Raw genomic sequence first — 57671 nt, forward strand, 5'->3', positions numbered from 1 at the left:
CTCTTGCGCTTCTTGCGTTGGTGCCTGAGGTTGCTCTCGCACTTCCATGGTAACGACCGCATCCTGGCGACCAATTCCCAAGAAGCCCCGTTTCCCGGCCGTGACCACCGTAACCGTGACCTCGTCGCGCGTACATTTCAGCTGGGCCAGCCCAACCGCAACCGCCTCATCAACCGTTTTCCCTGTAAACTCCATTTCCTCTCTCCTCCGTCTCTTGTATCCAATCACCACCATTGTAGCATAATGCACGGGTAACAAACCGGCGAAAACGGGCAATAATGAAGCAATAAGAGGTTGCTTAGGACTTTCCTAGAAGCTTCCACCCCCCTAAAAAATCGCTTTTTGCCGGCATGTGCGCTAAACTATTGGTAACTGAAGCGCTTTTATTTGGAGGCATGATTCATGACAGTAAACGAACAGTTAATTAAAGACGACTTATACATGGCCGTTAACGGCGACTGGCTTAAAACGGCCAAAATCCCCGCCGACCGGCCAACTACCGGGGGCTTTGCCACCCTGGCTGACAATATCGAACACCAGTTAATGGATGACTTTAGCGCCATGCTAGCCGGGACTACCCGGCCAACTGATAAATACCTTGGCGAATTTATCAAATACTACCGGTTAGCCGCTGATTTCGCTCATCGAAACAAAGAAGGCTTTGGCCCAGCCCTTGAACTCCTCGAACGGGTTAGCCACCTGCGGGACTTGACCGACTGGCAGCGCCAACTCCCTGCCCTCACTAAGGACGGGTTCCCGGCGCCATTCCAGTTTTTCGTGGAACCCGACATGAAGGATACCCAACACTACGTATTAAGCGTTGACGTGGGCTCCCTCATCCTACCGGATACAACGTACTATCAGGAGAACAATCCCCAAGCACCAGCCCTCCTAGAGACCTACCGAGCAATGATGCTCAAACTCTTTAAACTAGCCGGATACGACGACGACTTTGCCCAGGAAACCCTCGAACAGGCCCTCGCCTTTGATCGGTCCATGGCCCCGTACGAAAAGGACAGCACGGCCCGAGCCGACTACACTAGCCTGTACAACCCGGTTAACGCAGCAGAGTTATCCGCCTTTAGCGACCAGGTTGACCTTGTGGCGGACGCCGCCGCTCTTATCGGTAAGGCCCCGGATAAAATCATCGTAAGCGAACCGCGCTACTTCGAACACCTCGACAAAATCGTCAACCCGCAGACGTTTACGAACTTCAAGGGTTGGCTGTTTGTTAAAACCCTTCTCCGGGTCAGCCCGTACCTGACCGATGAAGCTCGCATTACCGCTACCATTTATAACCGCGCCCTCTCTGGAAGCAAGCAGGCAGCTAATCAACAAAAAAGTGCTTACCGCTTAGCAAGCAATCAATTCTCCCAGGTTGTTGGGTTGTACTACGGTCACAAGTACTTTGGTGAACAGGCCAAAGCCGACGTTGAACAGATGGTTGCCAAGATGGTCGCCGTTTACAAGCACCGGTTAGAAAATAACGATTGGCTGAGTGCCACCACGCGCGAACAAGCCATCGTTAAGCTGAATAATCTCGGTGTTCAGGTTGGCTACCCTGACAAATTGGCGCCGCTTTACAAGCGGTTTGTCGTTCACGAAGGAGAATCCCTGCTTACCAATGCTTCCCGGTTTACCCGAATTGCTATCGAAGATAACTTCAGCCGCTGGGGCAAACAAGTTGACCGGACAGAATGGGAAATGGCAGCCAGCACGGTGAACGCCTACTACAACCCCTCATTTAACATCATTGTTTTCCCGGCAGCCATCCTGCAGGCCCCGTTCTACGGCCTTAACCAATCCGTCAGCGCCAATTATGGCGGAATCGGTGCGGTCATCGCCCATGAAATTTCCCACGCCTTTGACAACAACGGCGCCAAGTTTGACGAATGGGGTAATATGAAGAACTGGTGGACGGACGCTGACAAACAGCACTTTGATACCCTGGCCCAGGACATGATCCGCGAGTTTGACGGACTGACCACCCGCGCCGGTAAGGTCAATGGTAAGTTAGTCGTTTCCGAAAATATCGCTGACGCCGGGGGATTAAGCTGTGCTCTGGAAGCCGCCAAGGAAACACCGGACGCTAACCTGCGGGAATTCTTCATTAACTGGGCACGGATCTGGTGCGTGAAGTCTTCCCTGGAGCGAGAAAAACTTCTCCTGGCAATTGACGTGCACGCTCCCCAGGAACTTCGGGCCAACATTCAGCCACGGAACCTAGCGGACTTCTACACCACCTTTAACGTGCAGCCCGGCGATGGCATGTACATGGAACCAGAAAACCGGGTTAACATCTGGTAACTAAAGCCGCTTTCAAAACAAGAACGGGAGTGGTACAGGATGGGATGCTTTATCATCTCTTCCTACTACCACCCCCGTTTTACTTGACGCCCTTCAAAAAAAACCATACAATGAGGCGCGGTTTAATGCTTTTAATGTGGTCCCGTGAGACTCAAAAGACCGGTATTTATTGTAGGGTTTTCCTGTACGCACCGCTCCTGGGTTCACGCGACCAGGAGCTTTTTTAAAGGAGTGTTTTTTATGAGTAATAAACGGCGGGACATCGTGCTCGACGTCAACGAACGCCCTGGATTCGGTCAATGGGTGGGGCTTTCCATCCAGCACATGTTCTCGATGTTCGGGTCAACCGTGCTGGTTCCTATCCTGGTGGGATTAAATCCAGGAATCGCCCTGTTTAGTTCTGGGGTTGGGACCTTAATATACATTCTGATTACTAAGGGGAAGATTCCAGCGTACATGGGCTCAAGTTTTTCGTTCATCGTGCCGATGATTGCCTTAATGAAAACGGTCGGCTACCCGGGGATTGCTCAGGGAACCATTGCCGTCGGGTGCGTTTACCTGATCGTATCACTGATTGTCAGCGTGATTGGGTCAGACTGGATTGACCGCCTCTTACCGCCGGTTATTGTCGGCCCAATTATCATGGTCATCGGACTTTCGCTTGCTGGAACGGCTGCCAAGGACGCAACGATTAACGCGACGGGACACTACGATCTCAAATTTTTTGCGGTTGCCCTGCTAACCCTGCTGGTTACGATCGCCTTTAACATGTTCATGAAGGGCTTCCTCGGTTTGATCCCGATTCTGCTGGGGATTGTAGTCGGCTACGTAATCGCCGTTCTCTTCGGCATCGTGAACTTCACCCCGGTTCTCCACGCCCACTGGCTGAGCTTGCCAGCCTTCCAAATTCCGTTTGTTAATTACAAACCAAAGCTGTACTGGGGTGCCATCCTCAGCATGGCACCAATTGCCTTCGTGACGATGACGGAGCACATGGGCCACATCATGGTACTTAACCAGCTGACGGAGCGGAACTTCTTCAAAAATCCAGGACTCAACCACACCTTGGCGGGAGACGGAACCGCTTCTATTATCGCTGGGTTTGTCGGGGGCCCACCGGTAACAAGCTACGGGGAAAATATTGGTGTGCTCGCCATCACTAAGGTCCACAGCGTCTATGTGTTGGCCGGTGCCGCTTTATTTGCCATTATCTTTGGTTTCATCGGTAAGCTAAGTGCACTAATTGAAACCATCCCCAAGCCGGTTATCGGGGGGATCTCATTCCTGCTGTTCGGAGTAATTGCCTCCAGCGGCCTGCGCGTGCTGATTGATAACCGCGTTAACTTTGATAAAAAACGAAACCTGATGATTGCCTCAGTAATCCTGGTAATCGGAATTGGGAACGCCTACCTTCAGCTAGGGCAGTACCAGTTCTCGGGCCTGGCGGTGGCTGCGGTTCTAGGAATTATTTTGAACCTGATTCTGCCAAGAGAGGCTCGGAGTGAACAGGAAGCTCGCCAGCAAGATAGCGAATCAGACTAAATTTTAGGGGGTGGGACATAAGTCTCATCCCCTTTGTTTTTCCGTATAATCTGGTGCCCCCAATAAACAAAAATTACGGTAAATGTACGCCGATTGTTGAATCCGTCCTTCATAATTCGTGCGGCTTACCGCTTCCAGCATGTTCATTTTCGGCGTTTTACGCTCTTTTCAGAATCCTTACGAAAGTACAAACGAACGTAAGGATTCATAAAAGCTCAGGGCTATTCATGGCACTTTCAGTCAAACCACGTATAATGATGATACGGGGAATTTAACCCCGGATGTCCTGATAGAAAGAGAGTGATTTCATGACAACATCAGGCAACCAATCAACAGCGGACATTGTTCCCGCCCAGGTGGTCAAGCTCGGCAAGCACGCTCTTGTCCTCAAGACCGAAACAAATGAGTTCATTACCGTTACCCGACCGCAAAGTACTGCCCATGACGGCGTCTTTCTAAAGGTGATGCGCGATATCATGCACACGGGGCTATGGATCCCCGTCGACCGAAAGCACCGCCATATTCTTCGGTACGACTGGTTTGATACCCCTATTGAAAATTATAGCTTTTAACTAATAAATTAACGACCGCTATCCCCAAGGGATAACGGTCGCTTCTATTAAGCTGGTAAAAAAACCACCTATTAAATACAAAAAAATCAATATGCACCCCCAATTTTGAACAAAATAAATTCAATATTGGGAGTATACGGTTTTCAAAACAAGGCAAGATCAACACTTACCCTCTTCAATGATGATGAGCCCACGTCCGGGCAACGTGCGCATTCCGAAAGTAGTGCATCGTCGCTAAATCATTACTCCGTAACAGCTCCTTGTGGTGGTGCCACTTCGTTACACGATAGAGGGTCCCATCCCCCTTACTCTGCGTCCACCCATACTCCCGTAACCAGCGGTGGTTGTGCACCGTTACGTTCGTCAGGAAGCACCAGTTGACCGTATCAGCCTGCATCGTTTCTGGATGATGGTTAGTGTCTGCGGCGGTATGCTGTTGGGCCGGGTGGGCCTGTAACATCGTCGCGTGCCCGTGTCCGTCGTTGGTTTGAAGTTGGTTACCGCGGATAGTCAAAGTCGCGCCGTCAGCTGTATACCAATTTCCCTGCATGGCCTGCGGGAAATTTGTTCCTGCCGGCGTGCCGGTGCTGCTAACCATTGCCGGGGTTACCCGGAAACTTGAGGACGCTTTAGGGGAAGAGTTTGCCTGAGCAGTTATCCCCCAGCCGAATAGCAGCCCACCGCTAATAACCCCAGCGACAAGGCAGTAGTGCTTTGTTATCATTCGCATCATCCTCCAAGTTCGTTATTCTTTCTTAATAAATCTGCTCCCGATTATAGCTCCTTTCGTTTATTGGCGCCAGCTCACGTTCACAAAGGATACCTTCCCCAAAAATAGGCGAAATGGAAACAATAAAAAAGGAGCCGCCTGCTGCACCTCCGCCGTTAATTTTTATTACCGTTCACTAATCCGTATTATTCTCTCACTGTCGCTTTCGGTCGGAGTAGTCAAAAAATAATCCCCAAGTTTACGAATACCATCACCAATACAGCCAAACATTTAAGGGTTCATAAATGCGTCCACCTAAAGCATATAATCCTGGATTTTGTCTTTATATTTTTCAATTAATGAACTATTATACTTCTTACTGCCCGCACTTTGTTTAACGTTACTCCATAAAATAGAAGCTACCTTCAATTTTGAACCAAATTTTTTAGAATTCTCATCATTAAAAAAGTCTTTAACAAAATGATTCCATTCGTACGTTTTTTCCTCTGGGGTTCTAATTTTACTAGAATTAAAATATGCATTAATTAAATCTTGAATGGTCGCCGCTTCATCTTGGTTTCTTTCGATTTCTCGTAATTTTATTGCCATGTTTTTCTTAAAAGAAAATTTTTCCAAGCCCAAATAATATTTAAAAAATTTTCGTGCTTCACCGTTTAAAGAAAAGCCTGAATTTAATATTTTTGTTTCTGGTGTCATTTCATCCCATAAAAGTTTTTTTGACGCCCTTTTCGGTCTCCTCAGAGGTTTGATGTCACTTAGTGGTGTACCTCCAAAATACTTCTCAATATATATTAAAAGCTCTGCCTTAGTCCCGTAAGAAGGCAACCCTTTTTCACTACAAAATCTTTGTAAATCTTTTTTATACCAATATTCTTTTTTTAGATTCTCTTTTGTGATTTTTATCATCGTTTCCCCCGGTTATTAACATACGTTTACCAAAAACACGCCCAGAAATTTCTAGGCGCGTTTTTACTAAGCTTAGTACGTTGGTTATCATATTCTTGAAATTATAAAGGCAGGCAAACACACTTTATATCAGGCTCTTCCTTAAGGGCTTTTCTGTTCATCCTTTACCTTTTTTACAGATACATTAAAACTCCAAAGCCCCTTATACCGCGCATTTAAACGCCCCTAGGTAATTGAGAATTATAAATTCTTATCCATGTTAAACGTGAACTTCGATAATTCAATGCCCTTCATGATAAGCTTGTTCATCAGCTCCTTGGTCATCTTCTTCATCCTGGCCACGCTTTCGTAGTTCTTCTGTGTTAAGAACTCCGTTAATCTCTCGCCGTGCAACTTGGCGGCCTCCTTGTCAATCTCAGCAATCATTTTGCGATTGACGCGCCGACACTCAATCAGGTAATCGATATTATCCTGGATAAACTTACTGTAGTGACTTTCCACCAGCATTGACATGTGACGATACAGCCAGTAAGCAGAATCAGCATCAACGTCCATCTCAAGCGGCGTTTCTGAGAAACTCGGATCCGTGTCATTAGCGTTCGTGTAAAACGGAATGTACGGGCTGAATTCCGGGTAACCGATGCACAGCCACATGATGGCCTGCTGCTCTTCTGGCACATCGTTCCGCAGTTGGAGAACGTGGGAATTCTGCGTCCGGTTCAAACCAATTGGCCGGTAGCGGTACTTATCGGCATCATCCCCGTGGCCCATTGGGTCGTATGGCGTCTCGTTGTAATGGGAACCGAGGTACATCTCAATATCGTCTGGAGTAAATTTATGGTTCGTCCGCATAATGAACGGTAATTCACCTGATTCTGGATCCTCCTCCAGTTCTGGGTTAAACAGATGATGCCCGTACCATACCCGTGGTGTATTGTAGTGGCGATCCTTCTCGTTAAACGTCCCGAAGATGTGGCGGAAGTTCCACCCTTCCTTGTCTGGATTAAGGTGGTGCTCCTCAACAAATTCCTGGATCCCGTCCGCCCACTGGAAGTTTTCCGTGTCGTTGAAGTCGACCTGCTGGATGGCCACCTCATTGGCTACCACGGCATAAGCATCATCCGGGATTCGCTGAGCAAGCCACAAGTGTCCCGTCACAATTTCCATGTACCATGCCTCGTTCTTATCAGCAAACAAAACGGAGTTGCCGGCCGGAGAACCATACTTGGAAATCAGTTTTCCAAGAAACTGAACGGCCTGCCGGGCAGAGTCGATGAACGGTAGCGTTACATTAACAATGCAATCCTCATCAAGTCCGTCCTTTACCAGCGGATCAAAGGCCAACGTCCGTTCATTCCCGTACGTTGACTCCGTTGCAGACATTGCAACGTTCTTTTCGTTAATCCCACTTTCTTCGTAGTAACCATTTTTCTTGTAGTCGACGTTCGGAACGGCGTTGTAGCGGTAGCCGTTTTCTGGCAGTTCCATCTCAAACCCGTTTAACCACGACCTAATCTTCTTTCCTTTCTCCCCGTGCCATGCCGGATGCATATAAAACCGTTGAGGGGTTAATGGTAAGAAGGTATCATCGTTCCGCGCGATCATCACGGAACCATCGATACTAGCATCCTTCCCCACCAGCATTGACGTGCAAGCGCGTTCAATTTCCATTAATATAACCTTCATTTCCCATTTAAAATTACCTTTATTCTAGCAGAGCGCCCCGGCAGGTTCAATTTTTCTCAGGGCAAAGGCCCGCTACAAAAAAATCACAAAAGAAATTGTACTTTTCCGCCAAAAATAGTACCCTACTAGGGTAAGAATTCTAAAGGAGTGAACACTAGTGGACAGAGTAGACGAGCAACAGCTTGCTAAGCTAAACGCTTTTGAAATTAGCAAGAAGATTAACAAGCTCGCACAGAATAACGATCACCACAACACCTCCCTGAACGCCGGGCGGGGCGATCCAAACTGGTTAAACACGAAGGCCCGGCTGGCATTTAACCGCCTCGTTGAATTTGGAATTACCGAAACTCGGCGAACGATTGATGAACACGACCTGGCCGGGTACACCGAAGCGGGAGGGATTGCCGCTCGGTTTAAGCGGTTCTTAAATCCTGAAGAACGCCCGAACGACAAGTTTTTGCAGTCGGCCGTGGACTATTGCGTAGATGAACTAGCGGCTAACCCGGACCGGCTGGTTAAGGAACTCACCGACGGGGCCCTTGGGAACAACTACCCGGCTCCTGATCGGGTTCTTCATTACACCGAGCGAATTTTAAACCGCTATGTTCAAAATGTGCTGTATGGCGGTGTCAACCTGGAGAACCACACGCAGATTTTCCCAACTGAGGGGGGAACAGCGGCAATCGTCTACCTATTTAACTCCCTAAAGGAAAATCACCTGATCCACCCCGGGGACAAAATTGCGCTGACCACGCCAATTTTTACGCCATACCTGGAGATTCCAGTACTCAACGATTATCAACTCGTTAAGATCAACCTGGTCGCGGATGAAACGACTAACTGGCAAATCCGACCGGAAGAACTGGAAAAACTAGCAGACCCTAACATCAAACTGGTGTGTGCAATTAACCCAAGTAACCCGGGCGCTAAGGCGTTTGACAAACAGGCGCTGGCGGCCATTAAGCGGGCCGTGGCCAAGAACCCGGACCTGATGATTGTGACGGATGATGTCTACGGAACGTTTGCTGAGAACTTCCAAACAATTTACAGCGTCGTCCCGTACAATACAATGCTGGTCTATTCGTTCTCCAAACTCTTTGGTGCAACTGGTTGGCGCCTCGGCCTAATTGCCATGCACGACGACAACGTCTTCGATAAGCTCGTTAGTGAGCTACCATCCGCACAACGAGCAGAGGTTAACGAACGGTACGGCAACGTAGTCTTGCACCCCGATAAAATGTCATTCATTGAACGGATGGTAGCAGACAGTCGGTCCATCGGGTTGTACCACACTGCCGGACTCTCTACGCCCCAGCAGGTTATGGAAGACCTTTTTGCCCTTACCCACCTGGTTGCCGGCAAGGATGATCAGTATATCAACGAATCACGCCGAATTGTAAGCGAACGGTACAATCGGTTATGCACCGCCCTCGGGATTAATCCGGATGAGAGTAAGGAAAATACCAAGTACTACTCCCTGCTCGATATTTATCAAATTGCCGAACATAAGTACGGTAAAGGTTTCCGAAAGTACCTCGAAGAAAACTTTGAGCAGATCGACTTCCTGGTTAACCTGGCAAAGAAAAACGGAATTACGCTGATGAACGGTCCGGGCTTCGGAACAACGCCGGGGAAGCTCCGGGTATCTGAAGCTAACCTGCCAACCCACGCCTATACGGTAATTGGGGAACAGATTCTTCAATTGTTAGCCAACTACCACGAACGGTATGAAGTAGCAAAGAAAAAGTAAAACTTATTAACTGAAACATTCAGACTGTGATGAGAATCACGGTCTTTTTATTTACGCCTAAAAAATAAGTGTGAAAAATTACTATTATTGCTAATATCGTCCTGATATTAGTCCCTGATACCGTGTATCTCACGCAAAGAAAGGGGTTTCATTTTTTAGTTGACTTTTTCACAATTAGGAATTATTATAATGTTATAATTTTTAAAAAAGGGGTCCTTAATCATGAAAATTGCAATCATCGGCGCGACTCACGCCGGCACATTTGCCGCGCAACAAATTTTAACGGACCACCCGGACTACGATGTTACGGTTTACGAAAGGAACGACAACCTCTCGTTTCTTTCGTGCGGCATCGCCCTGTGGGTGGGAAACCACGTTTCAAACCCCAAGAAGATGTTCTACTCCAGTCCGGAGAAATTGGCAGCTTTGGGAGCCCACATGCAGATGCAACATGAGGTTCTCAGCGTAGACGTGGCCGCCCAAAACCTCCGCGTCAAAGATTGCATCAACGGTGAAGAAACAACGGCTGCGTACGATAAGCTCGTGATAACGACCGGCTCACTCCCAGTAATCCCGCCGATTGACGGAATCAACAGCAAGGGCGTTTACCTGTGCAAGGATTGGCACGACGCCGAAACGCTGAAGAACCTGGCACCATCAATTAAACGGGCCGTGATCATCGGGGCCGGCTACATCGGCGCGGAACTCTCTGAGCAGTTATCACTTGCTGGCAAAGACGTCACCCTAGTAGATGCCTTCCCGCGGGTTCTGTACAAAAACTTTGATAAGGACCTCAGCGATAAAATTGAAGCGGAATACCGTAATCACGGGGTGCGTTTAGCCCTCGGCGAAAAGGTCACCAGCTTTGAACAGCAAAGTGACCAAATTACTGTTCACACCGACCAGGGAGACTATACTGCGGACATTGCCGTATGGTGTGCCGGCTTCAAGCCCAATACCGCACTGTTTAATGGTCAACTCGCCATGCTTCCCAACCACGCCATCCGAACAAACGAATACATGCAAACCAGTAACCCGAACGTTTTTGCGGCCGGTGACGCCACCAACGTCTACTACAACCCGACCGGCAAGGACGACTACATTCCGCTGGCAACCAACGCCGTGCGCCAGGGAATGCTAATTGGTCAAAACATTGATCAACCAACCGTGAAGTACATGGGAACACAGGCCACTTCAGCGGTCGAACTGTACGGCTGTTGTATGGCCGCTTCAGGGTTAACCGTTGAGGGTGCCAAGATGCGGGGGTGCAAAGCGGACGCCGTCACAATTGAAGAGCCGTACCGGCCAGAATTTATGACGTCTACCACTAACGTTACTTGCCGTCTCGTATGGGATCCGGTTACCCACCGGATTCTCGGCGGCGCCGTCTTCAGCAAACACGACGTTTCCCAGTCAGCCAACGTCCTCTCGCTGGCCATCCAAAATAAGATGACCATTGAGCAGCTAGCCATGGTTGATATGTTCTTCCAGCCCAATTTTGACCAACCACTTAACTGGTTGAACAACGTAGCCCTCGCCGCAATTAATAAGGCAAACCAAAAATAAAACATTAATAAAAAGAATACAAAACGGGGTGGTGCTTTTCCACCCCGTTTTTCTATCCTTGTTTTACTGGTTAGTATTCCTGATCTGCGCCCGTTCGGTTGTAGTAATCCACTGTCATCCCGTTATCTATCAAGGACAATCGAGTAACACTGCCATTTTTAGGATAATCCGCCAACACGTCAATGGTACTAAAACGATCCACGATGCTAGCAATCGTATTACTGTGCGTTACCACTAAGATATTTCCCCGGTGATAATCGGCCCGTAACTGGGCAAACCCGGCATCAACTCGCCGCCAATACTCCGTATGATCTTCCGCAAAACGGTACGGGTCCGCCACCTTCATTAGGTCCTTCGCTTCGTCAAACGACTTAGCTGCCACAATTTCTTTGAGGGTTGTTATTCCTAGTTGGGCGCCGACTAGCCGCCAAGCCAACTGCTTATCCATTCCCTCAAAGTAGCCATAGTTTTGCTCCCGGAACGCTGAAAGTTGAACCTGTCCGGCCGGATCAGTCGTCAGGTTTTCTTCAAGAATCAGTTGACAGGTCTTCGCTGCCCGTCCAAGATCTGAACTATATGCCCCGTCAAAGTGAACGTTACGCAGCCACTGCCCAGTTTGCTGCGCCCCAGCAATTCCTGCCTCCGTCAACGGGGTGTCTGACCACCCCTGCATCTTATTCATTAGGTTATACAGTGTCTGGCCGTGCCGGACAAGGTAAATGTGTGCCGTCATGATTAGTCCCCCGTATTCTGACTTTGACTTTGGTTGTCATCGTTTTTGCCATACTGCGATTCAGGCAGTAGTCGGTTGGCGTAATCATTGACTTCATCCTGCTTCTTCTTGGTATTGTAGTAATCGTTAATCAGCGTATCCAGCCGCACGCTAACGGTTCGCATCGGCGCGTCCGCAACACAATCAGCATTTGACACATCCACGTACTTAATCACAACGTTTTCGCCCTGTAACTGGAAGTAAAGATAGCTAGTCGGATCCCCGTTGGCCGTTACGTAGCTAAAACCGTTCAGGTCGCTTCCGGGAGCCGTGTTCGGTTGGTCACTGTAGTACATGTTGCCGTCCGCAACCCCCTGCTTAAACCAATTCGGGTATTTTAATAAGGCCACTAACGTTCCCAGCTGTTGGGTCGTCAGGTGAACGTGCTCTGGGTTCACTGCTACCGCATTACTACTGCTACTACTTTGCGTTGCCTGGCTGTTATTCAGAACAATCTGCTTGCTTTGGTTATGCTGTTCCGGCTGCGCCTGCTGGTGCGTCGGGGTGTCATGATGATGATTTTCATGGTGACTAACCTGTTGCCCACATCCCGCTAAAAGTAGGCTAACTCCAAGACCCAGGCCCAAAACAATTACGCGTTTTTTCATAATCCATCCTCCCATTCCTTTTCAACTTCCCCTATTTTATTACTAACCGAAAGGAACTGCACTAATGTTAGGCTGGTTCGTTACGCAATTCCTCAAGATAAAGAAAAACCTAACTGGTCGGCGAACCAGCTAGGTCGTAGTCACTGTGCGATTGCACATACTTTGTTTTAGTTATAAAATACCATTTTCGGTTTTACCAAAAACCACCATTCCTGGTGGCATTAGTTACTCCTTTATCCAAATAAACATAAGTAACAAAATTTTGTAGGTTTACTCGTACTCGATCGTTGCCGGCGGCTTACTCGTCACGTCGTACAGAACGCGGTTAACGTGGTCGACTTCGTTTACAATCCGGACCGAAATCTTCTGCAGAACGTCCCACGGAATCCGGGCAAAGTCAGCCGTCATTCCGTCAATGGACGTAACCGCCCGGATGGCAATGGCATAGTCGTACGTTCGACCATCGCCCATGACCCCAACGCTCCGAATTCCCGGTAGAACGGTAAAGTACTGCCAGATGTCTTCTTGTAACCCGGCGTTCTTAATCTCTTCCCGGAGGATCGCATCACTGTCCCGAACAATTGCGAGTTTCTCCGGCGTAATGGCCCCAACGACCCGAATTCCCAGACCCGGTCCCGGAAACGGCTGCCGCCATACCAAATCATGCGGTAACCCCAGCTTTTCACCCAGTTCCCGGGCTTCATCCTTAAAGAGCGTCCGCAACGGTTCAATCAGCGTAAACTGCACGTCCTTTGGTAAGCCCCCCACATTATGGTGGGACTTAATTGTCTGGGCTGTATCCGTTCCACTTTCAATGACGTCCGTGTACAACGTCCCCTGCGCAAGGAAGTCGGCATCCTTCATCTTTGCCGCCTCAGCGTTAAACACCTCAATGAACTCATTGCCGATAATCTTCCGCTTCTGTTCTGGGTCAGTGACCCCCTCAAGCTTGGATAAGAACCGGTCTGCCGCATCAACCTTGTTAATCCGCACGCCCAAGCCCTTATTGAGCGCCGCCATGACCTGGTCCGCTTCGTTTTTCCGCAGCAAGCCGTGATCCACAAAAATGCACGTCAACTGGTCGCCCACTGCCCGGTTTAACAGAGCCGCTGTCACGCTGGAATCAACCCCACCAGAAAGCCCAAGAATGACCTTTTTTTCGCCGACTTCTGCACGAATTTTTGCCACCTGCATGTCGATGAAGTCGTCCATCGTCCAGTTGGCCTGCGCGCCACACACATCAAACGCGAAGTGGCGGAGGATCTCGTTACCGTGAATTGTGTTTCGCACCTCAGCGTGGAACTGGATTCCGTACAGCTTCCGTTTTGAATCCTGCATGGCTGCAATCGGGCAATTAGCACTCGTCGCCACTGCCGTAAAGCCGGTGGGAACTTGCATTACCAGGTCACCATGACTCATCCAAACGGTCTGTTGCCGGTCCATCCCGGTAAATAACGCCGCATCATCGCACGTTACCGTAATGTCAGCCTTCCCGTATTCCTTATTATCCGCTGGTTCGACATGTCCGCCAGGAAGCATATTAGCCATTAACTGCATCCCGTAACAGATCCCCAGCACCGGAATCCCCAAGTTGAAAATTTCCGGATCCACCGTGAAGGCCCCGGGATCGTTTACGCTATCCGGTCCCCCGGAGAAAATAATCCCCTTAGGAGCTAGCCGCTTAATCTCCGCCGCCGTCGTCTTGTGTGACATCAACTCGGAGTAAATGCCAAACTCGCGGATCCGCCGGGTAATTAGCTGATTATACTGACTCCCAAAATCCAGCACGAGGATCTTATCGAATGATTGCATATCATGCGCCACGCTCTTCACCTCATTTTAAAATACTTGCTCTCATTGTACATACAAAAAAAAGCCCGGTCAACGGTAATCCCGCCAAAACCCGGACATTAATCAGTATTAATTATGCTTTTCGGATTAATAGTTCGGTTACACGGTGCTGGCCGTCCTTTGACAGGATAAGGTCCGCCCGGTTTCTTGTCGGCAAGATATATTCGTGCAGGTTTTTCAAGTTAACGTCCCGCCACACCCGTTTTGCCATCGCAAAGGCATTCTCCCGTGGTTCCTGCGTATACTGGTAGTAATAGTTATGCGGGTCCTTGGCTGCCATTTCCAACAACATTCCAAACCGTTCGAGATACCAGCGCTCAATATCATCCTCTGCCGCATCCACGTATAACGAAAAATCGAAGTAATCGCTTACGTAAACCCGCTCACTTGGTGGCAACTGAAGAACGTTAATTCCCTCTACAATCAAAATGTCAGGGTGATCAACCACATCGAACTTCCCCGGCACCACGTCACTGAGTTCGTGCGAATATACCGGTGCTTGGACCCGAACCCCGTTTTTAATATCATTCAGGAAGGTAATCAGCTTGGGCATATCATAACTTTCCGGAAATCCCTTACGGTCAAACAGCCCCCGCCGGTTTAACTCGGCGTTCGGATAAATGAACCCGTCGGTGGTAATCTGTTGCACCCGTTTGTCCGGAAAAACCTGCCGGAGTAGCAGATTTAACAGCCGAGCAATCGTACTTTTCCCAACCGCAACTGACCCGGCGATCCCTAAAATAAACGGGGCGGGTGCCGGGGTAATTCCCAGTAAAGCTGCTTGAGCTTGTTGGTGCCGCCGCCGTTGACGAAGTTCCATCCCCAAAAGTCGCACTAATGGCAGGTACACCTCCCGCACATCCCTTAGTGATAACTGGTCGTTAACCGACCGGATCGCCGCAAGCTGCTCATTAGTAAGTGCAATTCGCGCAGGCACTTCTAATTGGGCCCATTCCGTCCGGGAAATTCGGTAGTAGTTCATTTCATTTTGCATCGCCCCGTTCACCCCCTATTGACGGGCATATTATACCACTCTCCTTTCCCCGAAACGAACCCCAAAAGGGGTAGTGCTTCCCTCCTAAAACGCATATAATAGGAATGCAACTTTTGACGGAGGGACCACAATGATTCGGATTATTCTTTTTGGGGATAGCATTACCGCTGGTTATACGGACGGCTACCCGTCCAGTAAATTTTCGGACATGCTAAAGGCCAAACTTGGCCGCGAAGACGTTTACTGCTTTAATCGTGGCTTACCGAACAGTACCATTACAGTCGCACTGGAACGACTCCAAGCAGATGTTCTTACAATTGAGCCAAATTACGTGGTACCGTTCTTTGGGCTGGCGGACGCCCGGCAAAAACAATCCCTTCCAGCATCCACATTTGCCGTGGCCCTCACAAAGCTTGTCCGTCAGATCACCCCGGAAAAGTGCCTGTTAATCACACCGGGGGTGGTTGCAAAAGATTCCCCCGTTAACGTCCGCCTCGAAGAGTACGCTCAAGCTACCCGACAGGTTGCCTCCACCACTCATTGTGATCTCATTCCGTGGCACAACCACATGGCAGCTACACCAAAGAAAATGCTCCAAGCAGATGGAATCCACTACTCTACCCTAGCGTACGATGAACTAACCACCATGCTAGCTACCCGGTTTAAGCAACGCCTAGCCAGCTTCAATATGATTTCATCAGCCCGTCAATTTATGGGGAAGCGACAAAGCCACGATAATAATTAATTAACGTGATCAACTAAATATAAAATAACAAGGAGGGCGGGACAATAGTCTCAGCCTCCTTGTTATTTATGAATAATCGAATGCTAAAATAACTACTCGGTGCCCTATACTGGCGTTAGCCCGCGTCTTTCACCACGCCGGTTTAACGTTTTAGCACGCCTTTTCTTATCAAATTTGCTTTACCTGGTAACGAGTAGCCTCCACCCGCTCAAATAACGGGCTCGGGGTTCCCGTTACCGTAATCATCAGCCGGTGCATCGCTCGCGAACAAATTGTGTATACTAACTGGCGGTCTGCCTCATCATGATAGTTATCCGCGCTCGCATCCCACATAACTACCGCGTCAAACTCTAACCCTTTTGCCAGGTACGCTGGTACAATAATCGGGCCGGCAACCAGCCGCTGGTTCTCCGTCTTAATAACGGTCGTGGTCACTCCTGCCTGTTTGAGGTGGCTTGCCAGCCACCGAGCCTCCTTCAGCGTTCGGGTAACCACCGCCGTTGTTTCCTGCCGTTTGTGGTTCTGGCACAAGGTTGCAGCTACCCGGGTAACCAGGGCATCCTTCCTTTGCCCTATCACCATTTCAGGAACGGGGCCCTGCCGGTCGAACGCCTCAATGCGCTCCCCGTCAACTAGTAGTTCCCGGGTAAAAGCCGTTAGTTGCTTAGTTGACCGGTAAGATCGCGTTAACTGAACCACCTGAGTTTTTTCAGGATTAAAGAGGGGCCGGAGCTGTTCGAGAAGGGTCCGGCTATTTTCATGTGTGAGAATTGACTGGTTTAGGTCACCTAGCATGGTAAACTTTGCTCGTGGGTACAACTCTTTTAGGTACGCCAACTGGTAAGGCGTATAATCCTGAATTTCATCGATTAGGACGTGGCGCATCTTCCGCATCCCGTGCCGGCCTGTAATCAAGTCATACAAGTCCAAGTACGGGGTCGCGTCTGCAAGGGCGAGGTGCTGGCGCCGGAAAGCCATAATGGTCCGCTGCCCCGCTTGCATCCATTCCGCCGGTGATAGGTGCCACTCCTGTAGGTTAACCAGCCGCGGAATATTTCCCAAAAAATTAACGTACTGCGCGGTTACGTCGATGAAGCGGTTATTCCGAATATCGTCCGCCACCGCCGTAAACCGTTGGGTCACAAATGCTTCTGTTAAAAACTTAAACTCAGCGTCCCCGTCTTCAAAGTCCCGGGGATGATCCCCGTACAGGGCGTTTAATGCATCCTGATCAAGTCCTTGGACTGCCTTTTGGACCGCATCGGTCTTAGCCGTCCGCTTAATTTTTCGCTGAAGCCGCCGGAGGAGCTCTTCCTTCGTCGCAAGCAGTCGGTTGCGGAGATGGTAATTTTCGTTAAAACCATAATAGATTTGCGCGATTATTTCCGGGGAAAAGATTTCTTCTCCATCCAGACAGAGGCCAGTAAACTGCATCCCCCTCCGTTCCAACAGCGTCGCATACTCGTGAAGAACCCGCATAAACTGCAAGCTCTCCTTTAGGCGGTTTACCCGTAGCGTTACGGAATCATCCTGCGCAGTAAACCGCTCCTGCAGCGTTTCAACCCGTAAATGGGGCACACGCCGTTGAAGCGCCTGGTAGTAAGTCATTTGCTCCATGTTATGCTCCCCCATTTCCGGGAGCACGTGGTCAACGTAATCGTTAAAGAGTTGGTTGGGGGAAAACAACACAATCTGCTTAGCAGTAATTTTTCCCCGGTACCGATATAACAAGTAAGCGACCCGCTGCAGAACCGCTGACGTTTTTCCCGAACCCGCAGCTCCCTGAACAAAGAGCAGATCTGCCGTGGTGTTCCGGATAATCCGGTTTTGTTCGTGCTGGATTGTCGTGACGATCCCCTTCATTTTAGTGCCCGAATGCCCCTGTAAGGCCGTCAGTAGCATCTGATCGCCAACCGCTTCGTCCGTGTCAAAAACCGCGGTAATTTTACCGTGTTTAACGTTAAACTGACGCTTTAACGTCACCGTTGCTTGTTGCTCGCCCACCGGCGTTTGGTAGGTCACTTCCCCGAGTCCGCCATCGTAGTAGAGATTGGCCACTGGGGCTCGCCAATCATAAATTAGGAAGTGATCCGGTGTTTCTGCAAAGGATGCTAGTCCAATGTAGATTGTTTCCGGCTTTGGTTCGCCCTCTTCCTGAAAATCAATCCGGGCAAAGTAGGGATGCTCCGCCAATTTTTCTAAAATCGTTAGTTCATGTTGCGCATGCACCCGGGCGTTTTCCCGTTCCTGGAGGAGCTGGTTTTGCTGGCGGACCGCCATGGCAGTATCCATCATTCCGGAATACGTTGACACCTTAAGGCGAACGTTCTTCTTAAAATCCGCATCAACGATTCGTTGTTCTTGCTTCGCCTGGGCGATTTCTTGCCGCCGAACATCTTCGGCTGTCCGAATTTTTTCCACAACGGTATCCATCCGTTGCTGTTCCTGCTGGCGCACATCCTTTTTTGCCACGACAATTCACTCCCTACTAGCCAAATATGTCATTCTATTCTATCACCTTTCATAAGGGGAACCAACTTCTCTTAGTTGAAGTAATTATGCTCCCCCTTAGAAGCAAAATTTGCTATCATGCTATCATAATCATTAACAGTAATCTTAAGGGGGATTCTTGTGTCCGAATTAATCCACGTTTTACTACATTTTGACCAATACCTGCTTCCCGCAATCCACGCATTAGGCGGATGGACATACGTGGTGCTATTTATCATGGTCTTTATGGAAACGGGGCTTGTATTTTTGGCATTCCTCCCGGGCGAATCATTAGTATTTTTAACTAGTTCACTCGCCGCCCTTTCACCGGTACTTGATATTCGGCTCCTCGTTCCCCTCTTTTTCTGCGCGGCTTTGCTCGGTGATACGGTCAACTTTACCTTAGGACGGCTAGTAGGCGACCGCCCGTGGTTTCGGCGCCTGCTTCCGTACCAAAAACGTTACCAAACCCAACAGTTTCTGCACCGTCACGGCGGTAAAACGGTAATCTTTGGTCGCTTTATCCCAGTCATTCGCGCGTTTCTTCCGCTAGCTCTCGGGACGAGCGGGATGGACTACCGGCGGTTTAGCTGGTATAACTTCTGGGGCGTATTTCTCTGGACGGCATTGTGTTCAGGAATCGGCTACTTCTTTGGCCGCATCCCGTTTGTTCAGCACCACTTTACCGCCGTCTTTCTGGGAATTATCGTGATACTCGCCAGCACTCCAGCTTTCACTCACCTAATACAACATGTTCGTAAAAGCCATTAAGAGATTAAAAGAGGTTCAACCATGAATTTATCGCTTGTTATCGTTACCTTAGCCGCATTTGCAACCCCCATGTTGCTCTCACGGTTTAAACTCAGTATCATTCCCACCTCTGTAGCAGAAATCATCGTGGGAATTATCCTGGGCCAGAGCTGCCTAAACATTATCCACATTAACAGCCTCCTTAGTGATTCCTCTACTCTGGGGGTCATTCTTCTGCTGTTTTTAAGCGGAATGGAAATCGACTTCTCCCTTTTTCAACGAAACCGGGAACCGCGCACCCCGCTTGAAAAGAAGGTTGCCCGCCAGCAGTCCAAACAGCTTTCGCCCGTTCTAACCGCCATAATCGCGTATGCCCTGTGCGTGGTAACATCATTTGCCCTTGCTCTGATTTTTAAGGTTACCGGCCTCTTTAACGATATCTGGTTAGCGACAATTCTCCTGGCCACCATCGCCTTAGGATTGGTCATTTCCCTCTTAAAGGAAAACAACCTCCTCAGTAAGCCGTACGGCCAAACTATCCTGTTAATCGCGGTCTTAGGGGAAGTTATCCCTATGCTAGCGTTGACGGTATACGCCGCACTGTATGCCGGAAAGGGTTCCAGCCTGTGGCTCATTTCATTACTCTTCATTGCCGGGGCAATTCTTTTCCGCCGGTTCAAATCGTTTTTCACGTTCTTTGACCGGATAAACAAACCTACCACCCAGGTTGATATGCGCCTGGCATTCTTTGTAATTGTCACCCTCGTGGTCATTGCAGAGGCTACCGGAGCTGAAAACATTCTGGGCGCGTTCATCGCTGGTATTGTAGTTAAGCTTCTTGAACCTAAGCGAGAAACCCTCCACAAGCTGGATTCCATCGGCTACGGATTTTTCATTCCGGTGTTCTTTATCCTCACCGGAGTCAAACTCAACATTCCGGCCCTTCTAACCAGTCCCAGGGTACTAATCATGATTGTCGTCATTTTCGGCGCCTTCCTTCTAGCAAAGCTCCCCGTTTACCTTGGACTACGGCTCCGATTTAACCAGGCCAATTCCTTGATGGGGGCAATACTATCGGGAACCACCATCACCTTAATCCTTGCCGCCCTCGAAGTCGCCCGGGAACTCCACGCCATTACGACGGCACAGTCCGGCGCTTTCTTACTAGCAGCAATCCTCACGTGCGTTATTTGCCCGCTGCTTTTCAACCGCGGGTACCATCCTGCTCCAGAAGACAACCACAAGACAACGGTTCATATCATCGGGGTGGGCTTAGTCACCGTTGCGGCTAGCCAACAACTTGAAAATGACTGGTATGCCATCCAACTATACACAAATATTGCCCGGAACTACTCCACGTATAATTCGGAGGCCAACTTAACGCTTTTAGATTCGCTTGAGCCAAAGGATTTAATTAGCAACCAGGTTTTCGATACCGATGTCTTAGTCCTTTGCCATGGCGATAGTAACGTTAATTATCGGCTTGCCGTCGCTGCCAAAAAGTACGGTGTCAAGCGTGTCATTACCCGGTTCGAAAACCGCGATCCGCTCAGCACTCACGAGGAAACCCTTCAGCGGTTGGGCATAGAATTTTACAGTATGTTTGACTTTAACGTCGGGGGACTGCGTTCCCTCATTACGAGTCCGTCAACACTGAAGCTCATTACCAGTCCGGACGCCCGTCTCTACGAGGTAGTTGTGAACAATTCAATCTTTGACGGCATGGAAATCCGTTACTTACCGTTTATTAACGACATTACAATCTCCCGAATTTTCCGAACAAAACGGGCAATTGCGCCGCATGGTAATACCCGCCTGCAACTGGGAGACCACATCATCTTCTCGGGGAACCCTGCGGATGTCCGTGGAATCAAGCGGTTAGTTGAACAAGACTAAAAAAGCGGTCACCCCAATTGTCGGTGACCTTTTTTAAAGGGCTTAATTCCCTAATCAAGCCCCACTTAGCCCCCGCAGACAAATTAATAAGCCCCTCCTTGGTTAGCCGAATATTCACCCGCTTTTCATAAACTCCGCTTAGTGCCTTGGGTTTCTTAACGGCAGCGCACCTTATGCTATACTTAACCCAACCACTACACAGTAAGGAAGGCGATTCAATGACATTTTCAGTCTATATGGTGCGACACGGACAAACCCAACTCAATAAGTACCGGCGAATGCAGGGCTGGTGTGATTCCCCGTTAACCAATAAGGGGATTATGGACGCTCACAAGGCAGGCCGGCACCTCGCCCAGGTCAAATTCGACCGCATCTACCACAGTGATATGACTCGGACTGCCCGAACCTGCAAAATTATTATGGACGAAAACCAGGCCACCCCACAGTTGGGCACCCCGACTGCACTCTCCTATTTCCGTGAACAGTGCTACGGCTACTTTGAGGGACAAGATTCCGCCAACACATGGATTATGGTGGGGATGCCACACGGTTGTAAGACATTCGAGGAACTTATCACTAAGTTTTCCTTAGAAAAATCCCGGGACATGATGAAAGCCGTTGATCCGTTTCATGACAGCGAAAGTGACGCCGAGTTTTGGAATCGCGTGAATGCCGGTTTTAATTTTCTCCGCCAAAACCACCGTGATGGCGACCATGTCTTGCTTGTCAGTCACGGAACGTGCATCCGGAGTATTGTTCACCGGTACGCCCCAGAAATCGACATCGTTAAGGAACGGCCATTGAACGGATCGGTTACCAAGTTGACCGTTTCACCGGATAATATTCAGGTTGCCTACTACAACCATTACCGTGACAATCAGAAATACTGAGTCTCCGGTCGTTCAGGTGTATAATGACGGTGATTGAAATAAACGAGGTGAGATTGGATGGAAAGTGTGTTGGATACCCCTCCCGAGCCCGTGATTATTTGCGGGATTGAAAATGAACAAACGGACTTTGAATACACGATGGACGAACTAGGAAAGCTGGCAACCGCCAATAACATGCAGGTTGTTGGCGATGTGCGCCAAAAGCTCGAAAAACCAGTAGCTGCCACCTACTTTGGCTCCGGCAAAGCAGAAGAAATCGGGCGGGCAGGTACCGCACTGGAAGCAACCACCCTGGTAGTAAATGACGAGCTGACACCCACCCAGATCCGAAACCTCGAAGACATTACCCACATGACCGTCATGGACCGGACTGCCTTAATCCTCGCCATTTTTGCCTCCCGGGCCCATACCCGTGAAGCAAAAATCCAGGTCAAGATCGCCCAACTTCAGTACCAACTTCCCCGGTTACATACCGCTGGTGCCGAAAAACTCGACCAACAGTCTGCCGGCGGAATGAGTAACCGGGGCTCCGGGGAAACCCAGCACGAAATGGACCGGCGAGTCATCGAAAAGCGCATTAGTGCCCTTAATAAAGAACTACGGGATATTGCTAAGGAACAACAAATTAAACGGAAACTCCGTGATAATTCGGGATTAAAGAGTGTCGCCCTCGTGGGATACACGAATGCCGGAAAATCAACGACCATGAACGGCCTTTTAAACCTCGTCGATAATGAAGGGGCGGTCAAATCGGTCTTCACGAAAGACATGCTATTTGCAACGCTTGATACAGCGGTCCGCCGGCTTAAGTTTGCCGACAACAAGGAAATCCTTCTCAGTGATACCGTCGGGTTTGTCAGCAAACTCCCCCACCAACTCATAAAGGCCTTCCGGAGCACGCTTGCCGAAGCGGCCCAAGCCGACCTGCTCGTCCAGGTGATTGATGCAGCAGACCCCCACGCCCCCGAAATGGTAAAAACTACTGAACGTACTCTGAAGGAAATTGGGGTTACCAACATTCCGATGATTTACGCGTACAACAAGGCGGATAAAACAGGGCAGCCTTACCCGTTACTAACCGGGCAACAACTGACCTACAGTGCGCAAGACGAAAAATCACTCCGCACCTTGATTACTGCAATTAAGAAGGAATTGTTTAAGGATAACGAGCAACACACCTATCTGATTCCGTTTAGCCAGGGTCGATTCTTGGAGCTCCTCAACACACACGCCACCATCATTAAAACCTCCTATGAGGAAGACGGCACGCGGATTACCGCTGAGGTTTCCCCGGAAATGGCGGGCCGTCTTCACCAATTTATCGCCGATTAATTTTAATTCACCATTACAAAAACTCCGTGAATTTACCGGATTACCGGCTAATTCACGGAGTTTTATTATTTAATTATTTCCAAAAATCACGGAATCCAGAATGCTTCTGTTGGGCCTGTCGGCGCCGAAGAGGAGGCACATTTCCCGCTTCGCCAGACCGCCGAAACGCACGCTGGGAAGCCTGCTCTTCAGCTTCCATTTCTTGGGCCTGCGTTCGATGAAGGGGATGTGGCTCCTCGTTTTCCGAACCGAATGTCGTTACATGCTGGCGCTGATTTCCCCGCTCGCGATAGGCCACCTTAATATCCAAATCAAAATCCCGGGCCTGCACTATAACGTCAGAGCGCCCTGCAAACTTATACGGTCCCTTAATAATTGCCGCGGACGCCAGGTACAGGTGGTATCGCTCCACTGCTTCGACCGCCGGCAAGAGCCCAACCGTCTTAACCCGTCCGAGGGGCAACCGTTCCATCTGGTTAACGCCCCCATAAACTTCGAGGTACTTCCCCGTTTGAACAAGCTCGTAGTACGGAAGAGTGACCGGCGCACTTAACGCCGCCTGACGCTTCCCACTCCGGTAAATTTCCTGGTTAGACTTCCCGTCATAATCCAGCTGCAAATAGCCCTTCCGCTCAAGGTCATTAACAACCTGCTGAATATTAGCCCGTTCCCGGGAGGAAGCGGTAATCACTGCCGGCAAAAATTCCTGATCATCGTCAAACAACCCATTGGTTTGAATGTAACCCGGCTGAATCCCGGTACTCCGTCGCATTTTTCCCTCTTCCGCCGCTTCCGGGGGAGCGATGTGTAGCCACCGCTCAATTACCGGGGAAATATCGTAGCGGGACTTCTTATCCTTCGTAAAGTAGTATAAGATATTCAGGTACGAAAAATACGCCGCAACCGCAAACGCGAGGATAAACAGGAAACCGCGAAGGTAAAAACCATTTGCAAAGAACCGAAGGGCAACGTACAACAGATACAGATTCCCGAGGGCCCCTAAAACTGTATAAATCCGGTTCTTTAGCTTAACGTTCACGTTAATGTAGCCGAGATAGCTACTGATGATACTTAAGAAATTAAACATCTACCGGACCCCCTTAATTCCCGGCCTGTTGGTTAGTAGCACCCTGCTGGTTACCCTGCTGAGCTGGTTGCTGCGCTCTGTTTGTGTCGTTTTGTTCATCGTTGGTGTTCATGTGGTACGTCCGGCCACCACCCTGCTCGTTCTTTCCGGTATCGCCTTGACCCCCGGTATTACTTTGCTGGTTATCATCCTGCTGATTATTCACCTGTTGGTTATTATTCTCCTGTTGTTGGTTTGACGCCTGAGAACGATCCTCCTGGGCCTTATCATGTGATGGCGTTGTTGCTGGCTTTTCGCTCTTCACCGGCGCCGGCGTAGAACTAACCTGTTCCTGTCGTGGTTTACCCTCAACCGTTCCCGTCGCACGGTTTACCACGACGTTCGTCGCGCCAAGCGCGAGAACTGCCGATAAAACCGCGAACGGGGTGATAAACGGTGCTGGTCTGTAGGCCATATTCAACCCCTCCATTTCGCTAATTTTCTCTATCCTACTACAAAATCACGCGTAGGGTACCAAACTTTTATTAAGATTTGTCGGTCTGGTGCACACACTGTGCACATAAGCCATACACCTCAAAGTGGTGGTCTTCCAGTTGGCATCCAGGAAGCTGGTCCCCTACCAAATCCGCTGGACACACCTCAACCTCAATTACCCGACCACACCGCCGGCAAATAAAGTGATGGTGATGAGTATGCTGGAAATCACACTGGTATTTAACGCACATTCCGTGAACTCTAGTCTGGGTTTCAATAATTCCCAGTTCACTGAATTCCTTGATGTTGCGGTAAATCGTGTTATGACTCATCCCGGGAAACAGGCGGTGCATGTACTCATCAACCACCGTTACATCAACATACTGCTGCTCAAACTGACTTAGATACGTCAATAACGCGCGCCGCTGTTTCGTTACTTTGTAATGGTTCTGCCGGAGAAGGATTAGCGCCTCTTTAATCATGACTGGCCGCCTCCTTATAAATGATAATTGTTACTATTTACCGATAACGTAATCGTACCACAATTTAACCCCGGCGCAAACCGAGTTACCTTGTTGCCCTCCTTTGCCGATGGATTGCGTCCTTTAGGATAAACGGCGTTATAAACGTCGTCAGAATGATTACCATAATCACACTGGAGTAGAACCGTGCCGAAAGTAAGTGCGCCGTGTACCCGACTTGCGCAATGATTAACGCCATTTCTCCCCGGGAGACCATTCCCGCACCAATTACGTTAGCAGCATACATATCCATTCCCAGTAAGCGGGCACCAGCACCGCAGCCCACCCACTTGGTAATAAGGGCCAGCAGCGTCATAATCACCACGAAAAAGAGATTTTCCCCAAACCCCTTAAAGGTCATGTTTAAGCCGATACTAACAAAGAACACGGGAATAAATACCGCGTACCCAATCGGTTCAATACTAGAGTCAATTTCCTGCTTATACGGCGTTTGGGCAACTGCCACCCCCGCAAAAAACGCACCAACCACGTCACTCAGGCCAGCCAACTCTGCAAGGTACGCCATTCCTAAACAAATCACCAGTGACATTAACACCACGGAAGACGACACACTTAACCGCTCGCCAAGGTGCATTAACCGCGGAGCAATCCACTTAACAAGGAAGAAAATCCCAACAAAGTACACCACTTGGAAGAGAAAGCCTAGCCATAAATTAGACTGTACGTGGCCCCCGTCAGCCTTAGAAACGTCACTGAAACAACTAACTAACAAGCTCAGCAACAAAACGGCGATAATATCATCAATTACCGCAGCGCCTAAAATCGTTGTTCCTTCCGTCGAATCCAGGCGTTTAAGTTCTTTGAGAACCTCCACGGAAATGCTGACGGACGTTGCAGCAAAGAGAACCCCTAAAAAAATGGCCTCCTCCTGACTAAAGTGAAAAGCAAGCCCCAAAAGATAAAACAAGCCAACAGGCAAAACAACCCCACAAACTGCTACCGCCAAGGCCGGCTTAAAGAAGCGCTTAAGGAGGCCCAAATCACTTTCTAATCCCGCAATAAACATCAGAATAATTACCCCAATTTCGGCAAACATGTGTACGAACGCAGTCGCCCTTACGATTCCCAAACAAGCCGGCCCTACAACAATTCCCACCAGTAACTGTCCGATTACCGCCGGAATTCCCCAACGCCGGCTCAGGTGTCCGGCGATGGCTGTTGCTAATAAAATAACGCATAGAATTCCAAGGTACTCCATTTCCCCACTACTCCTTCATCATCATGCCATCGTAACAATATAATCTACGCTTAATTATACCGATTTCGGCATTAAACCGGTAATTTTGTCCTAAAGCTTGCTATAATAAACGCAATTACTGACCATTATTTTTGAATCAGGGTGCGCACCCTAGAAAGGAATTCCAATGAAACTCAACCAGTTTAGCCGGATTACCATCCCCCGCCAGCAACAACGGCAAGAATTAGAAACAATTCGCTTTATCAGTGATAAAACCATGAAGTTACCTCCCACCGCACTATGGGTGGACTTACTTGGGCGGGCATTTCCGGAGGCTCGCACCCCAGCCATGAAACAACAATTAATTGCCGGGTTACTAGCAACCCCCGAAGAATCGGTTTTGGAATACATTACCCACGCTGACGTCACCCCCACTAGTTTTTACCTGGTCGCCCTGCAACTACTGGGCTTCGAACCAGGCACCGACTTTGATGCAACCAAACCACTCATAGAAATGAAGGCGCTTGGCCTACCTGTCCACGAAAAGCTTCAGAATACAGCTGACCTACTCGAGTGCTGGTACGACCTCCTCGTTACCCAGACACCAACGGGGCAGCCGTTCATTGATGTTCTCGCAACACGGGGATACTTTACGCCATTTTACACCCTTCCTGCTACCCAAAAACCCGTCGTTTTTGACGGTAAGTCCATGCCCGTGTTCGATCCCGCAAAAATGATCAGGGAAGTCGTTTACGTCGAAGCCCCACTCGATACGGATCACGACGGCCAGCGCGATCTGCTTCGCGTTGAAATTATCCGCCCCGCTGAAACCGCAGCTGGCTTACAGGTTCCGGTCGTTTACACCGCCTCCCCGTACAATGAAGGAACCAATGATCAACTTGGAAAACGACTAACCCATAATGTGGATGTCCCGCTGAAACGCAGAACGCCCGACCATGCACCGCAACCGCACGCTCACCCAGAAAATACCCCGCTTCCTGCACCGCGGTCAGTGCACGCCACCACCAAAACGGCAGCCGCATCATTTACCGGCGAGTTTGCGTACACCCTCAACGAATACCTTCTTACCCGGGGCTTCGCTGTCGTTTACGCTGCTGGAATCGGTACCCGGGATTCAGCCGGACTCCGAACGTGTGGTTCCGCCGCTGAAACGCTAGCAGCCACCAGCGTCATCGAATGGTTAGGGGGAAAACGCACCGCCTTTACCGACCATGCCGCCACCACCGCCATTCAAGCATGGTGGAGTAACGGCAACGTTGCTATGACCGGAAAATCTTACCTAGGAACGCTTGCAACTGCCTGTGCGACAACGGGGGTACCCAACCTAAAAACAATCATCAGTGAGGCCGCCATTTCTAACTGGTACGATTACTACCGTGACGGGGGGCTTGTCATTGCCCCTGATGGTTTTCCCGGCGAAGACGCGGACGTACTCGCAGCCGAATGTTTCAGCCGAACTAAGCAAGCGGCTGACTTTCACCGTATCAACCCCCAGTTTGAAGAGGCGCTACAAAATATTTCCCGGGAAATGGACCGGGAAGGTGGTACCTACAACGCTTTTTGGGATGCTCGAAATTACCTCAACAACCTGCGCAACGTTACTGCTGATATTGTGATGGTTCACGGACTGAACGATTGGAACGTTAAGCTCCGCAACGTTTTTAACCTGTGGCACGGTCTCAAAGAACTTCCAGTTAAACAAAAACTAATCCTGCATCAGGGGCAACACATCTACATCAACAATTTCCAGTCACTGGACTTCAGTGCCATGATGAACTTGTGGCTGACGCATAAACTCTATGATGTTAATAACGGGGCGGAAACCGCCCTTCCCACCGTTTTAGTGCAGGATAATACGCAAGAAGAAACGTGGCATGCCGTTTCTGACTGGGACGGGACGGACTGTAACAAAACCACTTACTTTCCTACCCCGGACCACACGCTGGCTACCACCCCAGCTGCGGGGCAATTATCCTACACCGACCACCTCACAACTACCGCTTTTGCCCGCTACCGGACCAATATTCCAGGCTGGATGACAGACTTATTAACGGATAAACAGACCGCTATGACCCCGAACCGTCTCGTCTTTAAAACGCAGCCACTAGATCACGATATATTCCTCGAAGGACAACCCCAGGTGACCCTTCCGTTAGCCACCAGCCTTGACCACGGATTAGTTAGCGTTATGCTAGTCGATTATGGAGAGGCCCGGCGACTCAATACTATCCCGACCGTACTTAAACGCCGGGGAATCGAGCACGGTTTCCACCTTCGTGAAGAGGACCTCGTTGAATTTAAACTCGCTAAGAAGAAAACGCCGTTTAAGATGATTACCAAGGGCCACAGGAACCTTCAAAACCGGACCAATCTCTGGCAAACTGACGAACTGGTCGCTGGCACCACTTATCCAGTCACGTTTGCTCTTCAGCCGATGTTTTACCGGCTAAAGGCAGGTCACCAACTCGGGCTCGTGGTATACGCCACTGACATGGGAATGACCATCCGGGGAAACGAACAGGTCACCTACACCCTCGACCTAACAGGCGCTCAACTAACGGTTCAATCCCGGCCAGCAATTTAAATATGGTAGAATTAAAGACAATAACATTAAAGGAGTGGACTTTATGCGTCAAGGAACAACAATCGTTACCCTCGATAACGGCTACCACATCTGGACCAACACCCAAGGTCACGGCGACATCAAGTTACTGTGCCTCCACGGGGGGCCTGGTGGGAACCACGAATACTGGGAAAACTTCGGCGAACAACTCGCCGATTTAGGCGTGCAGGTCACCATGTACGATCAACTTGGTTCATGGTACTCTGACCAACCTGATTACTCTGACCCAGCAATCGCCGATAAGTACCTTACCTACAACTACTATCTAGAAGAACTAGAAGAAATCCGGACAAAACTTGGGTTGGATAACTTCTACCTGATTGGACAATCATGGGGGGGCGCCCTTGCCATGATGTACGCCCTGAAATACGGTCAACACCTGAAGGGACTGATCGTTTCCAGCATGGTTGATAACATTGACGAATACGTCACCCATATTAACGAACTCCGGGAAAGAACGCTTCCTCCAGAAGCAGTTGCCTACATGAAGGAATGTGAGGAAAAAGATGACCTGGACAACGCCCGGTATCAAGGATACGTTGACGTCCTTAACCGTGAGTACGTTGACCGCAAACAACCGGAAGCTATCCGGCACTTAATTTCAACGATGGCTACCCCGGTATACAACGCCTTTCAGGGGAACAACGAATTCGTAATTACCGGTAAGTTGAAGTTATGGGACATCCGGGACCAACTCGGCCGGATCACGATGCCAACCCTGTTGACGTTTGGGGAACACGAAACAATGCCGCTGACAACAGCCAAACGGATGGCCAAAGACATTCCGCACGCCCGGCTGGAAACTACGCCGGGCGGGGGACACCACCACATGATTGACAACGCTCCGGTTTACTTCGCCCACCTCAAGAAGTTCTTGAGTGACGTAGAAACAGGTAACTTTAACGAATAAGAATAGGAAAAGTGGTTAGGTTCCGTGTGAACCTAACCACTTTTTTATATTGTTTTAATCTCGGTATCCGGACTATTTATGGTGTAATTATTCTCCTGGAGATTTTACTAGGGTGGGATTGATAACGGGCTAAATCGTCTTGCCCAAGCAGATCGCCGCTTCACGTTAATTAAGCAGAGCGTTATAAAATTAAACACCGTCAGACTGGATTCTGTCTTGTTTTCCGTACTTCCCGTCTGAAATTAAAATTATCCCAATTATTACGATTGGAAAAAAGTGCCAAACCAAATCTACCGAACCACAACAAAGGGAATATAGCAAAAAAGGCGAACTATCCACCCGCCTAATTTATCTAAAACAACGTTTCAAATCACGCATCATTCAACGCATCACGCGCTAATAGTAAGCACCCAGTAATCCCGGCATCATCACCCAACGCACAATGGACAATGTACTCATCTAGGGCCGGCGTCTTTAAGTAATTATTCAACTGCTCTGTAAATGACTGCCGAATTTTCGGGAAAAGGTGCTCTTGGTGCGCAACCCCACCGCCAAAGATAATCATTTCCGGCGATAAAATCGTTGTAAAGTCAACGCATGCTTGCGCTAAATAGTACGCCTCAATGTCCCACGCACGATCATTTTCCGGAATATCATATGCCTTCACGCCTCCTTGCCGGGCTTCAACAGCTGGGCCCGCGGTCAAGCCCTCCAGACAGTCGTGGTGGTAGGGGCAGTGCCCCTCGTAATGATCATCTGGATGCCGTCGCATAATAATGTGCCCCATTTCCGGGTGCCCGTATCCTTCCAAGATTTTACCGTTTACCACAGCGCCGCCGCCAACGCCGGTCCCAACGGTAAGGTACAAACAACTCGTCAAGCCCTTTGCTGCCCCGCACTTTAATTCACCGTAGGCCGCACCGTTAACGTCCGTTGTCCATCCGTATGGAACAGCAAACCGCTTTTTCATTTCACCAAGAAAATCATAATTTGCCCATCCTGGCTTAGGGGTTGTCGTAATGTACCCGTACGTCGCTGACTCCTTATTAATGTCAATCGGACCAAATGATGCTATTCCAATCGCATCAACCGGATTTTTTTCAAAGAAGGCAAACACCTCTGCCATCGTTTCTTCCGGAACGGTTGTTGGAATTTTGACTCGCTTTTCGACCGTTACGCGGTCATTTTCATCCGCCGTTCCAACAGCGCACACAAACTTCGTGCCGCCGGCTTCAATCGCACCGTACTTGATTGCCATCCTGCATCGTTCCTTTCACCTAAATAAATCGCTTTCTTTATCATTCTAGCCGATTATTTCGTAAAAGAAAAGATTTCTGCTAAACGTTTAACAGAAATCTCTTCTCACCGAATTTATCCCTTGGGTTCCAAAATTCAGAACACGAATTATGCTACTTAGTTTGTTTGACTGGCAGTCCAACTCAACAGTTTATTTTTTTGCCTTCCTAATTGCTTTCCGAACAGCTTCCTTAACCGCCCTGCTTGAAGCAGAGGCTCCCGCCACCGCATCAACATCGTACGTATTTTCCGCTACCATCTTCTTAGGGAGCTCTTCAATGGCTTTTCGCCCAACATCGGCACTTTCCGAGTTTTGCAACACCTCTATCTGTTTAATCGTATCGTCTTCATAAGTTACCCGAACTACGGTTTCGCCCCCAATTCCGGCGTTACTGACCCCGATGTACTGGTGATCACCAGTCGGGTATTGGTTTGTTACGTCTGTTAATAAATCGCTCTCCCCTAAATCAGCAGTAGTTGTTTCATTAACCATCACCAATGCATCATCTTTAGGCGAGGCTGCATTTTCACCCGCAATCTTCCCAAAGATCAGGCACTCCGCAAGGTTCCCGCCACCGTTATACATATTAGCATTGATCCCCCCAAATTCACCCGCACTGTATAAGTGCGGAATCGGTTCGCCACAGGCATCAAGTACCTCAGCCCGCGCGTTTCGCCGCGCGCCCCCTTGGGTATTCAACATTGCCGTTGCTAGCGGGGTTGCATAGTATGGCCCCTGCGCATCAAAAATAGTCATTCCAGCAGCATCCCGGCCGAACGGGTCCACTCCCTTTTCAGCCGCTTCATTGAATTGCTTAATTGTCTTCTCCAAAACATCCGGATTCATTCCAATTTTAGCCGCAAGTTCCCGTAACGTATCTGCTTGGACGGTAATCTCAAAGAACGGTTCGTACGGCAAATGCTTCCGCTCAGCAATCACCGCTCGTTGTTTTTCGTCAAAAACTAAATACGGATGTTCATTTACAATTGGCATCCGCCATTCACCGTGTTGATAAACGTGCCCGTGCCGGCCATGTTCATCTTCCTTAAGGTACCGGCTCCCATCATCAGCGGCAATTAAAATACTTCCGGTTGATAACGCTGGCCACGGGTCTAAAATAAACCGACCGCGAGGTTCAGCCGGGTTTTCAAACGTGAAACCGGCACTAAAACCATACCCCTCGTAACTAGTCATGTGCCACAACCCGGCCCCGACTTCCTGAGCCATTCGCACCCCATCGCCGGTGTTATAGACGGTTCCCATTACCTTCAGTTTAGGTACTCCAATAAAGTTTTGAATCATTTCGGGATTATTTTCAAACCCGCCAAGCGTAAGAACGACGCCGTTCCGGGCACGGACATTAATCAACTGCCCATTCCGTTTTACCTGGACCCCTTCAACTACTTTAGTGTCTGGGTTTTGAATTAAGTGCTTAGCCGGTGATTCCAACCAAACATCAATCTTCTTGCTTCGTTTTTCAACCTGGTGCCGAACCGTCTTCCATAACGTCGCGTCAAAGAAACCGTCATGCACCGTTGTTAGGTCAACGGTATCCGCGCCCGGAAATTCTGGATATTCCGGTGATAAATCGTTGGCAAATGCCTGCCAGTCCGGGTCACGGTGAATTTTGTTATAGCTTGCTGGTTCTTTAATCTCAAGATATTTCTGCATATATTCTGGAATATGGCACATTCCGTCAACGTAAGTGTCAAGCATCTCTTCGTTAATGTTAATCGGGCCATACATTGCCTTAAAATACTGCTTCATTTTCTTCGGGTCATGACCGGTCAAAACCACTTGTCCTGCATAGCGGGTGTTTCCCCCCTCGTGCCCTTTAGGTGCCTTATCAAGCAATAGTACCCTCGCACCATTATCCGCAGCAAACCGCGCAGCAGTGGCTCCTGCCGCGCCAAAACCAACAACAATCACATCATACGTTGCGGCATACGCCTGACTCTTTTTCAATTGCGTTGCCCCCTTTCTTGCACGCCGTTGCTGACAAAATTGAGTAAACTTTGTAAAACACTGTTCCAAAAATGCCACGGTGTTTTCATCCTTCAAGTTACCGTAGTCATCAAAAGCATCAGCGCCGTATGGCATTAAAAACTCACTACCAGGCATTACAACCGCATCAACACCGGGAGCATTCAAGATCTGCCGAAGATGGTCCTGTGCCCGGGATGTTCCCTGAATTCCCAAAGACGTTCCTACAATCATTACCGGTTTCCCCGTGAGTGGGTGGACTTCCCATGAAAGCCACTCAATCAAACTTTTAAGGGCCGCTGGGATAGAATGATCATATTCCGGGGTAGCAATAATAATCCCGTCAGCAGCTTCAATCCGTTCTTCCAAATCATAGATAATTTCCGGGGTTTTTCGATTCTCCGTAAACAACGGAATGTTTGCAATCTCACATAACTGAATCGTTACTTTGTTTTCAAAGTGACGTTGCATAAATTCAAGTAATTTTCGGTTATATGACTCACTAGCATTTGTCCCCGTAAATGCTATTAACTGCACATTATCATCCCCTGGTGGTTAAAACTTTCACAATTAATTATTGCATGAAATCGATTCCAGTGAAATAATCTTTTTGACAATAAAAATATGCTATTTATGGCATAATCCAGCCAAAGGAGTCCCTTTTACCATGACCACCGATGAGCAACTTATTACCCTTCTCGAAACTATTCAAGGAACTGGCAGTATCTCTCGAACCGCCGCCCAGCTCTACCTAACGCAGCCAACAGTCAGCAAACTTCTCAAAAAATACGAACACCAGCTCGGTGTCTTGCTGGTTGATCGGCACCACCATCCAGTGACGTTAACGACTGCCGGCCAATACTATCTCCAAGGAATCCGTAGTCTTAACAATCATCGCCAACATATTCTCGCCCACCTCAAAACAATCGCCACGGCAGCCCCAAGCACCCTCACGCTAGGAATCAATCCTTCCCTTGCTGGGGTTATTCTCCCTCAAATTATCCCCGAATTCAGCCGCCATCATCCCACTACAACCATCCAATTAGTTGAACAGGCGCCCGCGACCCTGCTCCGCCTCCTAACCGCTAATAAAATTGATGCATACATCGGGATTAATCCCCCTCACCAACAACACATTACGGTGGATTTTCTATTTAGGGATACAATGGCTCTTGTTCTTCCTTCCTCATGGCAGATTACTACAACGGGAGCCGTGCCCGACATTGCCCCTCTAATTAGTGATCACCCGTTTATCCGTGAAAAAGAAACCTCTACTTTTGATCACCTCGTCACGAGCTATTTCGAGCGGTACGAAATTCACCCCCATACCATCCTAACTGCCGATAACATCGTCACTGCCCTGCAGCTCGCACGGGCTGGTTTAGGAGCAACGATTGTTCCCCATTCACTTTTAACCGCCCAAGACGCACCAATTCGTGCTGTCTCCATCCCTGCCAGCAGTATGCAATTTACAACGGCTCTATGCATCAATCCAGAACATCAACACTCGGCGATCTTGACTACTTTTCGCCGGTTTATTACTCGGAAATACCGCTAACGGGCCGTAGTTTTACTCTTTAAGCTATGTATGATAGACTAAATATGTTTACGCGGTGTTATCACCCGATTAAGTTACGTTTTTGTAACATTCTGACAACGTTCCTGCAATGCACTTCGTGTATCATGGAGCGTAGATAACAGGAAAAAAGTACTTACTAATTACGTCATTAATTTCTTAGGAGTGAATTTCTTGAAAAAAACAACAAAAACATTATTAGCCGGAACCGTTGGGGTTGCAGGAGCAATGCTTGTTACAACCGCAACGGCTAATGCCGATACCGTTCATAAGGTTGTTGCTAACGACACGGTTTCCGGCCTTGCCCAGAAATACGGCGTTTCAATCCAATCAATCGAACAATTAAACAATATTAACAAGCAAACTGGGATGATTTACCAGGGACAGGATTTGCAAATCCCAACAAAGAACGATGCTGACAATGTTCAGAACTACACCGTTCAGGCGGGTGATTCTCTCTGGGCCATCGCTAACAAATTTGGGATGACCATCAGCCAATTACAGAAGCTGAACAACATTCCGGTTAACGACACGCTGATTCACCCAGGCCAAATCCTGAAGATTAGCGGTCATGCCGTTGTCGTTACTACTACCGCAGCTCCTGCTCAGCAGGAGACAACACAACAACCGGCTGCTAACCAACAGCAACCTGCTAATAATAACAACCAGGCACAGCAGTTAGCTAATGCTGTTGCGGCCCAAAAGGCTGCCGCTCAACAACAGGCTCAACCGCAGCAAGTTCAACAAAAGACGGTGCCAGCTAATGTTCAGCAGCAGGTTAGTGCAGCTAAGTCTTCACTAGACAACGCCAATGCTAAGCTGTCATCAGCAGAAAGTAATTTAGCACGCGTTAAGGCTGAGACTGCGAACATTAATTCTTCAAGCCAACCTGCTACTTCAAGTTCAGTAGTTGCATCACAGAGCCAGGCAAACTACGCTGTACAGCAATCGCAATCGACGGCTTCCGTTCAACAATCAGCCCAGCAACCGGCAACGACTGTTCAGACCCAACAGCAGGTTAAACCGGCTGCTGTCGCTCAGGTTCCTGCACAAACACAAACAACACAGCAAAACAACAATGCCAATGCCGCTGCTCGTTCTGCCGCTGTTCAGCAGGCCCAACAACAAGTTAACCAAGCCCAACAGCAGGTTAATCAGGCCCAAGCAAACTACAATTCTATCGTCTCATACGCTGAATCCTTTGTTGGCACCCCATACGTATGGGGGGGAACTACGCCGGCTGGATTTGATTGCTCAGGCTTTACGCAGTACGTTTACGCTCACGAAGGTATTCACATTGGCCGGGTAACCACCCAGCAAGAAAATGCCGGGGCTCAGGTTTCAGTTAGTCAGGCTCAACCGGGGGACCTACTTTTCTGGGGGCCGAAGGGTGCTACGTACCACGTTGGAATTTATGTTGGGAATGGTAAGTTTATTGCTGCTCCAGAACCGGGGATGTCAGTTTCAATCCAGAGCATGCAGGGCTTTGAACCATCATTTGCCGTTCACGTTCGGTAATTCAATAGCGACTTCATAAACAACTAATCTTAAACATAACACCGAAGCAATGCTATTTGGGAGCATTGCTTCGGTGTTTACTTTTAACTAATTCTCCTAGTTCAATTTATAACCGCTCACCTTCCCCCTTAAATTTTTCAATAACAACGTAGCCCGCCATCAATAGCGCTAAAAAGAAGAACATCATCGCTCCAACTCGGAGCTGCCATACCGGTGAACCATGACCGATAATTTTAGTAATAACATGGACAATATACGGCGAGAAGAATGCTCCTAGATTATAAATTGCCAATGCAAACGAAACACAAACGTTTTTAATCGCATCATCAACCCGGTCAAGAATTACTTTATTGACGTACGGGTAAACAAAGAATGCTACCCCAACCATTGCTAAACAAAATGTAAAGATAACCATATTCCGCGCAACAGAGGCCCACAAATACCCTAGTCCTCCAATTACAGCAGCAATTACTGGTAGCCAACCATGAAGTAACCGATGTAATTTACCAAAAAACATGGTACATACCCCGGAAACCAATCCTGAAATCGTTAGTGCTAATGCTAAAAACCCCGCTCCTTTAAAATGGAGCTCCTCAATTGCCATTGCCGAAGTAGTAAACATTACACACCCTGATGCCAAAAACAGAAACAAGAAACAAGCACTTACAGGCACAATGAGCGGAATACGCTGCATTAAGGCCTTTGTCTTTTGTACCCGTCGCGCTTTATATTCATTTGCCTTAATTTGAATATCAACGTTCCGCGTGTACCCAATTGCAAATAAAACCAACGGAACAACAATTACCCCGTACATCAAAAAACTAACGTGCCAACTAATTACCAGGAGCACACCGACTAAAAGTGTACTAATTCCCGATCCAAAGTTTAACGCCGCACTTGCATAACCAACCATATTGTCCCGCGTTTCACCAGTAAAAATATCGCCCAACAACGCCATTCCATACGGCATAATCAACCCAATCCCGGCACCAAAAACTAACCGGGAAGCATATATGAAGGCAAAATAGTCAGTAAAAGCAGGCGTAATTCCCCCAACTAGCGCAAAGGTAAGCCCCGTTAAAATAGTCCATCGTTTTGTAATCATCCGCTCAATTGCCGGTGAGAGAAGATCAAAAATCATCGTCGGTAGCGATACGCACGTTACAATTGTCTGGACTGCCATCGGACTAACCGTCGGCATTGACTTTGCCATCTGCCCAACCGTTGCCGAAATAATATTCCCGAACTGTCCAATTACACTCATCCCGATAATAGCGACCACCAATAACCAAGGTCGCGCAACATTGATTCGTAAATCCTTTTTATTCATTATGGACTCCCCCACTTCCCATTAATCCTACATCAGATGCTTAATAAACCACTGAACAACGTTATTAATTACTTCCTCCTGGTACCACTCCACGGTTCCGTGTCCCGCTCCTTTAATTTGTGTATAGGTGACATCACATCCGACTTTCTTTAACAGTTCATACATTGTTAAACTCTCAGTTGGATCAACTACCCGATCACTCGTTCCGTGCATTAATAACACTGGCGGTACGGCCTCCGTTACGTAATTAAGCGGACTTGCCCGGTGAACATCATTCGGAATAGCACTAATCCGGGTCGTTTTATCTTCTAACATCGATACTCCCCGAAGCAAAATTGTTTCCGGAGCCGTGGGAACATCGTGGATTGCCTGGTTATTTGGCCCACCAATTGCTCCTAAATCGGCAAATCCATATAATGAACCGATTGCCGCCACCTCCGTTTCATCCACCATAACGTCATCCGGTTTTAATGTCTCCGTCCTACTTGTTACCCCTATCAGTTGGGCTAAGTAACCACCAGCCGAATCACCAAACGTTGCAATCCGGTGGCGATCAACGCCTAATTGCTCTGCATTCTGGTGAAGATACTGTAAAGCATGTTTCCCGTCTTTAACAATTGTCGGAAAAACATCTGGAATTGGCCGGTATTCAGCAGCTGCGACAACAAATCCTGCCTGAGCAAGTGCAAGCCGGTATTGAATAAACTTGTGATAGCCAGCCGTCGTAAACCCACCACCAGGGAAGTATAGAATTGCTGGCTTAGGTCCTTCTATTGCCGGGACCAGTAATTGCATCCGTAGCGAACGGAGGTCTTTCATTATTGGTGCTTGGTAATAGGTAATATCACTATACTCATCCACTCTGGGACGAGAGCTTATAACCTTCATGGTTTCACATTTACTGCAATCCATTATTAACACCCCTTATCCTGATGGTGTTCAATTGCGTATCGCCGCCGACCATGCGGCTTAGGAATCATATCCTGCATCATGACACTAATTCCACCATCAACCCGTAATGATGCACCATTTGTGTAATCAGAACGTTCACTTGCTAGGTATAAAACCGCGTTAGTAATATCCGTTAAATTCCCAATCCTTTTACTTGCGACTAACCGACTACGTCCTTGTTCGACAGCAGGATCAGCATAAAAACCTTCAGACATTGGCGTTTTGACCAGGCAAGGACAAACACAATTGCTTCGGATACCAAATTGCCCCCATTCGGCAGCAATTTGCTTCGAAAGCATCGTTACTCCCGCCTTGGTGACACTATAGGCTCCTGAATATGTTTCTGGGAATGTATCTGCTACCGTTGAAATGTGCACCATTGTTCCCGCCTTTTGCTTAATCATTTGACGACCAAACTGCTGCGCAGCCAGAAAATAACCCGTCAAATTAATATCAAGCTGCTGTTGCCACTCACTAAGTTCTAAATCCTCAAGTGGTGAAAAACGGAGAATTGCTGCCGTATTAATTAAGATATCCACCCGATGAAAACGCTCGATAACCCGTTGAACCGCGTCTACAACCGCATTCTTATCCGTCGTATCCACTGGCAACGCCAACGTTGCTATTTGATACTCCTTCGTTAGTTCACCAGCTAACTGATTAATTGCTTCTGTCTGCAAATCCAATAACACAACTTGGGCACCCTGCTCTGCAAACGCCCGGCAAAACTCCTGCCCCATTCCCCCAGCAGCGCCAGTGATTACAACCACCTTATCCTTTAAACCAAGCCATTGTTCTTTCATTTTTGATTCCTCCCCATCTCTTTATCCTAATAATTCAGGCCACGTTTCCTTTAAAGCTTTTATCGTTGCTTCATGAGTTCTTTGTGCTGCATTGTTAATTCCTGTCTTCAACAATTCGTCAGAAATCACCTCCACTCCGACCGTGAGCGGCTTTACCCCACTTTCACGCAACATTTTCAAAAAATTTCGCACCATTTTAGCTCCTTGATCAGGAATTAGCCGATCATGGAGTGATTCAGCTCGTAAGACACTCGGCGCATACGCTTGTGCGTGAACATCATCAACTTGAACAGCCACAACCTTAGCAGCAATTGCAGGCGTAAGCGGGCGAAACGATTGTTCTGCGCGCACCCAATGCCATGCGTCCAATAACAACTTGGCATTCGACTGAGCCGCAACGTTTAAAATCCGAACTGCTGTTTTTAAATCAGAAATTCCACTATATGGCATGGGTTCCACGGCAATATCAACCCCCCTTGCTCGCTGGCATAACCGCCTAAGCCGTTCTCCAACTACAGTGGGTTGTTCATTTTCAAGTAACCCAGCGTTAATATGATGAACTCCAAATAACCGCCCCATATGGAAGATAAGTTGTTCCCGATACTTTTCCTCATACGTTCGCTTTTTTCGGGCCCATTCAGTAAGGTACTCAACTTCCGTACACTTGATCCCATAACGTTTCATCATTGCAAGAAGTTCATCGTCTTGATACCCCTCTTCAAGGGCATCAATATAATTCTCAACCCGCAATCCAATGCCGTCATAACCGGCATTTGCAGCCGCAGCGCATCGTTCTTCAAAAGAACAATGATCACCTAACGTCCATGAACTCACAGTAATTGGCACTCGCATATCAATCAGATCCCTTGTGATTTTATTATTAAATTACACTATAATTATCATGTAGGAGCACCTTAAAATCCATTTGAGGTTTCCTATGAACCGATTGATTACATCTATATAAACGTTATAAGGAGTGCATTATGAATTTACAACAATTACAATACCTTCGTGTTCTTGCTCAAACGCAAAGTTATACGGAGGCTAGTAAAATACTTCACATAACACAACCGAGTTTATCCTACGCCATTAAACAACTTGAAACTGAATTAGGGACTCCTCTTTTTACAAAAACAGGGCGTCATATCAAGCTCACTCCAATTGGACAGACGTTCACCGCAGATATCGGAAGCGTCCTTCAACAACTCAATCGAAGCGTCGAACGCGTAACCGCCGCTTCTAACCAAACCGGTGAAATTAAAATTGCCGCCACCAGATACCTCAATTCATCATGGACCCCACAGTTAATCAGCGCTTTTCTAAAAACCATCCCGCCTTATCAGCAACCACATATTGAGCTTCATAGCGCGTCGGGTTTCTCGCGGAATATCATTAATGCTCTGCGGACCGAAGATATCGACGTGGCTTTCTGTTCGCGGACTGATGAACGGCATGACATTACGTATGTCCCCATTTACGCTCAGCGCTATGTCTGCCTTACACCACCAGACCATCCCCTAGCAGAACAATCATCCGTCACACTGGAAGAAACGCTCGACTATGATCAGATTATGTTCAGTCCGGAAAGTAGCATCTACGATGATATCAACAAACTCTTCGCGTACTGTTCTATCCGTCCTACCGTTACGTACGAAACAGACGAAGATACTACTGTCTTAGGAATGGTGGCTGCCGGACTAGGAATTGCAATTATTCCGGCAATTGAGATGATTCATAATGTTAACGTCCAGGTTATTCCGCTGTCATTCCCAAAAATCCAACGAATTCAATACATGGCAACCTTAAACCGTCATTATCAGCGACCGCTGCTTGCCTGCTTCACCCAGTTTGTCAGCCAAAACTATGCACTAAATACCAAAGACGATTAGAACCGTTATCACCAGTTCTAACCGTCTTTCGCCTAACTATGAAGTTTCTTACCAAATAGTTGCCGGTACCTGAAGGTGATAATTGTTGTGACAATAAATCCAATTAATGCGATTACCACATCAAAGAATATAATCATCCGAAGACTACTCATCAGCCCGGTAAAGAGGGGGATCGTGAACGAAGCAATTGACCCTGATGTATAGAAAAATCCTGTTACCGATCCTTTTCCTGTAGGGAAGAACTCAGACATTACCGTCAATCCAAGTTGCATTACTCCGCCTGCCGCAGCAAAACCGACAATAAATGACATCACTGTTAATACCACCGACCGTGGTATTAGATACATTAGAAGCAGCGCAACAAATGAAAGCAACGTGTACACGCTTAGAAAATTAACTTCCTTGATTTTCTTGGCCAAAACTGCTGTTAGAAGAACACACGTAATTGATCCAACGCTATAATAGCTAATTAGTGCATGGGCACTGGCCTGTCCCATTCCTCCAACAAGCCGGCCATACCGACTTAACCACTGACTTACAAGATAAAACGTTGCCTGAGAAACATACCCGTAAATAACAAACAGCGTCCCATCAAGCCACAGATTTGCTTTCTTCCGGGAAGATTCTAATTCATCGGTCTTTTGTTGTACCTCATCTTCCTCGGCTACCCCTTTAATGTCCGGGAACCGACCGCCAAAGAGCGTGTACACTCCTGTACAGCACAGAATTACTGCCGCTACTACAAACGACCAGCCGAACCAAAGGTGGTTTGCAATTAGAAAACTAACGATTAGCGGTAAGACAAATTGTCCCCCTGAAATAAACGCCTTTAAAACAACGTTCGCCGTTCCTTTAGCACTCGGGAATATTTCCATCAATGCTGGATAAGTCCCCGAGTCAAGGAAGGAGTTGGCCATTCCAGCAATAATTCCCAAAATGTAGGCGACCACCATACTCCGCGAAAGAAGAATTCCAACAAAGAATACAAGATAAGTCCCAATTCCCAAAAGAATAAACGGTTTTCGCCCAAAATGGTCAGACAAAATTCCTGACGCTAAAAGATTGATAATCCGCCCAATCCCTAATGAGGAAATTACGATTGCAACCCCGCCAGCAGTGGTTCCCCATTGATGAGCAAGAAACGTCATATTTTGTGCAAGGATAATTACCCCAAAGCCATGAACAAAGTAGTTCATATATAATGCTAACGCCGTCGGTAAGTACTTATTTTTCATTACTACTCCCCCATTTATTCCGGTTACCAATTAATTTTGGTCACCATTGAACAGTAGTTCGCGAATATAATCAACTGGCATCTCTTCACCAGTCCACATCTTAAATGCAGTTGCCCCTTGATAAAGCATCATCCCTAATCCGTTAAAAATACGCTCGACGCCAGCCTGCTTAGCAATCCGCATCAGTTTTGTTTCACGGGGAGCATAAACCGTATCAAATACGACTAAATCCTTCCGGAACATTGTTGGGTCTTCAATCACCGAAACGTCCTCTAACGGGTGCATGCCCGCACTCGTAGCATCACAATAAATTACTGAATCACTAATTTGCTGCCGCAAAGCTTCCTTATCATCAGCATCATAAAGAGTTGCCTTACACTTTGTTTTGGCGTTAATTACCTCAACGTTCCGCTTAGCCGTTTCATACTGAGCATCATGTCTATTAAACAGCGCAATCTCCTTTACGCCATCAAGAGCAGCCTGGATTGCAATTGCCGTTCCGGCACCACCAGCACCAACGAGGGTCATCTTTTCATCAATAATATTGACCCCTTCAACATCAAGGGCCTTCATAAATCCAGTCCCATCAGTTGTATAACCGGTTAACACCCCATTATCGTTAACAACGGTATTCACCGCCCCAATCATCTCAGCTGCGGGATCAAGCTTATCCAGCAAGGGGATAACCTTTTGCTTATTCGGCATCGAAATATTACTTCCCCGTAACCCGAGTGCACGAATAGCCTGAACTGCGTCTGGCAGTTCCTTATTCGTAACCTCAAATACAAGGTATGCGTAATTCAACCCTAGCTTTTCGAATGCACTGTTATGCATGGTCGGTGACATTGAATGTCGTATCGGATATGCCATTAAACCAATTAAAATCGTGTGTCCATCAATCCGTGACTTTTTAATTAACTGAGTTTTCATCATGAGTCATCCCCCTAATTTTCTTCCTTGGTAAACGTCATAAAGTTTGCAAAACATTCTTTCAAAAAACTGACGCTTCCCGCATCCTTAATTGCTTCATTATCATCAAACGCATCCGCTGCGTGCGGAAGCATATATTCATTTCCTGGCATTACCTTTGCATCCACTCCCGGACAATCAAGAATCTGCCGTAAATTCATTTGTGCCCGGACAGTTCCTTGGACGCCAAGTGAGGTCCCAACAATCATTACCTTCTTTCCCTTCAGCGGATGAATCGAGCTAGAAAGCCATTCAAGTACACTCTTTAACGCTGCTGGAATTGAATGATCGTATTCCGGGGTTGCAATAATCACCCCATCAGATTGCTCAATGGCTGTCTGGAGCCGCTGGATTTCTTCAGGAAGTTGATCCGCAATTCCTTCATCAAACATTGGAATCCCCCGCACTTCGTGAATATCGATTTCCGCGTCATCCTCAAACAAGTCCTGCATTGCATACAATAACTTTCGGTTATAAGAATGTTCCGCATTGGTTCCAACAATTCCAACAAAATGCCGGCTCACCTGTTGCTGGTGATTCACCGCGTTGTCGCTAGCAGCCTTTCCTGCAACGTATCCGGAAGAAATTCCCCAACTATTCATCATACTTGGAGCGGAATCATGCCCGTTGGCACCGCCGACTACTTCGCCGGCAGCGTAATAATTGGCAACTGGCTGACCGGTGGTTGTTACAAGCTGCATATTATCTGCTTGAACAGAGTACCCCCCCAACGTCGTTGCAAACCGATCCCGTTGTTCAACAAGGTAGTATTCGTCACCCTCGTACTGGTGAAGGTATTGTTTACCGCGGTTAAATTTCTGATCAACTCCAGCCTTCGCTGCTGCATTATATTCATCAACCGTTATCTGCAGCTGGGCGGGATCAATCCCGACCGTCGTAGCAACTTCACGCAAACTCCCCTTCACAAAATACGGCCGCTTGTCCTTTTGCGCAAAGAATTGTTTGATCTCATCCTCTTCAAAATCATGAAGTACCAATAAGCTGTAGAATTCATTCCACGTACGTTTATCCATTAAAAGGTACGCTACTTTCCCCGGCTGCTTTAAAACAGCATCGCGTAATTTAGTATAAACGTCAGACTCATTTACAATCCGCTGCCCGTTTTGGTTAACATAAACCGCTCCCATATCTGTTGCTTTTTTAGAAGCGTATGTTGTCAACTTTGCAATTCCGGGTTCAACCTCAACTCCGTGCGGATAAACCTTATACCATCCAAGATCGTGACTCTTTAAATTTAGCGCCTTATTGAATGAGTATGCATCTCCGGTTGATGTCATCGGACCGTAGTAATCAAGGCCCACACTCTCACTTCCCCGCATCCGTTGGTTAGCTCCAAATCCTCCAGATGCAAGGACGACGGAATTAGCCTTAATCCGGTACGTTGCTCCCTGCGTTGCTGCGATTACTCCCCGAACAACTCCGGCCGAATTTATTAGCATATCCTCTACCCGTGTTCCGAGGAGGACTTGCCCTCCTTTCTCTTTAAAGGCAGCCGTTACTTTCTGAATAAACTCATAACTACTTGAACTTGGAAGCTCAACCTGCCGTTCAACACTGTGTTCTGGCGTTTGCGTCTGTGCTTTTTGGTAATCTAACCCGGCAAAGTCACTAATGAAATCAATTGCCGCTCCGATATTTGTTGCCATCAAGTTCGTTAATTCTAGGATATTTGTGTCATTACACTCCCGGCTAACGTCAGCCGCCAAACGAGCGGGAGAATCACCATTTTTTCCTAAAACACGGGCCGCAACGTTAGACCCCGTCGCCACAACATTGGACCCATTTAAAATGGTTGCACCACCCATGTAACCATTTTTTTCTACTAAGATAACGTCACGTCCTTCAGCAAGCGCCCGACAAGCAGACACCAAACCAGCCTCTCCTCCGCCAATTACAAGAACATCAGTTGTCAAGCGTTTCAAGCGATTATCCTGATGCTTCTTAGGTTTAGAATCAAGCTGAATATGTTCATCATTAATTACCTGTTTAGCCGAATCCAAAATAGACTTCGTCATTACCGTTGCACCGCTAATTGCGTCAACATCAAAGGACTGCTGCTCAATCACGCTTTCCTTTAACTTTCCAATAACCTGATCAAAAATCCCGGACGTTTCTGCATGGCTAAGCACCTGTAAATCATCAATCCGGTTCCCATCCATATCGATCTCATATTTGATCGTTCCATTATGCCCATGAGCTACTCCAGTTAATTTTTTCATCATTTTTCCCCCTTTGTTTTACTGTGCACTGTGCTTAAAACTAGCCGTAAATCATCAATGGTCATTTGCCCTGGAGCGGAGGATTCCGCAACTGCCGCAAAGCTCAAACATGATCCGGTTAATTCCCCCGTACACCGGGAAATCCGTCCGTCATCACCCATCGCCATCGAAATCACGGGGATTTCAAGGTGCCGGTACGCTTCCTCAGTCGCTGTCATTAGTAACAGGACATCTTGCATATTTTGTGGCATTACCGCAATCTTAGCTATATCCGCCCCCATTGATTCCATCTGGGCTAGTCGATTAATAATCACCGAGCGAGCCGGCGTTTTAGCAAAATCATGATTACTCATCACAACCGCAACACCTTTTTGATGCGCATATCCAACCACAGCCTTAACCTTATGAGGGTCATGCATTAATTCAACGTCTAAAAGGTCAACCGCTCCAGTTGCTAACAGACTATCGCAGATTGCAAAGTATTCATCCTCTTCAAGGTGACGCTCACCACCCTCCGCTTTCGTCCGAAAAGTTGCTAGTAAAACCGTATTACCAATTATCTGCCGTAACTGTTGCGCAATACGTGTTAAGGTACTACGCTCATTATTTCGGTAATAATCAACGCGCCATTCAATAACATCCGGTTGCTTTTCCATGCACCGTTGCGCCTGAGCAATAACGGTGGCATCATCTGTTCCACAAACCGGAACAGCAATTTTGGGTTGTCCAGAACCTAATACAATGTCCCGAACACGAACTGCTTTTCTCCCCATAAACATCCCCCCAAAGTTTGTTATTAATTTATCAAACACTGCCATTTTATTCCTCATTCCGTTTACAAAACAGCCAAATTCATATACATTATTAATAGATTATTTCGATTAATTGGGGGCTTTTTCGATGGATAATCTCCGCCATTTACGGTATTTCGTAACACTTGCGCATACTAGCCACATGTCACGAGCAGCAGAACAACTCGGAATCGCGCAATCATCATTGAGTTACGCAATTCACAAACTAGAACAACAATTAACCGTTCCTCTTATCGAACCTGACGGTCGTAATATCAAACTCACCCGGATGGGCACTATCTTTTTACCCTATGCGGAGCAAGCACTTGATGCGTTAGATACCGGAGAACATGTCATTACCCGCTTAATGGCCCGCGATCAAGGCCAGGTAAACATCGGGTTTATTTACTCAGTCGGCCACAGTCTCGTTCCTACCCTTGTAAGTCAGTTCCAGCAGCATTATCCTGCAACTAAATTTCAATTTTCGGAAGACCTTACCCCCGCAATGCTTCATGCACTCAACGCCGGAAAATATGACGTTGTTTTTGGTTCAATGATTAGCGAATTCAACCGCCAACCCGCTAACGAAATCTTTACTTTTCAACTCATCGGAGAGCAAGAAATTAAGTTGGCTGTCCCTGTTAACCACCCACTGGCTAAAAAACCACGCGTCATCCTTCACGACATCGAACACTACCCCCTTGTCTCATACACCCCTGAATGCGGGATGTTTCGCCTAATCGAACAGATTTTCAAGGATGGGCACATCAACCCCAACATTCAACTCAGACTCACCAACGAACACAACATTATCGGTTTTGTTAAAAGTAATCATATGGCTGCCCTAATACCTGACCTGCAAGAGGCGCATACCAAGGATATTACGCTGCGCACCATCGCTGATCACCACAGGAACCATCACGTCTACATGATTACTAAACGAAACACTTTCCTTACTCCCACCGCACAATCGTTTATTCAGTTTGTCGGAACATATTGTAATCAGCATTTTGTTTTTGCTCAGAATTTCCTATAATTACAAAAAAGGAAGCCGGTATTCACCGACTTCCTCTTCGTAAATTAGGGATTAATCTACTACCTAATTACTTTTCCTTTTTCTCTTCTTCACCCTTATCCTTCTTTGCCTTAGCCTGCCGTTCCTTAATAACTAGCTGACCATCTTCCATCACCGCTTCAAGGTGCTGAACGTCCAGGTGATCCAGGTAGTAGTCCGTTACCTTGTCCCGGATCTGCTGCTCAATTACCCGCCGCAGTGGCCGGGCACCCATCGCTTCGTCGTACCCTTGTTCAATCAAGTAGTCCTTGGCATCATCGTTGACGGTCAAATCCAGGTGTTTCTTAGCCAGCGTCGCATTAACGTCTGCTAACATGAGATCAACAATCTGCTTGAGATCGTCCTTTGTCAGGTGGGAGAACTCAACGATGGCATTAAACCGATTTAGGAATTCTGGCCGGAAGTACGGGGCTAACCGCTTCATCAGGTCAGCATCCTGCTTCTTGTCACCCGTCAACTCTTCGTTTCCAAACCCAGCGTTTGACGTTGCGATAATGACCGTGTTCTTAAAGTCAACGGTGTTTCCCTGGCCATCCGTCAACCGGCCATCATCCAGTACCTGCAGGAGTAGCGTGATTACCTGTGGATCAGCCTTTTCAATTTCATCCAGTAGGACAATTGAATACGGATTCCGCCGAACCTTTTCGGTTAGCGTGTTACCGTTGTCGTCATACCCAACGTATCCAGCCGTTGTTCCGATCAATTTAGAAACCGCCGTCCGGTCAGAATACTCAGACATGTCCAACCGAATAATCGCATCCTTATTGCCGAACATATCCAACGCCAACTGCTTTGCCAGTTCCGTCTTTCCAACTCCGGTTGGGCCAACGAACAGGAAACTCCCAATCGGCCGATTACCTTCATCAAACCCAGCCCGGTTCCGCCGAATTGCGCGGGCAACCGCATCGACCGCTTCGTCCTGGCCGATTACCTTACCCTTTAACCGGTCACCGATTCCCCGCAGGCGTTCAATATCGCTTGCGCCCATCTGAGAAACCGGAATGCCGGTTAACCGTTCAACGGCTTCCGCCACGTCGTTCACCGTTGCCGTTGTTTTCTTATCCTCCGAGTGCTGGTCAATCTGGGACTGCAACTCCTTGATTTGCTGCTTATCCTTCATGGCTTCTTCGTAGTCTTCCTTAGCGGCCGCATCCTTTTGCTTCTTGGCCAATTCTTTAATCTGACCTTCCAGTTCCTTCACATCAGCAACCGGGTTCTGCGCCGCAAGGTGCGCTGCCGTCATATCAAGCAGGTCAATCGCCTTATCTGGTAAACTCCGCTGCGGGATGTACTGGATTGAGTAATCAACCGCTGCCTTTAAAACATCATCCGGCAGTTCAACGTTATGGTGCTTCTCGTACAACTTACGGATTCCCTGCAGAATCTTAAACGTGTCCGCTGCACTCGGTGCATTAACCGTAACCGCGTTAAACCGCCGTGCAAGGGCTGCGTCCTTCATAATAGTATTCCGGTACTCATCCTGGGTCGTTGCCCCAATAACGGTCACTTCACCCCGGGATAATGCCGGCTTTAAGATATCAGCCAAGCCCTTCGAACCGTTCCCGTCGCCGGTACTCCCAGCACCAAGAATCTGATGAATTTCATCTAAGAAGAGGATTACATTGCCCCGTTTCTTTACTTCATCAATTAACCGCTGAACGTTTTCTTCAAACGCTCCCCGGAACTGAGTCCCTGCCTCTAAACCAGAAATATCTATGCTGATAATTTCCTTATTTTTAATGGCTGCCGGAACGTTACCCGCGACAATCGCCTGAGCCAAGCCTTCAACCACAGCCGTTTTCCCAACCCCGGCATCACCAACCAATACTGGGTTATTCTTCGTCCGCCGAGAAAGGATTTCACTCGTTTCCTGGATTTCCTTGTTCCGCCCAATTACCGGATCAAGGTTTCCTTGCCGGGCTTCTTCCGTTAGGTTACGGCCAAGCTTATCCAGAAGCGAATCCTTCCCATTTGCCTGCCCGCGCTTAGCGGCTTGCTGTGGAGCAACCCCATCCGGTAGCTTCCCGGTTTTCCGGTACTCTGCGAACTGTTCTGGGGTTAATTCCCGCCCGTTTACCAGATAATGCCGTTCTGAATTCATTCCGTTCATCCCGCCCATTAACTGGTTAAAGATACTATTCATGTCATCGTCAAATGGATCTACTGGAATCCTAGCCATAACACATTCCTCCTTCTTATATTTTCTAATTCTTACGGTATTTATTTAACGGCAAAAGCCCATCAACCTGCTCGTGCACGCTAACGGACTTCCAACTACGCTTACCCTTCATCATCGTCCCGTAAGTAGTGTTCTTCAAGCTCCCGAAGAACTTCCCACATTCGTTTATGCTGAGCCTGAGCAAGTGCATCGAGATCCCGAAGATTCAGCGACGTCGCACTGGACTGCTGCTTATTGAACGACTTATGCAAGGTCGTGTAGCCGTAGCCTGATTCCTTCGACACCCGGTAAATCGTTAATTGGTTTGCACCGAGATATGCCTTGATGTCGATTTTCATCGCCATCACTTCCTTACGCTTCTTAGTATACTACTTTTGTAGTATATGACAAGTGTAAACTACCAAAAAAGTGGAATAAATTTGTCGTAACCGTTGCATACCGCAACTACTTACTAACAATTAACAAAAGCGTTACAATTAGTTTGGAAAGCATTTCATTAATTCTAAGGAGGTCTTTCACATGATAAATGATTTGTTTTTCAAGGAAGTACTGAAACATTCGTTTAACTACCCGGTAAAGGTTAAGTTTGCCGACGGAAAGACGGAACAGTACGGCGGTGATGGGACGCCTGAAGCAACCATCACCTTTAACGGTAAAATCTCAATTCCTGACCTCATCAAAAATGCTTCGCTCTGCTTAGGCGAAGCCTACATGAACAAAACCGTTGACGTTGATGGCTCACTTCAACGACTACTAGTTTCTGCTTATGAATCAGCGGGCAGTTTCATGACCAATTCTAAGATCAAGAACCTTTTACCCAAAAAACAAACTCACTCGGTTAAGGATAACAAGGCAGACATCGCTGCCCACTATGACATTGGGAATACCTTTTATAAGATGTGGCTTGACCCAACGATGACATATTCATGTGCCTACTTTAAGCATCCTGACGATACCCTCGAACAGGCTCAAATGAACAAGGTCATGCACATTCTCCACAAACTCCATCCCAAGCAAGGGGAAACGCTCCTTGATATTGGATGTGGTTGGGGAACACTGATGCTCACAGCCGCTAAGAAATACGACATGAAAGTCACCGGGATTACCCTTAGTGAGGAACAATACCACTACGTCCAACAGCAAATTAAGAGCCAGGGGCTCGAAGGTCAAGCAGAAATCCTCCTTGAAGATTACCGGAAGTTAAAGCACTCCCCGTTTGACTATGTAGTCAGCGTCGGCATGTTTGAGCACGTTGGCGAAGAAAACCTGGCAGAATACTTTCAACTGATTAGTCAGTTTCTTAAGGATGGTGGGACCGCCCTCATCCATGGAATTACCCGCCAACAAGGTGGTGCCTATAACGCCTGGCTCAATAAATATATCTTCCCGGGCGGTTATATTCCGGGAGTGGTCGAAAACATCGACCATATCATCAACGCTAACCTCCAAATTGCTGACCTCGAAAGTTTACGGCGACACTACCAAAAGACACTTGAAATTTGGGACAAAAACTTTAACGCCCACCGGCAAGAAGTTGAGCAAATGTTTGACGAACGCTTTGCCCGAATGTGGGATCTCTACCTTCAAGCCTGTGCAGCCGTCTTCCAAGTGGGGAATGTAGACGTCATGCAGTATCTGCTAACTAAGGGACCAAGCGGTGCTGGATTGCCAATGACACGGGACTACGTCTACAAGGACGAACAGTAACTTTTATCCAGGGCATTGAAAACAAAAAATCCGGAGAACCAGTTGGTTCCTCGGATTTTTCATTTAACCACACTTCGAAGAACGTGCGGTTATTCCTTAACCGTAACGGCAATTAACTGATCGCCATGTTCCACCTTTGATTCAGTGATTCGATCAACGGCAGCATAACTGGCAGTATTAGTAATAACCACCATCACCGTTGGATCAAGCCCGGCATCCTTTACCTGCTGGACATCAACCGTCCCCAGTTTATCTCCTTTCTTAACGTGCTGCCCCTGCTTAACAAATGATTCAAACGGGGCACCCTTCAGGTTAACGGTATCAATCCCGATATGAATCAATACTTCCGCACCGTTATCAGACTTCAAACCGTAAGCGTGTTTCGTTTCGTATGCAATCATAATTTCACCATCAACTGGCGCATAGATTGTTCCATCACTTGGAACAACAGCAGCCCCGTTCCCCATCATTAACGTGGAGAAGACCTCGTCGTTAACATCACTTAGACTTTCAGACTTCCCGGTAACCGGAGAAGCAATGATTTCATCGTTCAGGCTTAATTCTTCCTCAGCAACCTGTTCTGCCTTGGCATCAACCGCAGCGGCTTCGTCAGCAGAAACGGCCGTAACGCTTTCTTGAACCGTCGCACTAGCCGGGTTAACCTGGTCGATATGCTTCTTCCCGTATATAAAGGTGATGATAAAGGCAACGACAAAACTAAGTAATTCACACCCAACATAGAACGGTAACGTTAACCGAGACGCAATGTGCAGTGATAGGAACCCTAGGAATCCAGCAGAACCAAGGGAAGCAGCGCCTAACTTGCACAGTCCAGCGACAAACGATGCCACACATGAACCAACTAAAGCACAGAAGAACGGAAACTTAAACTTCAGGTTAACCCCAAAGATGGCCGGTTCCGTAATCCCTAGTAAAGCAGAAACACCGGCCGATGAAGTCAAACTCTTCATTTTGCTGTCCTTAGTTAACCGCCAGATTGCAAAGGTCGCCGCTCCCTGAGCAACGTTAGCCATAGAAGCAACGATAAAGATGAAATCTCCCACTCCCTTACCATGCTGTAAAGCAGTAATTAATTGGGTTTCAATGGCCGGGAAACTTTGGTGCAGCCCAGTCAGCACAATCGGTGAATAGCAAGCCCCAAAGATTCCCATCCCAATCGCTCCAGTCATGTGGTACAGCCAAACGATGAAGTCGGTCAGGTACTCAGAAACGGCCCGCATAACCGGTCCAATCAAAACAAATGTCAGAAAACCGGTAATAATAACGGACAATAACGGGGTAAACGTAAAGTCCACTGCTTCTGGTAAATGCTTGTGAAAGAACTTCTCTAGAATGGACAGAACCCACACAGCCGCCAATACCGGGATAACCTGGTATGTGTACGGCGTCTGGGAAACGTGCATCCCAAACAGAACCCACGAATGTCCTGCAATCAAACTCGGGGACGTCATCATCATCCCGATCATTCCACCAAGGAACCGGTTAGCCCCAAACCGCTTAGCGGCGGCAAACCCAACTAAGATTGGCAAGAAGATGAACGGTGCTGACGCCATGACCTGAATCATGTTTGAAATTGGCTTAAGCCACGGCACCATCGTAACAACAGCTTGGGGGCCGAAGAGTCCCTTTGACGTAATGAAGTTGTTTAACGCCATCATAAGCCCGCCGGCAACCAATGCTGGAATTAACGGAACAAAGATGTCAGACAATAGCTTAACAAATGCCATAATTGGATTAACGTGCTTTCCCTTAGCAGCAATCTGCTTTAAGTCATCAGTTGATGCCTGTTGCACCCCTGTCTGCTTAACCATTTCATCGTAAACGTTATTAACATCACCGGGGCCAATAATAATCTGAAACTGTCCGTTCGTGCTGAACGTCCCCTTAACCCCGTCGTTATTATCCAAAGCTGCCTGATCAACCTTGGATTCATCCTTTAAGACCAACCGTAGCCGGGTTGCACAGTGGGCAGCGGCAACGATGTTGTCTTCGCCAACCGCCTTGACGACGTCAGCAGCGACCTTCTTGTGATCCATGGCAAACACTCCTTTACCGTAAATAATAATTGCAATGGAAACGTTTTTATAACTTCCAAGCTCTATTATCCAGCTTTTTATCCGTATGTCAAACGTTTATCATACAAAAAGCCGTTTTTATCCTTCTTTTTTAAACATGAAAGGATAACATGACATACGTTTGACACAAAAACTGCTGCTCGCTAGAATGGTGGTAGATAACGTTTTCAAGGAGGATTACTAATGGAATGGACGCGAGAACGCCGGTATTTACCTTACGCTGATTGGGACGCCCAAACACTACTTCAATTGCAGGCAAAGACGGCTCGGTCACAGTATCAGTTGCATTACCACATTCATCCCCAGTCAGGACTTCTAAATGATCCCAATGGTTTTTCATACTTTAATGGGGAATGGCACATTTTTTATCAGTCATATCCCTTCGGCCCGGTTCACGGGTTAAAGTCGTGGGTTCACCTCACATCGTCTGACCTCGTTCACTGGGAAAACCAAGGACTCGCCCTCGCGCCTGATACACCATACGATAGTCACGGAGCGTATTCCGGTTCAGCAATGGTCGTCGGCGACCAACTAATGCTAATGTACACGGGAAACCACCGAAACGATAAATGGGTTCGAACCCCATACCAATTAGGAGCAATGATGGCCCCAGACGGAACCATCACCAAGCTTCCAGCCCCGTTAATCATCCCTCCTGACCATGTCACCGAACATTTCCGTGATCCGCAGCTAGTTAAGCAAGGAGACACCTATTATGCCATCATCGGGGCGCAAGATAAGCAAACCTTAACCGGACAAGTGGCGGTCTATTCATCCCCCGACCTCCATGAATGGCGTGATCTAGGATACCTTCAGTTTAGTAAAGACGACATGGGATACATGATTGAATGTCCGAACCTTGTTTGGGTTGACGGACACCCCGTTCTTATTTTCTGCCCGCAAGGACTCGCCCAAGAAATCCAACATTACGCCAATATTTATCCAAACATGTATCTCGTTGGTGATGACTGTGACCTCACTACCCCGGCAATTACCGGTGCTACTTCGCCAACCAACCTTGACGACGGCTTTGACGTGTATGCTTCTCAGGCATTTAATGCCCCGGACGGAAATACGTACATGATTAGCTGGGTTGGCCTTCCCGATTGCACCTACCCAACGGATGAAGAAGGCTGGGCTAATTGTCTTAGCCAGGTAAAGGAGCTCCACATGACACCCGCGGGGGAATTAATCCAGCAACCAGTGGCTGCAATGAAAAGTCTCCGAGGGGATGAACAAACGTTGAACGGTACAATTTCCCAGGAAATTACCCCGTTGATTGCTGATGTTGGTAGCCAATACGAACTTCACCTGCATTTTGATGCCCCAACTCAAGGAACCCTTTTTCTCGCAGGCAATGCAAACTGTACCCATGCCATCCAGCTCCATTTTGATACCACCACCGGGAAACTAACGCTTGATCGTGGTCAGGCCGGAAAGGCAGTCAACCCAAAATATGGGACAACCCGGACAATCACCCTTGCAGCAAACGCCAACCTAGATCTGGACGTCTTCATTGACGCTTCACTGGGTGAAATCTTTATTAATGGTGGCCGGCGTGTTATGACCTTCCGGTTCTTCCAGGAACCAACTGCTACAACAGTGGCACTTTTGGGGAGCGGCCATTTTACCGGTAAATACTGGCCGCTTGCGTTATAATTACCAGCTTGATTATGACTGAAGTACGCCTATTAGGGGGGAATGAACCATGCACCGTCCAACATTGAAAGACGTTGCCCGGGAAGCACAGTGCTCAGTTACGACCGTTTCCCGGGTAATCAATAACTACGGTTACCTTAGCGAAAAAACAATTAATGCGGTCCATGCCGCAATGAAAAAACTGAACTACCAGCCCAACTCCTTGGCCCGCTCTCTTCAAGGAAAACGAACCCACCTAATTGGCGTAATTGTTCCGTCAATTACGAACCCGTTTTTTGCCGAACTTGTCGAGGAAATTGAAAACGAACTGCTCCGTAACAACTACAAAATGATTCTGTGTAACAGTGTAACAAATAAGGAAAAAGAGCGCGCTTACCTCCGGATGCTGATTGCTAATCAGGTGGACGGGGTAATTGCCGGGGCCCACAACCTTGGCATTGGGGAGTACCAACGTACGGGATTACCGATTGTTTCTTTCGACCGGCAGTTAGCCCCCCATATCCCCATCGTGTCGTCCGATAATTACCAGGGAATGGTTTATGCAACTCGAGCCATGTACCAGACCGGTGCCCGGCATATTTATTTCCTGGGAAATCCCCACGATGAAGCTAATCCGACCATCCAACGCCTCCACGGATACCAGGATACGGTGCGTGCGCTTAGACTCCATTCCCACATTTATCCGGTTCGGTTTGATGATTCACCCGCAGTCAAAAAACTAACAATTAAAGACATGCTAACTAATCATCATCCTGATGCGGTAGTGTGCACGGACGACTTAACCGCACTCTTAGTTCTTCAAACGGCCCGGGAACTTCATATTGACGTTCCAGCCGCCTTACGGGTAAGCGGGTTTGATGGTACACAGCTAATTCAAAACTACTATCCGGAATTACCGACAGTTATTCAGCCAACGCGTGACCTTGCTGCGGTGCTTGTTAATTTCCTAAAACAACGGATTGAAACCCCAGACAAACCCGTAACTGAATCGCCGTGTATTCTCCCGGTTACGTTTCGCGGGGGAAACCTTACAAATTAATTATGAATAAACAAAAAGCGCGTTAAGGAGCTTCCAACCCCTTAACGCGTTTTTCAATTCTAATAAAAGGAGCAACTGAATGCTGTATTACTTTTGGTACATCCGTCCCTTTTCTAAAATCCATTTAATTCCCGTAAAGCGGTGTAAATCGGCCGTCCTCCTAGCCAATCATTGACCAGGTATGCGACTAACGTGACAACAATCAAAGGCATCATGTGTTTAATACTTCCGACCATTTCAGAAATAAGCACCACCGCGGTAAATGGTGCCTTTTCAATCGCACCAAAGTACGCCGCCATCGCATAAATTACGATGTTTAAGAAGTACCCTGAGGCAAGTAGTCCCATGTGGACCATCACGCTTGCGTATAAACCGCCCGCCGTTGCCCCAAGAACCAGGATTGGCATGAAAATCCCTCCTGGGACAGATGCACCGTATGAAACCATCGAAAAAACAAACCGAATAATTAGAAGGAGAAGCAAGATTCCCACCCCAGACATCCTGTTCATAATATACGTACTAAAGTGGGGGCTGGTAATATCAAGAATAAAGTTATGGCTTCCTCCGAGCATTTTACAATAATATAACCCCAACGGAATCACTAATAAAAGCGGGACAACGCAGTGCCAAGGTCGGGGAATGATTTTTAACTTTCCGTACCAATGAGGTAAACTTAAAATCACCCACTGGTAGAGAAAAGCAAAGAACCCAAGAATCAACCCTAACAGAATTAATTGCCAATATTGCGCTAGCGGGACACTAAAATCATAAATTAAGTGTAGGCTAGGAGTTAGCCCAAAGAAGATAAGCGTTACCATGTCAGAAACAATTGCAGCGGTCAGGGCCGCTAACCAAACGACCGTGGAAAAGTCCTGGGTAATTTCTTCAATCAAAAATAACGCACCGGCGAGCGGAGCGCTAAACGCTGCAGAAAGCCCCGCAGCAACTCCACTAGCAATCAACGTATTTCGCTCCTGTTTTGTGCTAGGAAACAGATCATCCGCTACTCCCTGAGCAACGCACGCTCCCATTTGAATACACGGACCCTCTCGCCCAAGAAACAATCCCGGACAAATCGCCATAAGGCCTCCTACAAACTTCCGCCAAAGAACC

General features: G+C 47.8%; 46 protein-coding genes (2 of these 46 running past the window's edge). 19 read left to right on the forward strand and 27 right to left on the reverse strand.

The features are described 5' to 3' along the window. Positions 1-195, reverse strand: the start of a protein-coding gene (gene jag, locus ACI3E1_RS05770) for an RNA-binding cell elongation regulator Jag/EloR (protein ID WP_405024706.1). It extends 576 nt beyond the left edge of the window; 195 of the gene's 771 nt are visible here — the first part of the coding sequence; the start codon lies at positions 193-195; its stop codon lies off the left edge, out of view. Between the two features lie 207 nt (positions 196-402). Here jag and ACI3E1_RS05775 point away from each other — a divergent pair, with 207 nt between their 5' ends. From ACI3E1_RS05775 to ACI3E1_RS05785, 3 genes are all read left to right on the forward strand, one after another. Further along, positions 403-2307, forward strand: coding sequence for a M13 family metallopeptidase (locus tag ACI3E1_RS05775; protein WP_405024707.1), 1905 nt, complete (start codon positions 403-405; stop codon positions 2305-2307). A 240-nt stretch (positions 2308-2547) separates the two neighbouring features. Continuing rightward, positions 2548-3849, forward strand: coding sequence for a uracil-xanthine permease family protein (locus tag ACI3E1_RS05780; RefSeq protein ID WP_405024708.1), 1302 nt, complete (start codon positions 2548-2550; stop codon positions 3847-3849). Between the two features lie 308 nt (positions 3850-4157). Further along, on the forward strand, positions 4158-4421 hold the full coding sequence (locus ACI3E1_RS05785; RefSeq protein WP_405024709.1) for a hypothetical protein: 264 nt from the start codon (positions 4158-4160) through the stop codon (positions 4419-4421). Between the two features lie 175 nt (positions 4422-4596). Here ACI3E1_RS05785 and ACI3E1_RS05790 read toward each other — a convergent pair whose 3' ends face one another. From ACI3E1_RS05790 to ACI3E1_RS05800, 3 genes are all read right to left on the reverse strand, one after another. Continuing rightward, positions 4597-5145 (reverse strand): hypothetical protein, encoded by a 549-nt coding sequence (locus tag ACI3E1_RS05790; protein WP_405024710.1) that lies wholly within the window; start codon positions 5143-5145, stop codon positions 4597-4599. Between the two features lie 300 nt (positions 5146-5445). Further along, positions 5446-6057, reverse strand: coding sequence for an SAP domain-containing protein (locus ACI3E1_RS05795; protein WP_405024711.1), 612 nt, complete (start codon positions 6055-6057; stop codon positions 5446-5448). Between the two features lie 240 nt (positions 6058-6297). Further along, positions 6298-7728 (reverse strand): C69 family dipeptidase, encoded by a 1431-nt coding sequence (locus ACI3E1_RS05800; protein WP_405024712.1) that lies wholly within the window; start codon positions 7726-7728, stop codon positions 6298-6300. A 172-nt stretch (positions 7729-7900) separates the two neighbouring features. Here ACI3E1_RS05800 and ACI3E1_RS05805 point away from each other — a divergent pair, with 172 nt between their 5' ends. Both ACI3E1_RS05805 and ACI3E1_RS05810 read left to right on the forward strand, forming a co-directional pair. After that, entirely contained in the window at positions 7901-9493 is a 1593-nt protein-coding gene (locus tag ACI3E1_RS05805; protein WP_405024713.1) for a bifunctional aspartate transaminase/aspartate 4-decarboxylase, read from the forward strand. 222 nt (positions 9494-9715) lie between these two features. Next, a complete protein-coding gene (locus ACI3E1_RS05810) occupies positions 9716-11059 on the forward strand; it encodes an FAD-dependent oxidoreductase (protein WP_405024714.1) in 1344 nt (447 codons plus the stop codon). A gap of 70 nt (positions 11060-11129) precedes the next feature. Here the strand turns inward: ACI3E1_RS05810 and ACI3E1_RS05815 are convergent, their stop codons facing one another. From ACI3E1_RS05815 to coaA, 4 genes are all read right to left on the reverse strand, one after another. After that, positions 11130-11792 carry a histidine phosphatase family protein gene (locus ACI3E1_RS05815; RefSeq protein ID WP_405024715.1) on the reverse strand — a complete coding sequence of 221 codons (663 nt, stop codon included), beginning with the start codon at positions 11790-11792 and terminating at the stop codon, positions 11130-11132. A gap of 2 nt (positions 11793-11794) precedes the next feature. Continuing rightward, positions 11795-12439 carry an Lreu_0056 family protein gene (locus ACI3E1_RS05820; RefSeq protein WP_405024716.1) on the reverse strand — a complete coding sequence of 215 codons (645 nt, stop codon included), beginning with the start codon at positions 12437-12439 and terminating at the stop codon, positions 11795-11797. A 270-nt stretch (positions 12440-12709) separates the two neighbouring features. Then, positions 12710-14251: a glutamine-hydrolyzing GMP synthase gene (guaA, locus tag ACI3E1_RS05825; RefSeq protein WP_405024756.1), complete on the reverse strand. Its 1542-nt coding sequence runs from the start codon at positions 14249-14251 to the stop codon at positions 12710-12712. Positions 14252-14363: 112 nt separating this feature from the next. After that, a complete protein-coding gene (gene coaA / locus ACI3E1_RS05830) occupies positions 14364-15284 on the reverse strand; it encodes a type I pantothenate kinase (RefSeq protein WP_405024717.1) in 921 nt (306 codons plus the stop codon). Positions 15285-15414: 130 nt separating this feature from the next. Between coaA and ACI3E1_RS05835 the strand changes: the two genes are divergently transcribed. Continuing rightward, the gene (locus ACI3E1_RS05835) at positions 15415-16029 is read left to right on the forward strand and encodes an SGNH/GDSL hydrolase family protein (RefSeq protein ID WP_405024718.1); all 615 of its coding nucleotides are present in this window, start codon (positions 15415-15417) and stop codon (positions 16027-16029) included. A 168-nt stretch (positions 16030-16197) separates the two neighbouring features. On the opposite strand, the gene helD is transcribed toward ACI3E1_RS05835, so the two are convergent. Then, entirely contained in the window at positions 16198-18501 is a 2304-nt protein-coding gene (gene helD / locus ACI3E1_RS05840) for an RNA polymerase recycling motor HelD (protein WP_405024719.1), read from the reverse strand. Between the two features lie 159 nt (positions 18502-18660). Here helD and ACI3E1_RS05845 point away from each other — a divergent pair, with 159 nt between their 5' ends. The 4 genes from ACI3E1_RS05845 to hflX all read left to right on the forward strand — a co-directional run bounded on the left by ACI3E1_RS05845 (position 18661) and on the right by hflX (position 23387). Continuing rightward, the gene (locus ACI3E1_RS05845; RefSeq protein WP_405024720.1) at positions 18661-19290 is read left to right on the forward strand and encodes a VTT domain-containing protein; all 630 of its coding nucleotides are present in this window, start codon (positions 18661-18663) and stop codon (positions 19288-19290) included. Positions 19291-19311: 21 nt separating this feature from the next. Then, positions 19312-21165: a monovalent cation:proton antiporter family protein gene (locus ACI3E1_RS05850; RefSeq protein WP_405024721.1), complete on the forward strand. Its 1854-nt coding sequence runs from the start codon at positions 19312-19314 to the stop codon at positions 21163-21165. A gap of 218 nt (positions 21166-21383) precedes the next feature. Further along, complete coding sequence (locus ACI3E1_RS05855; protein WP_405024722.1) at positions 21384-22055, forward strand: histidine phosphatase family protein; 672 nt, start codon at positions 21384-21386, stop codon at positions 22053-22055. Between the two features lie 57 nt (positions 22056-22112). Next, positions 22113-23387 carry a GTPase HflX gene (gene hflX / locus ACI3E1_RS05860; protein WP_405024723.1) on the forward strand — a complete coding sequence of 425 codons (1275 nt, stop codon included), beginning with the start codon at positions 22113-22115 and terminating at the stop codon, positions 23385-23387. Between the two features lie 73 nt (positions 23388-23460). Here the strand turns inward: hflX and ACI3E1_RS05865 are convergent, their stop codons facing one another. From ACI3E1_RS05865 to ACI3E1_RS05880, 4 genes are all read right to left on the reverse strand, one after another. Then, entirely contained in the window at positions 23461-24474 is a 1014-nt protein-coding gene (locus tag ACI3E1_RS05865) for a DUF6681 family protein (RefSeq protein WP_405024724.1), read from the reverse strand. A gap of 13 nt (positions 24475-24487) precedes the next feature. Then, entirely contained in the window at positions 24488-24928 is a 441-nt protein-coding gene (locus tag ACI3E1_RS05870; protein ID WP_405024725.1) for a hypothetical protein, read from the reverse strand. Positions 24929-24998: 70 nt separating this feature from the next. Next, complete coding sequence (locus ACI3E1_RS05875; protein WP_405024726.1) at positions 24999-25430, reverse strand: Fur family transcriptional regulator; 432 nt, start codon at positions 25428-25430, stop codon at positions 24999-25001. Between the two features lie 85 nt (positions 25431-25515). Next, positions 25516-26688: a cation:proton antiporter gene (locus tag ACI3E1_RS05880; RefSeq protein WP_405024727.1), complete on the reverse strand. Its 1173-nt coding sequence runs from the start codon at positions 26686-26688 to the stop codon at positions 25516-25518. Between the two features lie 166 nt (positions 26689-26854). On the opposite strand from ACI3E1_RS05880, the gene ACI3E1_RS05885 reads away from it, so the two are divergent. Then, positions 26855-29272 (forward strand): Xaa-Pro dipeptidyl-peptidase, encoded by a 2418-nt coding sequence (locus ACI3E1_RS05885; protein ID WP_405024728.1) that lies wholly within the window; start codon positions 26855-26857, stop codon positions 29270-29272. Positions 29273-29315: 43 nt separating this feature from the next. Further along, complete coding sequence (locus ACI3E1_RS05890; RefSeq protein WP_405024729.1) at positions 29316-30221, forward strand: proline-specific peptidase family protein; 906 nt, start codon at positions 29316-29318, stop codon at positions 30219-30221. Between the two features lie 370 nt (positions 30222-30591). Here the strand turns inward: ACI3E1_RS05890 and ACI3E1_RS05895 are convergent, their stop codons facing one another. Then, complete coding sequence (locus tag ACI3E1_RS05895) at positions 30592-31479, reverse strand: ROK family protein (RefSeq protein ID WP_405024730.1); 888 nt, start codon at positions 31477-31479, stop codon at positions 30592-30594. A 189-nt stretch (positions 31480-31668) separates the two neighbouring features. Beyond that, a complete protein-coding gene (locus tag ACI3E1_RS05900; RefSeq protein ID WP_405024731.1) occupies positions 31669-34038 on the reverse strand; it encodes an FAD-dependent oxidoreductase in 2370 nt (789 codons plus the stop codon). A 130-nt stretch (positions 34039-34168) separates the two neighbouring features. Here ACI3E1_RS05900 and ACI3E1_RS05905 point away from each other — a divergent pair, with 130 nt between their 5' ends. After that, positions 34169-35059 (forward strand): LysR family transcriptional regulator, encoded by an 891-nt coding sequence (locus ACI3E1_RS05905; protein ID WP_405024732.1) that lies wholly within the window; start codon positions 34169-34171, stop codon positions 35057-35059. Positions 35060-35251: 192 nt separating this feature from the next. Further along, positions 35252-36595, forward strand: coding sequence for an NlpC/P60 family protein (locus ACI3E1_RS05910; RefSeq protein WP_405024733.1), 1344 nt, complete (start codon positions 35252-35254; stop codon positions 36593-36595). A gap of 106 nt (positions 36596-36701) precedes the next feature. On the opposite strand, the gene ACI3E1_RS05915 is transcribed toward ACI3E1_RS05910, so the two are convergent. From ACI3E1_RS05915 to ACI3E1_RS05930, 4 genes are read right to left on the reverse strand one after another with little or no spacing between them, the layout of a single operon-like run. Then, positions 36702-37925, reverse strand: a complete 1224-nt coding sequence (locus ACI3E1_RS05915) for an MFS transporter (RefSeq protein WP_405024734.1) — start codon at positions 37923-37925, stop codon at positions 36702-36704. Positions 37926-37952: 27 nt separating this feature from the next. After that, on the reverse strand, positions 37953-38837 hold the full coding sequence (locus tag ACI3E1_RS05920) for an alpha/beta hydrolase (RefSeq protein ID WP_405024735.1): 885 nt from the start codon (positions 38835-38837) through the stop codon (positions 37953-37955). Between the two features lie 2 nt (positions 38838-38839). Next, entirely contained in the window at positions 38840-39679 is an 840-nt protein-coding gene (locus tag ACI3E1_RS05925) for an SDR family NAD(P)-dependent oxidoreductase (protein WP_405024736.1), read from the reverse strand. Positions 39680-39700: 21 nt separating this feature from the next. Continuing rightward, complete coding sequence (locus ACI3E1_RS05930; RefSeq protein WP_405024737.1) at positions 39701-40531, reverse strand: sugar phosphate isomerase/epimerase family protein; 831 nt, start codon at positions 40529-40531, stop codon at positions 39701-39703. 131 nt (positions 40532-40662) lie between these two features. Between ACI3E1_RS05930 and ACI3E1_RS05935 the strand changes: the two genes are divergently transcribed. After that, positions 40663-41568, forward strand: coding sequence for a LysR family transcriptional regulator (locus ACI3E1_RS05935; protein ID WP_405024738.1), 906 nt, complete (start codon positions 40663-40665; stop codon positions 41566-41568). Between the two features lie 32 nt (positions 41569-41600). Here ACI3E1_RS05935 and ACI3E1_RS05940 read toward each other — a convergent pair whose 3' ends face one another. The 4 genes from ACI3E1_RS05940 to aroD are packed head-to-tail and all read right to left on the reverse strand — an operon-like array spanning position 41601 to position 46830. Continuing rightward, positions 41601-42803 carry an MFS transporter gene (locus ACI3E1_RS05940; protein ID WP_405024739.1) on the reverse strand — a complete coding sequence of 401 codons (1203 nt, stop codon included), beginning with the start codon at positions 42801-42803 and terminating at the stop codon, positions 41601-41603. 30 nt (positions 42804-42833) lie between these two features. Then, the gene (locus ACI3E1_RS05945) at positions 42834-43733 is read right to left on the reverse strand and encodes a shikimate dehydrogenase (RefSeq protein WP_405024757.1); all 900 of its coding nucleotides are present in this window, start codon (positions 43731-43733) and stop codon (positions 42834-42836) included. Positions 43734-43747: 14 nt separating this feature from the next. Continuing rightward, on the reverse strand, positions 43748-46012 hold the full coding sequence (locus ACI3E1_RS05950) for an FAD-dependent oxidoreductase (protein ID WP_405024740.1): 2265 nt from the start codon (positions 46010-46012) through the stop codon (positions 43748-43750). Next, the gene (gene aroD, locus ACI3E1_RS05955; protein WP_405024741.1) at positions 46012-46830 is read right to left on the reverse strand and encodes a type I 3-dehydroquinate dehydratase; all 819 of its coding nucleotides are present in this window, start codon (positions 46828-46830) and stop codon (positions 46012-46014) included. Before aroD ends, ACI3E1_RS05950 begins: the two co-directional genes overlap by 1 nt. An 82-nt stretch (positions 46831-46912) precedes the next feature. On the opposite strand from aroD, the gene ACI3E1_RS05960 reads away from it, so the two are divergent. Then, the gene (locus tag ACI3E1_RS05960) at positions 46913-47839 is read left to right on the forward strand and encodes a LysR family transcriptional regulator (protein WP_405024742.1); all 927 of its coding nucleotides are present in this window, start codon (positions 46913-46915) and stop codon (positions 47837-47839) included. Between the two features lie 67 nt (positions 47840-47906). Here ACI3E1_RS05960 and ACI3E1_RS05965 read toward each other — a convergent pair whose 3' ends face one another. Further along, the gene (locus tag ACI3E1_RS05965; protein ID WP_405024743.1) at positions 47907-50057 is read right to left on the reverse strand and encodes an ATP-dependent Clp protease ATP-binding subunit; all 2151 of its coding nucleotides are present in this window, start codon (positions 50055-50057) and stop codon (positions 47907-47909) included. Between the two features lie 101 nt (positions 50058-50158). Beyond that, positions 50159-50395: a transcriptional regulator gene (locus ACI3E1_RS05970; RefSeq protein WP_283582398.1), complete on the reverse strand. Its 237-nt coding sequence runs from the start codon at positions 50393-50395 to the stop codon at positions 50159-50161. A 181-nt stretch (positions 50396-50576) separates the two neighbouring features. Here ACI3E1_RS05970 and ACI3E1_RS05975 point away from each other — a divergent pair, with 181 nt between their 5' ends. After that, positions 50577-51764, forward strand: a complete 1188-nt coding sequence (locus ACI3E1_RS05975) for a class I SAM-dependent methyltransferase (RefSeq protein WP_405024744.1) — start codon at positions 50577-50579, stop codon at positions 51762-51764. 89 nt (positions 51765-51853) lie between these two features. Here the strand turns inward: ACI3E1_RS05975 and ACI3E1_RS05980 are convergent, their stop codons facing one another. Continuing rightward, positions 51854-53821, reverse strand: coding sequence for a sucrose-specific PTS transporter subunit IIBC (locus tag ACI3E1_RS05980; protein ID WP_405024745.1), 1968 nt, complete (start codon positions 53819-53821; stop codon positions 51854-51856). Between the two features lie 222 nt (positions 53822-54043). Here ACI3E1_RS05980 and ACI3E1_RS05985 point away from each other — a divergent pair, with 222 nt between their 5' ends. Then, positions 54044-55519 (forward strand): sucrose-6-phosphate hydrolase, encoded by a 1476-nt coding sequence (locus ACI3E1_RS05985; protein ID WP_405024746.1) that lies wholly within the window; start codon positions 54044-54046, stop codon positions 55517-55519. A gap of 49 nt (positions 55520-55568) precedes the next feature. Beyond that, on the forward strand, positions 55569-56558 hold the full coding sequence (locus tag ACI3E1_RS05990) for a LacI family DNA-binding transcriptional regulator (RefSeq protein WP_405024747.1): 990 nt from the start codon (positions 55569-55571) through the stop codon (positions 56556-56558). 113 nt (positions 56559-56671) lie between these two features. Here the strand turns inward: ACI3E1_RS05990 and ACI3E1_RS05995 are convergent, their stop codons facing one another. Then, positions 56672-57671 carry the 3' portion of a ClC family H(+)/Cl(-) exchange transporter gene (locus ACI3E1_RS05995; RefSeq protein ID WP_405024748.1) on the reverse strand. The gene runs 326 nt beyond the window's last position, so 1000 of the gene's 1326 nt are visible here — the last part of the coding sequence; its start codon lies off the right edge, out of view — the gene reads right to left on this strand; the stop codon is at positions 56672-56674.

This window comes from Ligilactobacillus sp. LYQ139, from assembly GCF_045033025.1.
GTDB lineage: Bacteria > Bacillota > Bacilli > Lactobacillales > Lactobacillaceae > Ligilactobacillus.

Excerpts from the sequence above, each read along its gene's own strand:
- ACI3E1_RS05775 (WP_405024707.1), top strand. The coding sequence starts at position 403 with ATGACAGTAAACGAACAGTTAATTAAAGACGACTTATACATGGCCGTT.
- ACI3E1_RS05780 (WP_405024708.1), top strand. The coding sequence starts at position 2,548 with ATGAGTAATAAACGGCGGGACATCGTGCTCGACGTCAACGAACGCCCT.
- ACI3E1_RS05785 (WP_405024709.1), top strand. The coding sequence starts at position 4,158 with ATGACAACATCAGGCAACCAATCAACAGCGGACATTGTTCCCGCCCAG.
- ACI3E1_RS05790 (WP_405024710.1), bottom strand. The coding sequence starts at position 5,145 with ATGATAACAAAGCACTACTGCCTTGTCGCTGGGGTTATTAGCGGTGGG.
- ACI3E1_RS05795 (WP_405024711.1), bottom strand. The coding sequence starts at position 6,057 with ATGATAAAAATCACAAAAGAGAATCTAAAAAAAGAATATTGGTATAAA.
- ACI3E1_RS05800 (WP_405024712.1), bottom strand. The coding sequence starts at position 7,728 with ATGGAAATTGAACGCGCTTGCACGTCAATGCTGGTGGGGAAGGATGCT.
- ACI3E1_RS05810 (WP_405024714.1), top strand. The coding sequence starts at position 9,716 with ATGAAAATTGCAATCATCGGCGCGACTCACGCCGGCACATTTGCCGCG.
- ACI3E1_RS05815 (WP_405024715.1), bottom strand. The coding sequence starts at position 11,792 with ATGACGGCACACATTTACCTTGTCCGGCACGGCCAGACACTGTATAAC.
- ACI3E1_RS05820 (WP_405024716.1), bottom strand. The coding sequence starts at position 12,439 with ATGAAAAAACGCGTAATTGTTTTGGGCCTGGGTCTTGGAGTTAGCCTA.
- guaA (WP_405024756.1), bottom strand. The coding sequence starts at position 14,251 with ATGCAATCATTCGATAAGATCCTCGTGCTGGATTTTGGGAGTCAGTAT.
- coaA (WP_405024717.1), bottom strand. The coding sequence starts at position 15,284 with ATGCAAAATGAAATGAACTACTACCGAATTTCCCGGACGGAATGGGCC.
- ACI3E1_RS05835 (WP_405024718.1), top strand. The coding sequence starts at position 15,415 with ATGATTCGGATTATTCTTTTTGGGGATAGCATTACCGCTGGTTATACG.
- ACI3E1_RS05850 (WP_405024721.1), top strand. The coding sequence starts at position 19,312 with ATGAATTTATCGCTTGTTATCGTTACCTTAGCCGCATTTGCAACCCCC.
- ACI3E1_RS05855 (WP_405024722.1), top strand. The coding sequence starts at position 21,384 with ATGACATTTTCAGTCTATATGGTGCGACACGGACAAACCCAACTCAAT.
- hflX (WP_405024723.1), top strand. The coding sequence starts at position 22,113 with ATGGAAAGTGTGTTGGATACCCCTCCCGAGCCCGTGATTATTTGCGGG.
- ACI3E1_RS05865 (WP_405024724.1), bottom strand. The coding sequence starts at position 24,474 with ATGTTTAATTTCTTAAGTATCATCAGTAGCTATCTCGGCTACATTAAC.
- ACI3E1_RS05870 (WP_405024725.1), bottom strand. The coding sequence starts at position 24,928 with ATGGCCTACAGACCAGCACCGTTTATCACCCCGTTCGCGGTTTTATCG.
- ACI3E1_RS05875 (WP_405024726.1), bottom strand. The coding sequence starts at position 25,430 with ATGATTAAAGAGGCGCTAATCCTTCTCCGGCAGAACCATTACAAAGTA.
- ACI3E1_RS05880 (WP_405024727.1), bottom strand. The coding sequence starts at position 26,688 with ATGGAGTACCTTGGAATTCTATGCGTTATTTTATTAGCAACAGCCATC.
- ACI3E1_RS05885 (WP_405024728.1), top strand. The coding sequence starts at position 26,855 with ATGAAACTCAACCAGTTTAGCCGGATTACCATCCCCCGCCAGCAACAA.
- ACI3E1_RS05890 (WP_405024729.1), top strand. The coding sequence starts at position 29,316 with ATGCGTCAAGGAACAACAATCGTTACCCTCGATAACGGCTACCACATC.
- ACI3E1_RS05895 (WP_405024730.1), bottom strand. The coding sequence starts at position 31,479 with ATGGCAATCAAGTACGGTGCGATTGAAGCCGGCGGCACGAAGTTTGTG.
- ACI3E1_RS05905 (WP_405024732.1), top strand. The coding sequence starts at position 34,169 with ATGACCACCGATGAGCAACTTATTACCCTTCTCGAAACTATTCAAGGA.
- ACI3E1_RS05915 (WP_405024734.1), bottom strand. The coding sequence starts at position 37,925 with ATGAATAAAAAGGATTTACGAATCAATGTTGCGCGACCTTGGTTATTG.
- ACI3E1_RS05920 (WP_405024735.1), bottom strand. The coding sequence starts at position 38,837 with ATGGATTGCAGTAAATGTGAAACCATGAAGGTTATAAGCTCTCGTCCC.
- ACI3E1_RS05925 (WP_405024736.1), bottom strand. The coding sequence starts at position 39,679 with ATGAAAGAACAATGGCTTGGTTTAAAGGATAAGGTGGTTGTAATCACT.
- ACI3E1_RS05930 (WP_405024737.1), bottom strand. The coding sequence starts at position 40,531 with ATGCGAGTGCCAATTACTGTGAGTTCATGGACGTTAGGTGATCATTGT.
- ACI3E1_RS05935 (WP_405024738.1), top strand. The coding sequence starts at position 40,663 with ATGAATTTACAACAATTACAATACCTTCGTGTTCTTGCTCAAACGCAA.
- ACI3E1_RS05940 (WP_405024739.1), bottom strand. The coding sequence starts at position 42,803 with ATGAAAAATAAGTACTTACCGACGGCGTTAGCATTATATATGAACTAC.
- ACI3E1_RS05945 (WP_405024757.1), bottom strand. The coding sequence starts at position 43,733 with ATGAAAACTCAGTTAATTAAAAAGTCACGGATTGATGGACACACGATT.
- ACI3E1_RS05950 (WP_405024740.1), bottom strand. The coding sequence starts at position 46,012 with ATGAAAAAATTAACTGGAGTAGCTCATGGGCATAATGGAACGATCAAA.
- aroD (WP_405024741.1), bottom strand. The coding sequence starts at position 46,830 with ATGGCAGTGTTTGATAAATTAATAACAAACTTTGGGGGGATGTTTATG.
- ACI3E1_RS05960 (WP_405024742.1), top strand. The coding sequence starts at position 46,913 with ATGGATAATCTCCGCCATTTACGGTATTTCGTAACACTTGCGCATACT.
- ACI3E1_RS05965 (WP_405024743.1), bottom strand. The coding sequence starts at position 50,057 with ATGGCTAGGATTCCAGTAGATCCATTTGACGATGACATGAATAGTATC.
- ACI3E1_RS05970 (WP_283582398.1), bottom strand. The coding sequence starts at position 50,395 with ATGAAAATCGACATCAAGGCATATCTCGGTGCAAACCAATTAACGATT.
- ACI3E1_RS05975 (WP_405024744.1), top strand. The coding sequence starts at position 50,577 with ATGATAAATGATTTGTTTTTCAAGGAAGTACTGAAACATTCGTTTAAC.
- ACI3E1_RS05980 (WP_405024745.1), bottom strand. The coding sequence starts at position 53,821 with ATGGATCACAAGAAGGTCGCTGCTGACGTCGTCAAGGCGGTTGGCGAA.
- ACI3E1_RS05985 (WP_405024746.1), top strand. The coding sequence starts at position 54,044 with ATGGAATGGACGCGAGAACGCCGGTATTTACCTTACGCTGATTGGGAC.
- ACI3E1_RS05990 (WP_405024747.1), top strand. The coding sequence starts at position 55,569 with ATGCACCGTCCAACATTGAAAGACGTTGCCCGGGAAGCACAGTGCTCA.